This window comes from Evansella sp. AB-rgal1 (assembly GCF_041820985.1).
Lineage (GTDB): Bacteria > Bacillota > Bacilli > Bacillales > Salisediminibacteriaceae > Evansella.
On sequence record NZ_JBGUAU010000031.1, the window covers coordinates 1 to 57,671 of the forward strand.

Below are 57,671 nucleotides of genomic sequence, written 5' to 3' on the forward strand. Positions count from 1 at the left end.
TTCAAAGTGACCCAACCCCGTTTTTAATTGGAAGTTGGGTCACAATGAAGTGTTCAAAGTGCCCCAATGTGTACTCAAAGTGAAAATTGGGTAAGATTAAGGGCATCAAAGTGACCCAACCCCGTTTTTAATTGGAAGTTCGGTCACAATGAAGTGTTCAAAGTGCCCCAATGTGTACTCAAAGTGTAAATTGGGTAAGATTAAGGGCTTCAAAGTGACCCAACCCCGTTTTTAATTGGAAGTTGGGTCACAATGAAGTGTTCAAAGTGCCCCAATGTGTACTCAAAGTGAAAATTGGGTAAGATTAAGGGCTTCAAAGTGACCCAACCCCGTTTTTAATTGGAAGTTGGGTCACAATGAAGTGTTTAAAGTGCCCCAACGCGTACCAAAAGAGAAGATTGGGTAAGATTAAGGGCTTCAAAGTGACCCAACCCCGTTTTTAATTGGAAGTTCGGTCACAATGAAGTGTTTAAAGTGCCCCAACGTGTACTCAAAGTAAAAATTGGGTAACTAAAAAAACTTCAAGATGACCCAACCATATGTTTTTAAGTAAGTTCAGTAATAAAGAAGCGTTAACGGAGGTAGAAGTACAAATGAGGCGTTTAGTAACGGTATGGATGATAAAATTGCACATAGCTATTTTAATAATGATGAATGAAAAAAAATATTTTAACTAAATGTACTCTTGAGAAGATGGTATCTGAGAATAAATACTTACCGATTATTTTCATCAGTCTTCTTTTTAGCAATAACAAAAGCTAGAATTACTAAAGGAATAAAGATGAAGATAGGGATATTAATATGGCTTTGGGTTAATACGGCTAAAAAGAACAGTAGAACCATTCCTACAATAATATATAAACAACCTCTACCAAACGTTTCCATGGATTACACCCCTTTATTTGATACATAGTTTATCTTATTAACTCTATAACTAGTCTTATGAAAAAAAAATAAGGCTGTAACATAAACTAATACCTTCGCATATAGTAAAACATATATTTTCCTAGATTAAAAGGAATAGATTGGTTCGTTCTCGACCATACTATGAATGGGAGGTGGAGTAACGATGAAGAATATCTTGCCAGCAAAGAAACAAGATACATTGCAAGACTGCTTGATTTGTGAAGAAAAGAAAGATTTAGGGATTCATTTATTAAACTATTTTATTTGTGTAGAATGTGAGCATGACATTGTAAAGTCAGATACAAGTGATCAAAGTTACACATATTACTTGGGTAGGTTAAGAAAAGTAAAGCAAGCTCTCTTACCTATAAGTGAAAATAATAATATTTGATATGAAAGAACGTTTCTAAAAACAATACAACAATAAAATCAAATAGAGTAGCAAGGTAACTAGCTCGTTATGAAAACATTCATAACGAGCTTTATAATTATAGAATTATGTTAATAAAGTAATGGTGAATGAGATAAATCCTATCCGTAAATTTTTGAAAGACATCTTTCTTTTGAGGATTTACTTCATTATTATGAAGTAAACAAATACAAGTAATTCCTCATTAATATATTTTTCACCAATAAACGATAGTATAATATAAGAAGTTATCATAAAGTGAGGAGAGTTTATGGATCAAAGTAAAACACCGTTGTTTGATCAGTTAGTAAAACATCATAAGAAAGAGACGACTTCGTTTCACGTACCTGGTCATAAAAATGGAACAGTTTTTTTTCAAAGAGCAAAAAAGATATATCAAGAAATTTTACAGCTTGACGTAACGGAAATTAGTGGAATGGACGATTTACATCATCCTTCTGGAGTAATAAAGGAAGCAGAAGAGCTGACAGCAGATCTGTATGGAGTTGAATCCAGTCACTTCTTAATCGGGGGATCTACTGTTGGCAATCTAGCAATGATTATGAGTTCAGTTAGCAAGGGAGATAAAATCCTAGTTCAGCGAAATTGTCATCAGTCAGTCTTTCATGGTATAGAGCTTTCTGGTGCTACTCCAATTTTTATTGAACCTGAGATAGATAAAGAAACGGGTTTTTCTTTAGGGATTTCCAAGGGAAGCCTACAAGAGGCTATACAGAGTATTCCAGATATAAAAGTTCTCGTGTTAACAAGCCCTACGTATGAAGGATATGGACAACCATTACACGAGCAAATTAAAATCGCTCATGAAGCAAATATTGTTGTGTTTGTTGATGAAGCACATGGCGCTCATTTATTAACAGATGATCCGAGATGGCCTGTCTCAGCAACTAAGGCGGGGGCAGATATTGTTGTCCAATCAGCACATAAAATGCTACCTGCGATGACGATGACTTCTTATTTGCATGTGAACAGTAGAAGAGTAAATAAAGATAGATTACTTTATTATTTAAAAATGCTTCAATCAAGCAGTCCATCATATCCATTACTAGCATCCTTAGATGTAGCAAGAGCATATGCAGCACAAATGATAAAACAGGGGTATGGCCCCTTAACAGAAGCAATGGGTGTATTTAAACGTGAGTTAAGGGAACAAGGGTTACTACTTGCTCCATCTAAAATTGGAGACTATGTCCAAGATCCTTTAAAGTTGGTGTTTATAAGTAGTGACTATTCTGCGAAACGTTGGCAGTGCGAATTGGAGAAACGAGAGATATATCCTGAGCTTGTTTCCCCGTATCATGTACTGCTTACACTTCCTTTAAGTAATGACGTTCTTCCTTTTGCAGAATGGAAAAAAGAGTTGGTTTTATGTTTGTCTGATGATAAAAGTGGTAAAATGAAACAACGTGTTCAAGTAAAGAGAAATATATTATCAACCTTAGAATATCCAATGGGAGACTTGGATTCCTTCGTAAAAAGAAACGTGTCTTGGGAAAAAGCAGTTGGAGAAATAGCAGCAGAGACAATAACACCATATCCTCCTGGAGTTCCATTAATAGTAAAAGGCGAACGAATCAAGATACATCATATAGAAGAGTTAGAAAGATATTTACAAAATAATGCATATTTCCAAACTGGTGATGAGTGGAAGGAAAAAGGCATATTAGTAGTGAATTAATAGATAAGGAGAATGTTTTAGTGATAGGATTATTTATTACTTTTGAAGGCGGAGAAGGTGCCGGAAAAACAACTGTGTTACAGGAAATATATAACCGGTTACAACAAGAGGGGAAAAAAGTAGTGATGACAAGAGAGCCTGGAGGAAGTGTCATTGCAGAGAAAATAAGGGATATCATATTAGATCCTACACATACAGAAATGGATTCTAGAACAGAGGCATTGTTATACGCAGCAGCACGAAGACAGCATTTAGTTGAGAAAATCGTTCCTTCTTTACAGGAAGGATATATCATTTTATGTGACCGATTTATAGATAGTAGCCTAGTATATCAGGGGGTTGCACGAAAAATTGGAGTGGATGAAGTTCTAAAAATAAATCTATTTGCTACAGAAGGACTAATGCCGACAAAGACCTTATTTTTTGATATTGAACCAGAAGAAGGCTTGGCTCGGATTGCGGCACATAAGAACAGAGAATATAATCGACTAGACAGAGAAACATTAGAATTTCACCATATGGTTAGGAATGCGTATCATGAGTTAGAAAAACGGGATACAGACCGAATTCATATGATTGATGCATCGCAAACGCTTGAGGAAGTTATCGATAAAACTTGGAATTATGTGAGTACTGTTACTAACAAGGCACAATAAACTGTAACTAAAGAGTAAAACTAGTATTTTATTATGCAACGTTTGTAACTTGTTATAATACACTATATAATAAAGACACTTCCAATACTTGTATTGGGATAGGAGGAGGAATAAAGATGAAATTGATCATGGCAGTTGTTCAAGATAAAGATAGTAATCGATTGTCAGATGCTCTCGTTGAGAAAGACTATCGCGCTACGAAATTAGCGAGTACAGGGGGCTTTCTGAAAGCGGGAAACACAACATTTTTAATTGGTGTTGAAAATGAAAGTGTGGAAGAAGTTTTAACTATCATCAAAGATAATTGTAAGTCTCGCGAACAACTAGTAGCACCAATTTCTCCAATGGGTGGTAATGCCGATTCCTATGTACCATATCCAGTAGAGGTACAAGTGGGTGGTGCCACAGTGTTTATTTTACCTGTAGAACAGTTTGAAAAGTTTTAATTTGCTTTAGAACGGGGTTTATACATGACTTGGGATATTATGGTAAAAACACAACCAACAGCAGTAAGAATGCTGACAAATAGTTTGAAAAAAGATCGTCTTGCACATGCATATATATTTGAAGGTCCAAAGGGTACAGGGAAAAAAGAAGTAGCAAAAACTCTTGCAAAAACGTTTTTCTGTGAAAATAAATCGGGAATTGCGCCATGTTTATCATGTTCCAATTGCAAACGAATAGATTCGGGAAATCATCCGGATGTCCATGTTATTGAAACAGATGGCCAAACGATTAAGGTCGATCAAATTAGACATTTAAAAAAAGAATTTAGTTATCGAGGAATGGAATCAAAAAAGAAAGTATATATTGTTGAAAATGCTGAAAAAATGACAACTAGTGCTGCAAATAGTATTCTAAAATTTCTTGAAGAACCTGATGGTGATTCATTGGCAGTACTGACAACGACACAACTTCAACGAATGATAAAGACAATTATATCTCGATCTCAAGTTCTTACTTTTGCTCCATTGGTTCCAGAGGTATTAGTGAAAAAGCTTATAGAATATGGTATTTCTGCAACAGATGCGAAAATAGTATCTCAGATAACATTCGATTTGGAAGAAGGTATCCAACTTTGCCATGAGAATTGGATTGCGCAGGCTAGAGCCAAAGTGATACAATTAATAAATGAGATTTCTTTGCGTCCAAAGTATTCATTCATAACATTGCAAGAAGGTTGGATGACTTTTTTTAAGGAAAAACAGGACATGCAGATCGGTCTAGATTTACTCATGATCTGGTATCGAGATGTTCTTCGTTTTCAAGTAGGACAACAAGAGCAAATTGTTTATATTGATCAAGAAAGTTCAATTCAAGAACATGCTCTATCGTTATCACAAAAAAAGTTGGGTTCGAACCTCCAAGCGGTTATGAGTGCAAAACGTCGATTGGATGCAAATACCGCTCCCCAGCTATTAATGGAGCAATTGCTCCTTCGGTTACAGGAGGGATAGTGTGCATCGAGTAGTAGGTGTTCGATTTAAAAAAGCCGGGAAAATATATTACTTTTCCCCTGGTGATATAGATATAGAGAATGAAGAATATGTTATCGTGGAAACTGCACGTGGCGTAGAATTTGGTAAGGTCGTTATCGGAGTTAAAGAAGTTCATGAGAACGACGTTGTTATGCCATTAAAAAATGTTCTACGAATAGCTACAGAGAAAGATAAACTAATTGTAAAAGAGAATCGAGATGAAGCTCAAAGGGCATTTGATGTATGTGTAGGAAAAATCAATGAGCACGATCTTGATATGAAGCTTGTTGATGTAGAATATACATTTGATAGAAATAAAGTATTATTCTATTTTACAGCAGATGGAAGAATCGATTTTCGAGAATTAGTCAAGGATTTAGCAGCTATTTTCAGAACAAGAATTGAACTTCGTCAAATAGGTGTTCGAGATGAGGCAAAGATGTTGGGTGGCATCGGTCCATGTGGTCGTATGCTTTGCTGTTCTACGTTTTTAGGAGACTTTGAGCCTGTTTCTATTAAGATGGCAAAGGATCAAAATCTATCATTAAATCCAACAAAAATATCTGGATTATGCGGTCGTCTCATGTGCTGTTTAAAGTATGAAAATGATTTATATGAAACAGCCAAAAAAGAACTACCAGATTTAAATGCTGAAATGAGAACTAGTTATGGAAAAGGAAAAGTAGTAGGACTTAACATGCTAGAACGACTTGTACAAATAGAGATATTTGAATCTAGTCGTGTTGTAGAGTATACAATGGATGAGCTCATCGCAGAGGGAGCTATTAGCAACACGGAAACCACGAAATAATGAGGTGTGGGTATCGTGAACAAACGAGAAATCTTTGCCCGTGTAAGTCATATGGAAGAAGGTATCGGTGGCCTTCATCAGGAGTTGACCGAACTAAAAGAACAGTTAGCTCTTTTAATAGAGGAGAATCATCACCTTCAAGTGGAAAATGACCATTTGCGAGCACGATTAAATCGAACTATTGACGAAGAAGAAGAAAAAGAAAAGTTAAATGAGATCAAAAAGAAGGAAAAGTCAGAGACAACTCCTGCAATAGGAGAAGGCTATGATAACCTTGCAAGACTTTATCAAGAGGGATTCCATATATGTAACTTACATTACGGAAGCATTCGAAAAGATGGGGATTGCCTGTTTTGTTTGTCATTTTTAAATAAAAAATAAATGGTGGACAAGTCTTTCCGAAGGAGCGCGGAAAGGCTTTTTTATCATTCCTATACTAGCAGTAAAAAATTTCATCATTCACAATGAAAATACGTTTTAAGCATATTAGTACTCTTCACTTCTTCACTTACTGTGATAGGAGTGTAGGTGCAAGAACGCTAGTACCATATAGTATCTATCATTGATAGTAATAAAATAGTCATATTTTTTAATGAATGGAGTAGGAAGAATGTCAGGTAGTAATGAGAGAATTAATTATTTACCAGGGAAAAAACGTTATATCTATCAACGAGATGATATATTTTCTTTTTCTATGGATGCCATATTATTAGCCAAATTTGCAACTGTTCCTAAAGAAGTAGGGAAAATAATTGATTTATGTGCAGGAAATGGTGCTATACCTTTAATGGTATCGTTGAGAACGAACTCACCAATTCATGCAGTCGAAATTCAAGCAGAATTATGTAAACTGGGAGAAAAGAGCATTCAGTACAATTCACTAGAAAACCAAATTAGCTATATTCATAAAAACATATTAGAGTTATCAAATGAAGTAGATTGGGGAACATATGATTTAGTAACATGTAATCCACCATATTTCCCAATGAATGCTAGCGACAGGCATAACGTTAATGAGAAACTTTTATATGCACGTCATGAAATAGCCTGTACCTTGGAGGACGTGATACGAATATCGTCAAAATTAGTAAAACAAACTGGGAGAGTTGCGATTGTTCATCGCCCAGAACGTTTAGTTGAGATTATTACTCTTTTATATAAATGGAAATTAGAACCGAAACGAATTCAATTTACCCACCCAAGGAGAGATAGGGAAGCAAATATGGTATTTGTTGAGGCTGTGCGAAATGGGAAAGTAGGATTAAAAACACTTCCACCTATCACTGTTTTTGGAGAGGGGAACGAATTTACAAGGGAGTTTAAAAGCTATTATGAAAGTTGATAATCATTATGTGTATATCCTTCGCTGTGTCGATGAGACATATTATACGGGTTATACTGTGGATATAGAGAAGCGAATAGAAGCACACGAGTCAGGAAATGGTGCTAAATATACTCGTGGACGTGGACCGCTCTCTCTCGTTTATGAAGAAAGTTTTTCTTCCAAAAGCTTAGCTCTTCAACGGGAACACCAAATTAAACAATTAACTCGTAAACAGAAAGAAAACTTAATTAATGGTGGAAGGGGGAGAGTACATGAATATTCAAGAGAGTTTTCGTAATGAGAAGAAGGGTTGCTTATACTTAGTTCCTACTCCTATAGGTAATTTACAAGACATGACTTATCGCGCTGTGGAGATATTAAAGTCTGCAGATGTTATCGCGGCAGAGGATACAAGACATACGAAAAAATTATGCCATGTTTTTTCAATAGAAACGCCATTAATTAGTTATCACGAACATAATAAGCGGGTACGGGAAGACTATTTAGTAGAAAAAGTAAGAAATGGTGAGACAATTGCCCTAGTAAGTGATGCTGGTATGCCAGCCATATCCGATCCTGGAGCGGATTTAGTTGCAAGGTTTAAAAAAGAGCAGTTACCAGTGGTTGCACTACCAGGAGCGAATGCTGCCCTAACTGCCCTTGTTAGTTCGGGTATATCTACCGATGTATTTACATTTATAGGTTTTTTAGATCGAAAGAAGAAATCAAGAGATACAACGTTAGAAAAATGGAAAAACAGTGAAAGTACGTTGTTGTTCTATGAAGCACCACATAGAATAAAAGAAACATTAACTGCTATTAGTAATGTACTTGGTAATCGAGAGATTGCGTTATGTCGAGAAATTACAAAACAGTTTGAAACAGTTATGCGAGGAAAAGTTAATGACATATTAGAATACATAACTAATAATGGGATAAAAGGGGAATGTGTTTTAGTTATATCAGGTGCCACAGAGGAGGAAATAGAGGAGAATGCTCCTTCTAGTTGGTGGGAAGCCCTTTCTATTGTAGAACATGTAGATGCACTTCAAAAAGATGGTATGGAAGTAAAAGAAGCAATAAAAGTAACAGCTAAGGATAGAAATATGAAGAAGAGAGATGTATATCAAATGTATCATGTGGAATAAGATATAAAAAAAGAGGTGCAACATGTTGCACCTCTTTCTTTACCATTGAACGTTATTGTTTTGATAAGTAATCTTCTAACTCTTTAATAATATCTTTTGCGCCTTGTGGGCTTAAAATGATTTTTCCTTGAGCAATAGAAAGATTATCATCGGAGACTTCACCTGTAATTTGGCAAGTCATGTTTGGTTTGTATTTTTTTAATACAATTTTCTCGTCGTCCACGTAAATTTCTAGAGCATCCTTTTCAGCAATGTCCAACGTACGACGTAGTTCGATAGGAATAACAACTCTTCCTAACTCATCAACTTTACGAACGATACCAGTAGATTTCATAATGTTTCTCCTCCCATGAGAAATAAATATGTGTCATGTAATGTCAGAATTCGACAAATTTCTATCAAACTTAGAATACCAACTTTTCCAAAAGAAGTCAATTAAAATATGTTTAAAGCAAAACTATTCATTTCGACAAATAGCTTAAATAAACGATTGATAATTATGTGTAATTTATGTTCCATCAACAGAATCTCCTATTTATCATGCTCATCACTTCCTTATTAGACAGTGCGAATCGAATTAAGTAAAAGATATTAATGTAGAAACTATACCCATTTAATTTAAATAAGTAACTAGTATTTTATAAATATTTAACATTTTTTATAATTAATAGTATAGTTTAAAAATAGTTTCGTATTGTTCACTATATTCGGCAAAGACCTTCGAGTTTCAAATGAAAAAGTAGGTAGTGAATGCGATAAAAGTAGTCACAGCTTATTTGCTTTATATTGTTTTAGCTCTAATTAATATGTGTAGTATAAGTTTTTAGAAAAACATTAGCATCCCTTGACATACACATTTGCTTTGGGTATATTCTGAGTACAGAAGTACATTATAGAAATGAATATTTTTTCCGATGATAGGATGAGTAAAAAGGAAAATTCAGGACAGAGAGCCAGGGAAGCTGAAAACTGGTATGAATGGAACTTTTGAATATGGTCCAGGGAGGATTTTGCCTTCGAGCTTCATGTAAGGGGGCAACGCACATCCAAGCGATACAATGGGATGCTACAAAAGAATGTAGCTACAGAGGCTGTAGTAAACAGTGAATCTGGGTGGTACCACGTGAGTTCAACTCTCGTCCCAAATACGGGCGAGAGTTTTTTTATTTTTTTCCCCTATTACTTTTAAGAAAGGGAAGGAAAAGGAAGAATGGGTAATAAGAAAAAGATGAGTGAAATTTGATGGAGGTAAGTAAAAATGGCAAAACAGGAAAAAACGTTTTACATTACAACACCAATCTATTATCCAAGTGATAAGCTGCATATTGGTCACGCTTATACGACTGTTGCTGGTGATGCTATAGCTCGATATAAACGACTACGCGGCTATGATGTAATGTATTTAACAGGGACGGATGAGCATGGACAGAAGATTGAAAGAAAGGCCGAGGAAAAAGGAGTTTCACCTCAAAAATTTGTTGATGATATTGTTGTTGGAATCCGAAATTTATGGGATAAACTAGACATCTCCTATGATGATTTTATTCGTACAACAGAGGATCGCCACAAAGATGTTGTTCAGAAGATATTTGATCAATTAATTCAGCAAGGTGATATTTATCTTGGAAAATACGAGGGTCTATATTGTACGCCATGTGAATCTTTCTTTACAGAATACCAAGCAAAAGATGGGAATTGTCCAGACTGTAATAGACCTGTGGAGAAAGTACAAGAAGAATCGTATTTTTTCTCTATGAGTAAATATGCTGATCGCCTACTTCAGTTTTACGAAGAAAATCCAGAGTTTATTCAACCTGAGTCTAGAAAAAATGAAATGATTAATAACTTCATTAAGCCTGGATTAGAAGATTTAGCTGTATCCAGAACATCCTTTACATGGGGAGTTAATGTAAAAAGTGATCCAAAACATGTAGTGTATGTTTGGATTGATGCATTATCAAATTATATAACAGCGCTTGGATATGGAAGCGAGAATGAAGAAAAGTATAATCAATATTGGCCAGCAGACGTCCATTTAGTCGGAAAAGAAATAGTTCGTTTCCATACTATTTATTGGCCAATCATGTTAATGGCGTTAGACCTACCATTACCCAAAAAGGTATTTGGACATGGTTGGTTGTTGATGAAGGACGGAAAGATGTCTAAGTCTAAAGGAAACGTAGTAGATCCAATCCCACTTATTGAGAGGTATGGATTAGACGCTTTACGTTACTATTTACTGCGAGAAGTTCCATTTGGTTCTGACGGAGTATTTACTCCGGATAGCTTTGTAGAACGAGTAAATTATGACTTAGCCAATGATCTTGGGAATCTGTTGAATAGAACAATAGCAATGATCAATAAATATAACGCTGGGGAAGTTCCTGCTTATATTAAGGATGCAACTCCATTTGATGCATCATTAGTTGATCTTGCAACTGCAACAGTGACTAAAGTTGAAAATTCATTAGAGGATATGGAATTTTCTGTAGCTTTGACTGCTATTTGGCAATTAGTTAGTCGAACAAACAAATATATTGATGAGACTCAGCCTTGGATTCTTGCAAAAGATGAGGAAGCGAAAGATCAGTTAGGTTCGGTTTTATATCATCTTGCTGAATCGTTGAGATGTATATCTATTTTGATTCAACCATTTATGACAGAAACGCCAAAAAAGATTTGGAACCAGCTTGGTGTATCAGAAAGGGAAACAGCTTGGGATACATTAACGTTTGGAAAACTTCCAAATGGATCCAAAGTTGTTGAAAAAGGAGAACCTGTTTTCCCACGTCTAGATGTGAAAGAAGAAGTGCAATATATCATTGAAACAATGGGAGGAGCAGTTACTCCTCAAGAAGAACAAGAATTAAAAAAGGAAGAAACAATAGAACCTCCTGAAGTAGATGAGATTACCATTGAAGACTTTACGAAAGTAGAACTTCGAGTAGCGGAAGTATTGAAGGCAGAAAAAGTGAAGAAAGCAGATAAATTATTAAAAATCCAATTAGATTTAGGCTATGAACAACGCCAGGTTGTATCTGGCATTGCAAAGCATTATAGTCCAGAAGATTTAGTAGGTAAGAAAGTAATCTGTGTGACGAACTTAAAACCAGTAAAACTTCGTGGAGAACTATCACAAGGAATGATATTAGCTGGTTCTGAAGGCGACACATTAACATTAGCAACAGTAGAAGGCACACTCCCGAACGGAGCAAAAGTAAAATAGGACATTCAAAGTTGATGCAAGTGAAAATTTGCACCATGGCGAATGAAAAACTAGCTGTGAAAGTAATTAAAACTAAACATTTTATATGCAATGAGTGTAAGCCCATGAGACTCCTGTGGGATGCAGAGCAGAGGCGAGACTTCGGAGCTATGCAGGAGTGTAGAAGGCTCGGCAGCTCCCCACAGGAAAGGAGTGGACTGGAGCGAATGGAATATTAACCAACAAAGTAGTCATACTAGATAAGTTTAACTACCATGAACCCACGTATTTTCAGGGTAGGTATAAAATTTCGCCTTTCCAAATTAGGGAAGGCGATCATTTTAGAAAGAGGAGGATATCATCTTGTTATTTGATACTCATGTACATCTAAATGCAGATCAATATGAAGAAGACATAGAGGAAGTAATTGAGCGAGCAAGAGAAGCTGGAGTTACGAAAATGGTTGTTGTAGGATTTGATGAAAAGACAATTCCAAAAGCAATGAATTTAGTTGAAAAATATGATTTTCTTTATGCAGCCGTTGGATGGCACCCTGTTGATGCTATTGATATGGAAGATCGTCATATTGAATGGTTAAGAGAGTTAGCTTCTCATCCAAAGGTTGTGGCAATTGGCGAAACAGGGCTTGATTATCATTGGGATAAGTCACCGAAAGATGTTCAAAAAAAAGTCTTTCGTCGACAGATTCAGTTAGCAAAGGAAGTGAAGTTACCAATAATAATTCACGACCGTGATGCCCACCAGGATATTGTAGATATTCTCAAAGAGGAAAATGCTAGTGAAGTGGGCGGGATCATGCATTGTTTTGGAGGTAGCATAGAAATTGCACAACAATGCCTGAATATGAATTTTTATATTTCTTTTGGAGGACCTGTTACTTTTAAAAATGCAAAAAAACCAAAAGAAGTTGCGAAAGAAATCCCTTTAGAGAGATTATTAATTGAAACAGATGCACCATTTTTAGCCCCACACCCATATCGGGGTAAGAGAAATGAACCTGCTTATGTAAAACTTGTGGCAGAAAAGTTAGCTGAAATTAAAGAAATATCCTATGAGGAATTAGCTCATTACACTACAAGAAACGCTTTTAAACTTTTCGGAATTTCCTGACATATTTTGACAGCGAATCATGTGAGAACTTGTCCAATGAAAGAAAAAAATTCTATCGTTCTACAGATATGATTTACAGCATAAGATATTCTTGTCGATAAGTTTTTCTTTCCTTCTTATCGAACATGCTTCATAATGACGAAGAAAGATTTCACAAATTAGATGTTGACAAGGTGGTGGAGGTAACATATAATTTGGTATCTGAAGGAGGGGTTCAACCATGACTCAATGGATGAAGCAACTCTTCTCTGAGTTTTCATGGAGAAAGTTTGCCATATCCAGTGTTGGCCTTCTAACGTTGATGGGAATTCTTGTTTTTGCAACTTATGAAGTAACGAAAACTTCTGTAACTGTTAGCATTAACGACGAGGAAGTAACAGTATACACACATTCATCAACAGTTGGAGAGGTCCTGGAAGAACAAGGAATTGATGTGAACGAACACGATTACATCGAACCATCCGCAAACACGGCTATCAATGAAGCAATGAATATAGTTTTCATACCTGCACAACAAATCTATGTTACTATCGATGGAGAATCGAAAGAAGTGTGGTCAACTGCAGGTACAGTTCAGGAACTAATGGATGATTTGGATATTGTTGTAAATGAATTTGATGTGATCGAACCGTCATTAGAAATGGCATTAACTGAAAATATAACTGTAACTTATGATACAGCATATATGGTAACGCTACATAGTGACGGAAAAGAAAGAGAAATTTGGACTACTTCGACAACGGTCGCTGATCTTTTAGAGAGAGAAGACATTGAATTAGATGATTTAGACCGCGTTCAACCATCAGTTGAAGATTTGATCAATCAAGACATGGAAGTAAATGTGGTACGAGTGGAAAAGGTCACCGATGTTGTGGAAGAATCGATCGATTTTGCAACAGTGAGAAGAAACGATTCTAATCTTCAACAAGGAACAGAAAAAGTAGTAGAAAGTGGGCAACAAGGGCGTATTAAGAAGCATTATGAAGTTATTTACGAAGATGGAGAAGAAGTATCAAGAGAACTGGTAAAAGAAGAACAGGTGGAAGAAAGTAAGGACAGAATTGTTGCAGTTGGAACAAAGGTCCCTACTCCAACTCAAACTGTATCTAGAAGTTCATCTTCTTCAAATTCTGGTGGAGAATGGAGAACGTTTCGAGCTACAGCTTATACTGCTTATTGCAACGGTTGTTCAGGTACAACAGCTACAGGGGTAAACTTGCGAGCGAATCCTGATAGAAATGTCATAGCAGTTGACCCTAATGTCATACCTCTAGGTTCTCGCGTTGAGGTGAAAGGAATGGGAGTATTTCTAGCAGCTGATACGGGTGGAGCTATTGTTGGAAACAAAATAGATATATTTATGCCCGACCCTAATGGGGCATCAACAAACAATCGTGCTATGTCCTTTGGACGAAGAACAGTTGAAATTAGAATATTAGATTAATAGACTATGCACAGAGGTCATTCCTCTGTGTTTTTCTTTTACCAAAAATAAACATCTTAAAATGGTGGAATTAGCTTTGGACTTTGCATTCTTCTTATATGTTATATTAGACGCAGGGTTTTAAAAAATGTTACATTTTTTTTGAAAAAAATTTAAAAAATAAGTGAACGATAGGATAAGAGTTCAATACATAGAAGTGAGGAAATACCAAATATGAAACCATCTATTCAAGAAGTTATCGTAGTAGAAGGAAAGAGTGACACGAATGTTATAAAACAATATGTAGATTGCGACACCATAGAGACGAACGGATCGGCAGTTGAAGATCACGTAATAAAACGGATTAAATTAGCTAAAGAACGAAGAGGAGTAATAATATTTACAGACCCAGACTATCCTGGTGAAAAAATTAGGAAAATAATTGATAAAGCTGTACCGGGATGTAAGCACGCATTCATATTGAAAGAAGAAGCAATTGATTATCAAAAGCGAAAAGTTGGCGTGGAACATGCTACTAAAGATTCAATTATTGCAGCTATTGAGAAAGCAAAGCCAACGTCAATAGAATCGGAGCAAATAGAACATATTACGAAGGAAGAACTTATTGCGGCAGGACTAATTGCAGGAGAAGGATCTCGTGAGAAGAGAGAGATTCTTGGGAAAAAGTTGAATATTGGCTACACCAATGGAAAACAGTTACTTAAGCGTCTTGTTCAATTCCAAATAACAGAAGAAGAATTCACAACAGCTTTACAGCTTATGGAAGAGGAGAATCAACATGATTGAAAAAGATATTGCAACTCCAAATAAAACGAAGTCTATATTAGAAAAGTATGGCTTTTCATTTAAAAAAAGTTTAGGCCAAAATTTTTTAATTGATACCAATGTGTTGAAACGCATTGTTCAAGCAGCTGATCTTAATGAGTCTTCTGGTGTAATTGAAATAGGTCCTGGAATTGGGGCGTTAACGGAACAATTAGCAAAAGTATCTAATAAAGTCATTGCTTTTGAAATTGATCAAAGATTGATCCCTATATTAAAAGATACACTATCTAATTACCATCATGTTAAGGTAATTCATAGTGATGTATTAAAAGCTAATTTATCGGAAACTGTTAAGGAAGAGTTTGACTCAGAACAGGATATTTCTATCGTTGCTAATTTACCTTATTACGTCACAACTCCAATATTAATGAAATTATTAGAAGAGAAGCTACCAATACGAACGATAGTAGTAATGATACAAAAAGAGGTAGCGGAACGAATCGCTGCAAAACCTAATTCAAAGGACTATGGTTCCTTATCGATCGCCGCTCAATATTACGCACATGCAGAAACTGTTTTTACTGTACCTAAAACAGTCTTTGTTCCACAACCTAATGTTGACTCAGCTATTTTAAGGTTAACAATAAGAAATGAGCCGCCTGTACAAGTTTCCAATGAACAATTTTTCTTTGAGATTGTTAGAGCTTCCTTTGCACAAAGAAGAAAGACGATCCTGAATAATCTTACTCATCATTTTGAGGATAAAATGAGCAAGGGTGATATAGAACAAATCTTGAACGATGTAGAGATAGAACCAAGGCGACGAGGGGAATCGTTGTCTATGGATGAGTTCGCAATTCTTGCCGAAAAACTTTATCATTATTGACATTGTTTGTAGTAGCAACGAATATCCTCTTAGCATACCTTATCGTGTGAGGAGGCGTTCGTCATGGCTGATATTCAAGTAGGAAATATTGTTGGAAGAAATTCATATAAATGTGATATTTTATTTCGAGTTAAAAAAATAGATGGCAATAAAGTTGAACTGCAAGGGGAAGATTTACGCCTAGTTGCTGATGCCCCACTCGACGACCTAGTTATCATCGAAGAATCAGACCGAAAAAAACGGGAGAAAAAACAGAAAGATCATGAAGAAAGCTGTTATCAGTTATTTCGTCAAGATCGAAAGCTCATACGAGAGAAAAATGAATATGATGTGACTTCAGGTTATACAAAACGTAATTCTTATTTTGAAGTACCAGGGAAGGTACTGCATCTAGATGGTGATCCATTATATCTAAAGAAGTGTACTCAAGTATATGATCGTTTAGGGGTGCCTGTATATGGAGTTCATCTAAAAGAGAAGGAGATGCCATTACAAATAGCATCCTTAATTGAAATGGTAAGACCAGATATTTTAGTTATTACAGGGCATGATGCTTATAGCAAATCAAAAGGAACGGAAAGTGAACTAAAGGCGTATCGTAATTCAGGACACTTCGTTGATACAGTGAAAGAAGCGAGAAAGGTTGTTCCTTATATGGACCATTTAGTTATCTTTGCTGGTGCATGCCAATCGAACTTTCAATCCTTATTAAAAGCGGGTGCAAACTTTGCTAGTTCACCAAATAGGATTAATATTCATGCGCTAGATCCTGTTTATGTAGTTTCCAAGGTTAGCTTAACTCCATTCTTAGAACGTGTTGGGGTATGGGATGTATTGAAAACATCTCTAACTGGAGAAGAAGGCCTTGGTGGTGTAGAAACAAGTGGCTCTTTAAGAAGAGGGATGCCCCATTATATAGATGAGGAAGAAGACTCGTAAAAAAGATGGATTAAAAGGGGAGTGAGCCTTTTGATCCATCTTTTTTTAGGCTCTACCCTGAAAATACGTGTATCAGACTATCTGGTAATACTCACTTTGTTTGGTTATTATTCCATTCGCTTCAGTCCACTCCCTTTCCTGCGGGGAGTTGGTCATGGTGCAGATCTTCCCTTGTGTGGAGGCATCCACTCGAATATGCCTTTCCATACCGCAAATTTGATTGTAAGCCTTCTCAAAGTTAATATGAGCCTTGTGACGCTCTAGTGTCCTCAGAACGGTTTATAAGGCATTTCATAGCATACACTCAAGATGTTTTTATAGTTTACATCAATTTACCTATCTACTTCGGACAGACGGTTAATAAACAACTTACACACTTCATGGATTGAAAATAGAGTATTTAAGTAACAGATATATCGGAGAATGTTGTCTGAAAATTTTGGGGAATAAAAAGATTTTTTACATAATTTTTATGAAATAGCACATTATAAAAATATCATCAAAAATTTAGTAATTATTGATTGACACAAGAAGTATACATTGATATAATTTTAATTTTATTTGACGTGTATTCACTTGTGTGCTATAATTAGGACAAGTGAGGTGTGGTGGATGGGTAAAACACTAATTGAGATCAAGCAAGCGTTAGACGAGAATTTAGGTAAACGAATTACCATTCAAGCAAACGGAGGAAGACGTAAAACGATTGAGCGTTCTGGTTTGTTGGAAGGAACGTATCCATCTGTTTTTACGATCAAGCTTGATCAAGATGAATATTCGGTAGAGAGAGTGTCGTACAGTTATACAGATGTACTAACGGAAACGGTTAAGCTTACACTGAATGAACAAGAAATTACTGCACCGTTAGAAACTGCAGAAAACGTATAATATATAAACGCGATTACCTGATTAGGACTTTCCTATGAAGGTAGTCGTTTTTTATTTTATGCAGATAATAGCTAGCGCCTCTTATAGATATAGGATAATGATATACATATTTTGGAGAGGAAACCTTATTCAAGTCTACAAGTAACAGCATGACGGAAGAAAATACATATGAAGTATATTGGTACTATTCACTTTCTAGGAATATGCGGAACCCCTGAGACTCCTGTGGAAAGCAGAGCAAAGGCTAGAGGCTGTAGAGTGCTTGTACTCGAAGGTAGCTCGGAAACTTGGGTAGGAAAGCGAGGCTAAAACGAATGGAATATTATCCAACAAAGTTAGTAGTATTAGATAAGTTTGACTACCATGAACCCACGTATTTTCATGGTAGACCTAGAGTAAATCGGCTAGCTACATAATTTTTGGGCATAATACACATGTCGCAAAAACGAAAAGGAGATGGTACGAATGAGCAGAAGACGAGGTGTTATGTCGGAACAGTTTAAAGTGGAATTGGCAAAGGAGCTTGGCTTCTACGGTACGGTCCAGCGTGAAGGTTGGGGCGGCATTCGTGCACGAGATGCTGGAAATATGGTGAAACGAGCAATTGAAATAGCGGAACAACAGTTATCCAGTAGCCAGAACCAATAACATTTTTGCGACTTGAGCTGAAGCAATCCGCTTCAGCTCTTTTTAAATATTGCTTTTTTTGTCGATTATAGAAGGAAAGATAAAGAAAAAGTAGTATAGACTTCTAACAAATGGTAAAATAACCACGTTAGGAACGGCTATAGAAGTAGGTGATATTAATGCAAAAAATTATAAAAGCTCCAGCAAAGATTAATTTAACGTTAGATGTAGTTAGAAAAAGAGAAGACGGATACCATGATGTAGAAATGGTGATGACTACAGTAGACCTTGCAGACCGAATCCAATTGACTACCATTGATTCGGATCGTATTTCTATTGATGTTAGCCATGGATTTGTACCAAACAATGAAAATAATTTAGCTTATCAAGCAGCAAATGTATTGAAAAGCCGACTAGGCATCAATAAAGGGATTTCTATTGTTATTGATAAGCAAATCCCGGTATCTGCAGGTTTAGCAGGAGGGAGTACAGATGCCGCAGCTGTTCTCCGAGGTTTAAATGAGATGTGGGGATTAGGTCTTTCAATGTCCGAACTTGCAGAGATAGGGCTAGAAATTGGATCAGATGTTCCGTTTTGTGTTCATGGAGGGACAGCACTAGCTACAGGGCGAGGAGAGAAACTGGAATTTTTACCACCACCACCACCATGTTGGGTCATTTTAGTAAAACCACCAATTGGTGTTTCTACAAGGGATATTTATCAAAGATTAAAAGTGAACCAATTAATTCACCCTGATACAAATGGAATGATCAAGGCAATCGAAGAGCAAAATTTCGAGGATATATGCTCCAAATTAGAAAATGTAATGGAAAAAGCAACATTCGAATTACACCCAAGTGTAAAAAATATAAAAAAGAGAATTACTCAGTATGGGGCAGATGGTGTAGTAATGAGTGGGAGCGGGCCAACCATTTTTGCACTTACACAAAACGATTATAGAGCACACCGGTTATACAATAGTCTGAAAGGATTTATGGAACAAGTGTATGTTGTTCGCCTTCTAGGAACAAAACACGAATAATTAATAATAGGTTCTTGTGAAATCCGTATATAGATGGTATATTACAGTTAAAATATTCGGATTTCACACCATATCGTGGATTTTTCCATAAATCGGAGGTTATTATGAACTATCGAAGAAGTGGTCGTCTAGTAGACATGACCAATTATTTTCTAAATCACCCTCACAAGCAAATTCCGTTAAGCTATTTTGCTGAGTCATACGATTCAGCTAAGTCATCTATTAGTGAAGATATTTCAATAATTAAAGAAGTTTTTGAATATAAACAAATAGGAACTATTACTACTACAGCAGGAGCTACTGGTGGAGTTACCTTCGTTCCAACTGTAGATCGTAAAGACACGGAAAAGCTAATTGATGAATTATGTTATCGTTTAGAGGACCCTGATCGCATTTTGCCAGGGGGATATCTATATATGATGGATGTTATTGGAGATCCTATTTTAACTCAGCAATTAGGAAAAATATTTGCTTCAAAATTCCGTAAGTCAAAAGTGGATGCTGTTATGACTATGGCCACAAAAGGAATTCCTTTAGCTTATGCTGTTGGAAATCATTTAAATGTACCTGTTAGCATTGTGCGTCATGAACATCGTATTACAGAGGGATCTATTGTAAGTATTAACTATGTATCGGGTTCACAAAAAAGAATACAGACCATGTCACTTGCAAGAAGAAGCTTAAAACCTAATTCCAATGTTCTCATTATTGATGATTTTATGAAGGCTGGCGGAACACTTCGTGGAATGATGGACTTAGTGAAAGAATTTCACTCAACCATTGCGGGGATCGGAGTGTTAACGGAGGCTGTAAATGAGGAGGAAAAGTTAGTTAATGAATATGTTTCTTTAACTAAGCTTACTGAAATGGATAGTAAGCAAAGGAAGATTAAGGTAGAACGCGGCAGTATATTTGATAACCCTTTTTCCTTCGGTGAGTTATAAAAATAAATTTTGGCTTGATAATTAAATTCCTTATATAATCCATTCATCTTTTGTTGAAAATAGAAGCTTTATGTCAGATTTTGAATAATTCTTGACAGATAATAAATAGTTAAGATAATTTTTCCTTTTTTTTCAGCAAAAAGAAGGAGTTTTCGTACAAATGTAGAAAACGGTTAAAAGCTTTTATTTTTTTGAAAAGGTGGTGGCAGATATGGAAGTAACAGATGTGAGACTTCGCCGTGTCAATACGGAAGGTCGTATGCTTGCAATCGCATCTATTACCATCGATGATGAGTTTGTTGTTCACGACATTCGTGTAATCGACGGCAATAATGGTAAGTTCGTGGCAATGCCAAGCAAGCGTACTCCTGATGGAGAATTTAGGGATATTGCTCATCCGATATCTTCGAAGACTCGTGAGAAAATTCAATCCGCGGTTTTGGCTGAATATGATCGCGCAGGTGAAGAAATTGAATTTGAAGAAGCGGGGGCTTCATAAAAAGTAATACAAAGAATTTATACAATTATTATTTCAAGAATAAAAAGCCTAGCTAATTCTAGCTAGGTTTATTTTTGTAACCAGGAAATTGGAAATTATAAAATAAGCGACCTGTGGATAAAATTTTTGAGTCAAGGAAGGTTCTCGAGGGGAATAAATATTTACCACTATACTTCGTACCATTAATTACATAAAACTAACTAAGAAAGTTATTCGACATACCCTATATAAAAACGTTATGATAGAGAGTGGTAAATTGTTAAAAGAATTTATTATTGTTTCCTTGAAAAGATTTTAAATATAAGATATATTCGTAATGGAAAATCAGGGCGTTGGAGGTATTATATGAACAATCGGTTTGCAGTTATTTTAGCTGCGGGAAAAGGAACAAGAATGAAATCAGATTTATACAAAGTTCTTCATCCTGTTTGTGGAAAACCAATGGTTCAACATATTGTTGACCAGATAAAGGACTGTAATGTGAAAAAAACGATTGCTGTAGTTGGTCATGGTGCAGAAAAAGTAAAAGATCAATTAGGTAAAGATGTTGAATATGTACTTCAAGAAGAGCAACTTGGAACAGGTCATGCGGTAATGCAGGCGGAGGGTTTATTGAGAGAAGAAGAAGGAACAACGGTTGTTTTATGTGGAGATACGCCGTTATTAACGAAAAAAACAATCGATGCTTTACTTTTGGAACATGAAACAAAAGGTGCAAAGGCTACAATATTAACAGCAAAAGCGGAGGAACCTACAGGTTATGGGAGAGTTATTCGTGATAAAGATGGAGCTGTTAATAAAATTGTTGAGCAAAAAGATGCAAATGAAGAAGAATTATCAGTGAAAGAAATTAATACTGGAACATATTGCTTTGATAATAAAGCTTTATTTTTAGCATTAAAGAATGTGGGGAATTCAAACGCGCAGGGAGAGTATTACTTACCTGATGTAATAGAGATACTTCAACGTGATGGTGAAGCTATTGCTGCGTTTCAAACGCTTGATTTTAACGAAACGATTGGTGTAAATGATCGAGTTGCGTTAAGTACTGCTGAAGTACTTATGAAACGAAGAATCAATGAGCAATTGATGAGAGATGGAGTTACATTGATTGATCCTGAGAATACATATGTTTCTTCAGATGCAATCATTGGAAAAGATACTGTTATCTATCCTGGGTGTATAATTAAAGGGAAAACAATCATAGGTGAAAATTGTGAAATTGGACCTCACAGTGAAATCGATAATAGTAAAATAGGCAATAATACAACGGTTAAACAGTCTGTCGTTCACGATAGTGAAGTTGGAAATGAAGTATCGATCGGACCTTTTTCACACTTACGCCCACAAACAAAATTAAGCAATCATGTTCGAGTAGGTAATTTTGTAGAATTGAAAAAAATGTCCATGGGAGAAGGAAGTAAAGCTTCTCATTTAAGTTATTTAGGAGATGCAGAGGTTGGAGATAATGTTAATGTTGGTTGCGGTTCTATAACTGTAAACTATGATGGAAAAAACAAATACTTAACAAAAATTGAAGACGGTGCATTCATTGGTTGTAACTCAAATTTAATAGCCCCAGTGACAGTTGGGGAAGGTGCTTTTATAGCAGCGGGCTCAACCATTACTGATGATGTTCCAGGGCAATCGTTAGCAATTGCAAGACAAAGACAAACAAACAAACAAGATTATTTCAAAAAATAGGAAAGAAATTTATGGAGGTTTTGCACAACCATGGCTCATTATGAAGATAAGTCGTTAAAAGTCTTTACGTTAAATTCAAACCCTACACTAGCTCATGAAATCACGAAACATATAGGTATTGAAATGGGAAAAAGCTCAGTAACACGATTCAGTGATGGTGAAGTTCAAATTAACATAGAAGAAAGTATACGTGGCTGTGATATCTTTGTTATTCAGTCAACAAGCTCTCCTGCAAATGAGCATATTATGGAGGCTTTAATCATGATTGATGCTCTTAAAAGAGCATCTGCGAAAACAATTAATGTAGTTATGCCTTATTATGGATATGCACGTCAAGATCGAAAAGCTCGTGCCAGAGAGCCGATTACTGCTAAATTAGTTGCGAATCTATTTGAAACAGCGGGAGCTTCTCGTGTCATCGCTTTGGACTTGCATGCGACACAAATTCAAGGATTTTTTGATATACCGGTGGATCAATTAGTTGGTGTACCAATCCTTGCAGACTATTTTCAAGAGAAAGCTTTAGAGGATATAGTAATTGTATCTCCTGACCATGGTGGTGTTGTACGAGCTAGAAAGATGGCAGATAGATTGAAGGCACCAATTGCTATTGTTGATAAACGACGTCCAAAACCAAATGTGTCAGAGGTAATGAATATAGTTGGAAATATTGAAGGAAAAACATGTATCTTAATTGATGATATTATAGATACTGCAGGAACGATTACACTTGCAGCCAATGCAATGATTGAGAATGGCGCAAAAGAAGTGTATGCATGCTGCACACACCCTGTACTATCAGGACCTGCAATCGAACGTATCCAAAATTCAAAAATTAAAGAGTTGGTAGTAACAAATACTATTCCACTTTCTGAAGACAAAAAAATCAGTAAAATTACACAACTGTCCGTTGCAGAATTAATGGCGAAAGCAATTATCCACGTTCACGAAGAACGCTCAGTAAGTCGACTATTTGATTAATTACAAGCATGACATAGCGAATGGAATAAAAGCCAACAAAGTTAGTATTACTATATAGCTTAATACACGTATTTTCAGGGTAAACAAGAGAATCACGAACATCTAATTAAGATATTCTGAAAGTCTATGTTTCAAATCATTGATTTTGGGGAAAAACTTTATAATAACCGAAAAAAATGACGAGGTGGTAAACATGGCAGTTTTACAAGCAGCAACAAGAGAAGATCTTAGAGGTTCAAGATTATCAGCAATACGAAACAAAGGAGGAGTACCAGGGGTTATATATGGAAAAGCCTTTGGGAACAAACCTGTAACTGTAGAAAGTATTGCTTTATTAAAGTTAATACGTGAAAATGGAAAAAATGGTGTATTTAAATTAGATTATGAAGGAACACAAACAGACGTTATGGTATACGATCTACAAAAAGATACGCTGAAAAATGAAATTATTCACGTTGATTTTTATGCAGTAGATATGAAACGCGAATTAGACGCAGATGTACCTGTCCAAGTAGTGGGAGAATCTGTAGGTGTTAAAGATGGCGGTGTTCTTCAACAATCATTGTTCGAGGTTTCAGTAAAAGCATTACCAAATGATATTCCTGAAAAAATTGAAATTGATGTTTCTGAATTAGGAATTAATGATTCCCTACAAGTGAAAGATCTATTAAGTGGTGCCAAATATACCGTAAATAATGATCCAGAGGAATCCGTTTTATCTATCCTTCCTCCAACGGAAACGGAAGAAGCAGAAACAGACGTTGAAGCAGACGCTGATGCAGAAGTTGTTACTGGAAATGATAAAGAAGAAGGAAATAACGATACAGAACAAGAATAGTATTGTTAGGGACAAGAGGTATAACCGTCCAGGTTATACCTCTTTGATCAGTTTACTCATATCGGTGTAAATTAGAAAAAGTGCCCTATTAGGAGATGAATAATGATCTTTAAGAAATTATTTCAGAGGAAAATAGAAAGTGAGGATATTCCAATGAAGCTTATCGTTGGACTCGGAAATCCTGGGAAAAAATATGATGGCACTCGGCACAACATTGGCTTTGATGTTATTGACCGATGCGAAGACCAGTTAGCAATCACATTAGATCAATCGAAGTTTAAAGGCATATATGGTTTTCGTAAAATAGGTGAAAACAAGGTGTTTCTATTGAAACCTTTAACATATATGAATTTATCAGGGGAATCTATCATTCCTTTAATGAATTACTATAAAATCAACAAAGATGACCTCTTAGTTGTTTATGATGATCTTGATCTTGCACCTGGTACCATAAGATTACGTCAAAAAGGTAGTCATGGTGGTCATAATGGAATTAAATCAATCATTGCCCAACTAGGTACAGATCAGTTTAACAGAATAAGAATAGGAATAGGACGCCCCCCACAAGGGCAAGCTGTACCAGACTATGTGTTAGGAACATTTAGTAAAGAAGATCTTACTGTAGTGGATGAGGCAGTAATCAAAGCTACCAATGCTATTGAGACATGGACAACAAAACCTTTTTTGCAAGTAATGAATGAGTATAATTAAATGTGACATTTAAGCATAGTCAACTCCAAATCAGTACATACTTAGTTTATATACATGTACTGATAGGAGGAACAAGATGGCCATTCACTATTATTGTCGACATTGTTCAAAGAATATCGGAAGAATAAGCAACTGGCAAGCGGACGATGAGGAGTTGGGATTTACTGATCTTACAGAAGAAGAGAGAAAAGAAATGATAGAATGTGATTCCCAAGGACATATGCAAGTAAAAGTTATATGTGAGGATTGTGAAAAAACATTACAAGAACACCCTGACTATCATGCATATGAGTCCTTCCTACATTAAGACAATAATCGACAGGCTTTGGTGCTCCGTGCCAAAGCGTTTTTCTGCTGTATATATGCAATACTATTTTTTATCATGAGAAACCTACTAGAGGGGGGAACACTGTGAGAGGATTTATAGAGAAAGTATACCATGGGGATGACGTAGCCAGTATTATCGAAGGAATTGAGGCCAACCTATCTGAGCAGATGATTTCTGGTTTAGCTGGATCAGCTAGATCTCTTTTGCTAGCATCCATATTTGAGAAAACGAGACGATCTCAATTAGTTATTACACATAACTTATTTCAGGCACAGAAACTGTATGATGATCTCGTTGCCCTTGTAGGTGAGGAGTCAGTTTACTTATATCCCGTTAACGAATTAATAGCTTCCGAAATTGCTGTAGCAAGTCCAGAAATGAAAGGTCAGCGAATTGAAGCTCTTAATCGTTGGTCTTCAAAAAAGGATGCCATTATTATTTCACCAATGGCAGGTGTGAGACGATTGCTACCACCTGCATCGCTTTGGGAAAAATGTCAGTATGATTTTCGTGTGGGAAGTGATATAGAAGTAGATAAATCTCTTCATGATTTAGTATCTATGGGATTCCAAAGAGTAGATATGGTTTCTACTCCGGGAGACTTTAGCGTTCGTGGAGGAATTATCGATATTTATCCTTTAACGGAAGAAAACCCAATAAGGATTGAACTTTTTGATACAGAAGTGGATTCTATTCGTTTTTTCGATGTGGAAACGCAACGGTCTATCTCTCAAGTACAATCTATTAAAATAGGACCAGCTAGAGAGGTATTATTATTTGATGAACACTATAAGAAAGGGGCAATAAGATTAGAGCAAGCACTAGGAAAAAGTTTAACGAAAGTAAAAGATGCTTCAGTAAAAGAAAAGATGGCAGATCAAGTTGGTCAAGAGATAGCCTGGTTGAAAGAGAAGAATTCGTTCGATTCCATGTATAAATACATGTCCATTTTCTATGAAAAAAGAACAACAATACTAGATTATATGCCCGAAAACGGTTCCATTTTTATTGATGAAGTAAGCAGGGTTCAAGAAATGGCGAAAAACTTAGAAAAAGAGGAAGCCGAGTGGCATACAACGATGATTTCTCAAGGTGCATCGGTTGCTGATCTAGATTTGGCCAAAAATTGGGAAGAAATGCTTCAAGAGACAAATTTCCCTAAACTATACCTAAGTTTATTTTTAAGACATGTTCCATCAACCAATCCAAAAAATATTGTAAATATTCAAAGTAAAACAATGCAAAATTTTCATGGTCAGTTACATCTATTAAAAAGTGAAGTAGACCGTTGGAAAGATGCAAATTATTCTATAACGTTTGTATGTGCAGATCATAATAGATCCGAAAGAATGAAGAGCGTACTTGAAGATTACGAGATTGAAGCAAGCATTGTTGGAGATGATCAGCCACCAGTACATGGTCAAGCTCAAATTATTACAGGAATGTTAATGACAGGCTTTGAACTACCTATGCAGCGTATGATCGTTGTGACCGAGGAAGAGGTATTTACGAAAAGAACGAAGAAGCCAAAGCGTCGTCAGAAGTTATCCAATGCTGAGAGAATTAAAAGTTATTCCGAACTAAAGGTTGGAGATTGGGTTGTTCACGTAAACCACGGTATTGGGAAATATTTAGGAATTCAAACTCTAGAGGTTGGCGGTATTCACAAGGATTATATGCATATTACTTATGCTGGCAATGACAAGCTCTATGTACCTGTGGAGCAAATAGATCAAGTACAAAAATATGTTGGTTCCGATGAAAAAGAGCCGAAGCTATATGCCCTTGGTGGAACTGAGTGGAAGAAAGTAACAAAAAAAGTCCGTTCCTCTGTTCAAGACATTGCGGATGATCTTATTAAACTTTACGCAGAACGAGAGGCAAGTAAAGGTTTCGCTTTTTCAAAAGATGGACCTGAACTACGAGAGTTTGAATCATCCTTTCCTTATGAAGAAACCGAGGACCAACTACGAGCGATTGAAGAAATTAAAAAGGACATGGAACGAGAACGACCAATGGATCGATTACTATGTGGAGATGTAGGATACGGCAAAACAGAAGTAGCATTACGTGCGGCATTCAAAGCTGTTATGGACGGTAAACAAGTTGCGCTACTAGTACCAACAACAATTTTGGCTCAACAACATTATGAAACGATCAGAGAGCGTTTTCAGGATTTCCCAATTAATATTGGTTTGCTAAGTAGGTTTCGAACAAGAAAAGAACAGTTACAAACGATCAATGCTGTGAAAAAAGGAGCAGTAGATATTGTTGTTGGGACACATCGACTCCTATCCAAGGACGTAGAGTTCAGTGATCTTGGTTTGCTCATTGTCGACGAAGAACAGCGCTTTGGTGTAACTCATAAGGAAAAGATTAAAACATTTAAGGCAAATGTAGATGTTTTAACTTTGACAGCTACACCTATTCCAAGAACACTTCATATGTCGATGTTAGGAGTAAGAGATTTATCAGTCATTGAAACACCGCCAGAAAACCGTTTTCCAGTGCAAACATATGTTGTTGAGCAAAATGATGCCCTTGTTAGAGAAGCAATTGAAAGGGAAATGGCAAGAGGAGGGCAAGTGTTTTATCTATATAACAGAGTAGAAGATATAGAGACAGTTGCAGATCGAATCTCCATGCTTGTACCTGAAGCAAATGTAAGATACGCTCATGGGAAAATGAGCGAAACGGAGTTAGAATCTGTTATCCTCGAATTTCTTGAAGGAAACACAGATGTACTTGTTACAACAACCATTATTGAAACAGGGGTAGACATTCCTAATGTAAACACTCTTATCATTAATGATGCTGATAAAATGGGTCTGTCTCAGCTTTATCAATTACGAGGGCGTGTTGGGCGGTCCAATCGTGTTGCATATGCTTATTTTACTCATCAGAGAGATAAAATTTTGACAGAGGTTGCGGAAAAAAGATTGCAATCTATAAAAGAGTTTACGGAGTTAGGCTCAGGTTTTAAGATTGCAATGCGAGACCTTTCCATACGGGGAGCGGGCAATTTGCTTGGTGCCGAACAACATGGATTCATCGCATCTGTCGGGTTTGACTTTTATTCCCAAATGCTGAAAGAAGCAATTGATGATCGCAAAAACGGAAAGGTAGATACGGAAGCAAAAGTAGAATTGAAAGAAATTGAAATGGATATTCAAGTGGATGCCTATATTCCAGAATCCTATATTCCAGACTCTAAACAGAAAATCGATATGTACAAACGATTTAAATCCATTGAATCACAACAAGAAATCCTTGAATTAGAGGGTGAGATGATCGACCGATTTGGTGATTTTCCAAAAGAGGTTGGCTTCCTATTTCAAGTTGCAAAGATTAAACAATATGGGATACAAGAAGGTATTGATTCCATCATTGAAAAGAATCAAGAATGTAAACTTATTTTGAGTCAGGAAACAACAGATAAAACAGATGGTTCAAAATTATTCTCACTTGTTAATCGTTTATCCAATAAACTAAACTTGTCAATGACAGGAAATAAGATAACTATTCATTTAAAAAGAAAAACATTTTCTGATGGTGAATATTTATCATTATTGGAAGATGTATTATCTAGGTTAGATGAAGTACAAAAAGTTTTGGAAAAAGAGGATAAAAAAGCCTCTTTATAGCCATAATATGTAGAGTAAGAGGAAGATCTTTGAAAAAGGGTCTTTCTTTTTTTTAGAAATAAAAACAAATTTATTCATCTTTTGGTGAATAGTTCTTTTCTTTTGTTTAATAATAAGATCAAGATTCAGCTATTAAAAAAAGAATACTTGCACGCAAGCATCGACGTGAATACAACAAGGAAAGTGAGGCAACGTAAGTATGAAAGCAACTGGAATTGTTCGACGCATTGATGATTTAGGACGTGTGGTAATTCCGAAAGAAATTCGCCGCACACTAAGGATTAGAGAAGGAGATCCATTAGAAATATTTGTGGATCGAGATGGTGAAGTTATCCTAAAGAAATACTCTCCAATTTCGGAACTTGGAGACTTTGCTAAGGAGTACGCAGAGGCACTATACGATAGTTTAAACCATATTGTGTTAATCGCGGACCGCGATACATATATTGCGGTAGCTGGCGGTTCCAAAAAAGAATACCATAACAAAGGTATTGGTGAACTAGTGGAAACTGCTATGAGTGAAAGAAAAACTATGCTTGAAGGACAAGCTGGTGAATACCATATAGCTGGAGAAGGGAAAGAGCAAATTAATGGTTATTGTATTGCTCCAATTATAGCTAATGGAGATCCAATTGGAGCAGTCACCCTTGTCGCCAAAGACACGAAAGATGTAGGAGATATTGAGAAAAAATTAGCAGAAACTGCAGCTGGATTTTTAGCTAGACAAATGGAACAATAAAATATTTTTACTAAACAAAGGTTAAGAACAAGAAATGAATATCTATGTAAGAAATAGCTGAAAAGCACATGTCATACTATTTAAAGGTATGCATGTGTTTTTTTGTATTCTGCTTATACTTAAAATCCAACTTGTTAGAGAAACATAAAAAATACCATATGCTATAATTAGTTTACTTTATTGTACAGGGGAGAAAGAAAATTGGCTGGATTGAAAGGAAATAGTGCTTCTTCATGGGTTCGGGGTGCATTATATTTATCCCTGGCTGCGTTTTTAGTAAAAGGTTTAAGTGCATTATACAAAGTTCCTTATCAGAATATAACTGGTGACATCGGTTATTATGTATATCAACAAGTCTACCCTATATATGGCGTTGCCTTTGTTCTTGGGTCATATGGTTTTCCATTAGTAATATCAAGGATGTTATCCGAAGCAAATTCAACATCAAAAGAAGATCAATTAAATCGTATTATTACCATTTTTCTGTCTTTATTGTTATGGAATAGTGCTATTGGGATAATGCTTATATTGTTCGCTAATGAGATTGCTCTTGTAATGGGGGATCAAAGTTTAGCCCTTGCTATTCGCTGGCTTGGTTTACCTTTCTTCTTAATACCGTTTCTCTCTGTTGCTAGAGGTTTTTATCAGAGCAAAGAAAATATGGTGCCAACAGCTGTTTCACAAGTTGTGGAGCAAACGATACGTATTATTGTCATTTTAGTCATCGCTAGTTGGGCAATGAATCTAGGTGATCCTTATTTAGCAGGAATCTCAGCTGGTATTGGTGCCTTTTCGGGCAGTCTTTTTGGAATATTTATGATGAGTATCTATGCTAAGCCAAGTAGGTGGAAGTGGAAAAGAGTAAAAATTCAAATTCCAACATATTGGAAAGAGGATATAAAGACGTTACTCACTTCGAGTTTCCTTGTTTCCATTAGTGCCATGGGTTTAATTATCTTTCAATTATTAGATTCCTTTTCTGTGTATCGTCTCTTACAGGTTGGGGGTTGGAGTGAAGAAAGTGCTGCAACGTTAAAAGGAATTTATGATAGAGGTTGGCCAATGGTACAACTAGGAGCCGTAGTAACAACCGTATTCTCATATGCAGCTATCCCATATATAACAAAAGCGTTTTTAAGTGGCAAAATGGAAAATGTCCAAACATATATTAGTCAATCATTAAAAATATGCATTGTATTTGGCGGTGCAGCAACAGTTGGTTTAATTTCTATTATGCCCAATCTAAATCCTATGCTATTTACAGATATATCAGGAAAAGGAGCTTTGCAGATCCTTTCAACCACTGTTTTATTCAGTGCTATTTTTATGACGGTAGCTGCATTGTTACATGCAGTTGGACAAGCAGTTTATGCCTCGATAATATTGGTAATAGGTATTATACTTAAACTGGTTGGTAATATGCTCATCGTACCTTCATTAGGGATTGAAGGAGCTGCGATTGCTTCAGGGGTTAGTTTTTTTATTATGGCAATTATGTCACTAATAATTATTAATAAACGGAACCTCGTTAAAAAAATTAGCCTATTCTTTTTCGTTAAATTACTATTATCCCTAAGTATAATGAGCGTTAGTGTTTGGTCAATTAGATATGGATTTGGATTCTTTCTTCAAGAACCGTTACATAGAGGAATACATGGGTTCATAGCTATTTGCAGCGCTATTGTTGGTGCAACTATTTTTATTCTAATCATATGGTTTGTAAAACTATTCGAAAAAAAAGAGTGGGAAAACCTACCGAAAGTGTCGAAATTATTACCCTATAAATAAAATGTTGATAAAACGAAAGAGAAATTGGATAAAGTGCCTCAATTTGGAATGTGTCAATTTAACATGAAAATTCGCTGGATTAGGTGATATTAGTTTATTGAACTATATATGCAATGAGCGTAAGTCTGCGAACTCCAGTGGGAAGCAGAGTAGAGGCGAGACACCATAGAGACGAAGTCGCGGAAGTGGCTCGGCAACTCCCCACAGGAAAGGAGCAGACTGAAGCGAATGGAATAACTACCAACAAAGTTAGTATCACTAGATAGTCTGATACACTTAATTTCAGGGCTGCAAAATAAATCAAATGAAAAAATGAAAAGGTAGTGATCTATTTGGAAAAAGTAATTACCATTGTTGGTCTTGGAGCAGGTGATCTTTCACAGCTACCACTTGGCATATATCGACAACTACAAAAAGAAACAAAGATATTTGTAAGGACAATGGACCATCCAGTTTTAAAAGAACTAGAAAATGAAGGGCAAACGTTCATTAGCTTCGATGAAATATATGAAGCATATGATTCATTTGAAGAAGTATATAATCAAATCTGCACTAGACTCGTCCAAGAAGTTCAAACAGGGCCAATTATATATGCTGTTCCAGGGCACCCACTTGTGGCAGAATATACGGTACAATTACTTCTTGAACGAGAAAGGCAGGGAGAGATCTCTACCAATATCATTGGTGGCCAAAGCTTTCTAGACCCAATGTTCACTTCGTTAAAAATAGACCCCATCGATGGTTTTCAATTACTAGATGGATCAAACTTGAAGCGGGATACAATTCAGATTCGAAATCATCTTATTATTGGTCAAGTGTATGATCAGTTTAGTGCATCAGAAGTGAAACTGACTTTAATGGAGTTATATCCAGATAATTATGAAATAACCATTGTTACGGCAGCTGGAAGTAGTGAAGAGCGCCTTCAACCTGTTCCCTTGTATGAATTAGACCGAGTCACTACACTAAGTAATTTAACCGCTATCTATGTTCCACCAGTGAAGGATGAATCTTTCATGTATGGAGATTTCGAGATGCTTCGACATGTCTTTGCTGAATTACGTGGTCCTAACGGTTGTCCTTGGGATAAGGAACAGACACATGAATCGCTGAAAAAATATTTACTTGAGGAAGCTTACGAAGTGTTAGACGCAATAGACGAAAAGGATGATACACATCTAGTAGAAGAGCTAGGTGACGTTCTTTTGCAAGTAATGCTTCACGCACAAATTGGAGAAGACGATGGATTATTTACAATAAAAGACATTATCTACGGATTGAATGAAAAGATGATTCGACGTCATCCTCATGTTTTTGGAAATGCAGAAGTGCATGACTCGGACAAGGTTGTTGCTCAATGGGAAGATATCAAAAAACTAGAGAAGAGCGGATCCAGCGAGGCATTTCAATCTATATTATCTGGAGTACCAATATCTTTACCGAGTTTGTTAAAGGCATATAAAATTCAAAAGAAAGCAGCTAAGGTTGGATTTGATTGGGGTGAAGAAGCTCCAATGTGGATGAAGCTTCAAGAAGAGATTTCTGAATGGATTCAGGAAATGAAAGCAGGAAAACATGAAGCTGCATCGAAAGAATTAGGAGATGTATTATTTTCTTTTGTTAACCTTGCCCGTTTTCATGGAATCGACCCAGAAGAAGCATTGAGGCAAACAAATCAGAAGTTTACTCGTCGTTTTCAATACATTGAAAAAACGCTGTTTGAGCGAGGCGAAAAATTAGAAGATCAAACGTTAGAAATACTTGACTCTTTATGGGAACAAGCAAAAAAAGAAGAATAAAGTGAGGGAATGAATATGAGAATAGATAAGTTTTTAAAAGTTTCTCGATTAATTAAAAGAAGAACGTTAGCGAAAGAAGTTGCTGAACAAGGACGGGTTGAAATAAATGGACAAACAGCAAAGGCAGGAGCAAACGTAAAGCCAGGAGATGAAATCTCTATTCGTTTCGGGCAAAAACTAGTGGTAGTTCGTGTCGAACGCCTAGAAGAAAGCATACGAAAAGAAGAAGCAACAACAATGTACTCCCTACTAAGAGAAGAAAAACTAGGAGAGACAAATAGCTTTAGTTAAAGGAGCGGTTTCCGCTTTTGAAGCGTGTTTTTCTCAATGGGAACATCATAAAGACAAAATCAAGTAGATTTCAAGCTAAATTGTCCTTATGCTACCGTATCCATAAGACTTGAGCTTATTCTTAAGCCGATTAGAGATAGCTCGCTAGCTGAAGTGAACGGAAATACAACCCACAAAAATAGTAACACTATATAGTTTAGAAAATATCATCCGGCTTGTTCTATTCCCATTTTCCATCACATACATATGTAGCAAAGTGTTTGAGGAGGGAAAATGGATGGAACATTCCTATGGCTATACAAACGGTGGACAAGGTAGAAAACTAGAAGATCATCAAATCATTATGAAGGGTCGTAAAACACTAGAAATTTCAGGTGTTAAACAAGTAGAAAGTTTTGATAACGAAGAGTTTTTACTTGAAACAATCATGGGGTACTTATCCATTCGTGGACAACACCTTCAAATGAAAAACTTAGACGTGGATTCAGGGAATGTATCTATACAAGGGAGAGTCGACGATTTAGTATACTTGGATGAACAACATGGTGGAAAATCTAAAGGACTATTTGGGAAGTTATTCAAGTGACGCTAGATATCCAATTTTTATCTATGCTTGCAAGCGCAGCGACTGGTATTTGGTTTGGGGCTTCTTTCGATACATATAAACACTTTATCGGAAGTCCCCAGCGTTTTCGCTGGACTTTGCTATTAAATGATATTCTTTTTTGGCTAGTACAGGCTCTTATTTTCTTTTATGTTCTCCTCCAAGTAAATCAAGGTGAAGTACGTTTTTATTTGTTTTTAGCATTATTACTAGGCTATTCTATCTATCGTTCGATATTAGAAGACATATATCAACGAATATTACATTGGTTTATTCGTGTTTGTGTGAGATTATATGACATTATTACAAGAATAATTTTAGTATTGATAGTTAATCCGATAAAATGGTTATTGCAAGTCATCCTAACCTTGAGTATGATGATATTATCCACATTATGGACGGTAATCCTATTTATCGTAAAAATTATCTTATCTCCATTTCGTTGGATTTGGCTTAAATATGTACATGCATTTGGTAATCCTTTTAAAGCCATCACTCTGTACCTGAGAAAATGGAAGATAAAATTAAAGAACAAATGGGATAAATGGTTTCACGATGATGAATAGAGGTGAGGTTCCTATGCAAAACAACTCTAAAGGTAATGTACGGAAATTAACATCAGAGTATATGGAAAAGCAGAGCAAATTACAAGAATACAACCAAAGACGAAGAAAAGGACTTGCTAGACGTTTGACCGTATTTGGAACTTTCATAGCGTTGTTTTTTATTTTTATTGGATACACCTTATATAATCAACAGAATACATTACAAGAGATTAAATCGGAAAAGCAAGAGGTGGAAGAGAGGCTTCTATTTTTAAAAAATGAAGAAGTAAAGCTAGAAGAAGAGATAGTACTTCTTCAGGATCCAGAATATATCGCTGAGATTGCTAGAAGAGACTTTTATTTAACGAAACCAGGGGAAACATTATTCCAACTTCCAAGATCGTCCTCTTCTTCGGATTGACACGACTGTTTTAAACTTTGTATAATGGAAGAAAATGAAGTTTTTTAAGACATTTAAGGAGGAGCATTTTTTTCATGTCAATAGAAGTAGGCAGCAAGTTGCAAGGTAAAGTTACCGGTATAACAAATTTCGGAGCTTTTGTTGAATTGCCTGGCGGTTCGACTGGCTTAGTGCATATCAGTGAAGTAGCTGATAATTATGTAAAAGACATTAATGAGTTTTTAACTGTAGGTGCCGAAGTAGAAGTTAAAGTATTGAATGTTGAAAGTGATGGGAAGATAGGTCTTTCCATTCGTAAAGCAAAAGAAGCACCGCCAACAGAACAGCGCCGCCCACAAAAAAGAGGTCCACGTAAAGAAAGCAATAACAATCGTCCTCAACGACCTGTTTCTTTTGAGGATAAAATGAACAGATTTTTAAAGGATAGTGAAGAACGTTTAGCCTCTCTTAAACGTAATACGGAATCGAAGCGTGGAGGTAAGAGTTCGAAACGGGGATAATCTTGCTGCTAGATAATATATACAATCAACACTTGTCTTTATGACAAGTGTTTTTTTATGGAATGCTGTATCATGTGAAGGTTGTTAAGTTGAGTGGCTTTTTTTAATTGTAAAGGGAACGATCAGAAGAAAAGCGAGTCGTTCAGAAGAGTTTTGTCGCGCTAAAAGTATGATCATAACATCGGTAATTATGAATATATTTCGTCCAAATTTGAAAAATTCCCCGTCTCCCACCTTTCTCTAATACTCATACAATGAATACGAAAAAAGTTACGTTTTATAATAATATGCTAAAAATCATCCGAGGTTGTTCGTCATATTCACCCATTCCTAGTAGTTTTGTCATATTCATTTTATTTCAGAAAAAAATCTTCATAAATACCTTCAGTAAGGGGTTCAGCACTAAGTATAAGGATAGATTTAGAACAAAGTGGTGTTCACCAATATCGGAGGGTTGTGTAACATCTACTATTACTAGGACGTTTATTCTAGATTATCGTCGAACACTTTTTTCATTTCACATTGTTGTTTTGACAAATTCTTTAGGAAAAACATGTTTATAATATTAGCACGAAACGTTTAAAACAGGGTGGTGCTTAGCAATGTTACATCGTTTATCATTAAAAGCCGTTGGTGGACATGCAGATACATTTATTAATGGAGGTGTAGCAACAAAGAAAACGAGAAAAACGAAGAAAATGAAACTAGAAACGGAGAGAGTTTCTGAACAAACGGTTAGGGAAACATTGATCATCATTGCTATAGGTTTTCTTTTAGGACGAGCCGTCATTTTATTTGAACTACTTCCATTTGTAATACCATTTTTAGCCGTTATTTTACATTGGAAACGAACCTATACATTGATAACTGCATTGGCGTTAATAGTTGGTTCTACCAGTGTTTCCTTCTTATTTGCAGGTCATACTGTAGTTGCTATTTTATTATATTTGGTAGCTCAAGGATTTGCTTCATCGATTACTAATGATAAAAAGTTTATACCTGTGACTGTTTTTTTCTCCGTAACAGTTGCTAGATTTATAGGGTTGGCTATCATGGAAGGAGTAACGTTGTATCATGCACTAACTGCTTTCATTGAAGGTGGATTAGCAATGGTAGTCACGTTAATATTTATTCAAAGCATTCCCTTAATCTTAGAAAAAAGGAAAAAAATAGCTTTAAAACATGAAGAAATTGTTTGTTTAGTAATATTACTAGCAAGTTTAATGACAGGTACAGTTGGTTGGCTCATTTTTCAATTATCTGTAGAACAAGTCGTTGCAAGATATATCGTGCTTGTATTCGCATTTGTGGGAGGAGCAGCAATTGGCTCTACAGTCGGTGTTGTTACCGGATTAATATTAAGTCTCGCAAATGTAGCTAATCTTTTCTATATGAGTCTTCTAGCATTTTCGGGATTATTAGGTGGATTATTAAAAGAAGGGAAAAAAATATCTGTAGCAGTAGGAATGATCATAGCTACTTTTTTAATGGGGATGTATGGGGATAATCAAGTTTCGATGCAACTCTCAGTTTTTGAAAGTTTAATTGCAATTTCACTGTTTCTTCTAACACCGAAGACGTGGACAACCCATTTATCTAAATATATACCTGGAACAGTAGAGCATTCACAGGAACAGCAACAATATTTGCGGAAAATTAGGGATGTAACTGCTGGGAAAGTTGAACAGTTCTCCAATTTATTTCTAAGTCTTTCAAAAAGTTTCAGTTTATTAGAAGCAAGTGGAGAGAAGTCCAACCAAGAGCGAGAGGTCGATTTATTTTTAAGTCGAGTAACAGAGCAAACATGTCAAACTTGTATGAAGAAACATAATTGTTGGACGAGAAAATTCTCTGAAACTTACGGACTCATGGAACAACTCATGAGGGAAGTGGAAAAAGATGGAGAGGTGACGAGTCGACAGTTATTAACAGATTGGCATCATCATTGTATCATTGACGAAAGAGTTGTAGATGCAATGAAAAAAGAGTTAAATCAGCATAATGCTAGTAAGCATTTAAAGCAACAATTAATAGAAAGCCGTCGACTAGTTGCAGATCAGTTAAAAGGCGTATCAAAAGTTATGGAGGACTTTGCAAAGGATATTCAGAGAGAGAAGAAAGAACACGAGAAACAAGAATCTGAAATCATGGATGCTCTTCAACAGGCTGGTATTGAGGTGGAGGGTGTGGATGTATACAGTTTAGAAACAGGGAGTGTGGATATTGAAATAACATTGGTAAGTAATTTCTATAATGAAGGAGAGAAAATTGTTGCACCACTTTTGTCAGACATTCTTGACGAAACAATTATTGTAAAACATGTTGAATCAGAAACATTAACTGGAAATGAAGCTAGAATTACATTTGGTTCCACAAAAGCATTTATTGTGAGAGAAGGAATAGCTCATGCTGCAAAAGGAGGAAGGTTAGTTTCAGGAGATAGTTACTCAACGATGGAGTTAGGTGCTGGTAAATACGCAGTGGCAATAAGTGATGGCATGGGGAATGGAACAAGGGCTCATATCGAAAGTCAAGAAACGATTGGTTTATTGAAAAATATCTTACGATCTGGAATTGAAGAAACGGTAGCCATAAAGTCTATTAACTCCATTCTATCACTTCGTTCTGAAGAAGAAATGTTCTCTACCCTCGATTTAGCAATGATTGATTTGCAAGAAGGGTTTGTAAAGTTTTTAAAAGTTGGGTCTATACCTAGCTATATTAAAAGAGGTTCGGATGTAAAAGCAGTTGAAGCAGGAAATCTTCCAATAGGAATCATACGAGAGATGGATGTAGATGTGGTAACAGAACAATTGAAAGCAGGGGATTTATTAATCATGATGAGTGATGGAATATACGAAGCTCCTGTGGTAGCAGAAAACAAAGACATGTGGATGAAACGAATTATTAGAGAAGTACAAACAGAGGATCCGCAAGAAATAGCGGATATATTAATGGAACGTGTTATTCGAGATAGTAATAATGAAATACATGATGATATGACGGTTATCGTAGCAAGATTAGATCATCATTTACCAAAATGGTCTAGTATTCCAGCCTATGAGAAAAAAGCATAACTAGTAGTATAATTTCTCTCAATCTTGTAAATGCTTATAGTAATTACAAGATTGGAGGGGAAAGTATGGGAAGAGGAACGATTAGACAAATTTTATTATTAACAGATGGGTGTTCAAATAGTGGGGAAGATCCTGTTGCTATCGCAGCTTTAGCGAAGGAAGATGGAATTTCTGTCAATGTAATTGGAATTGTAGATAATGGTGATATGAATGAACAAGGAATATCTGAAGTAGAATCTATTGCAGAATCAGGAGGCGGTATTAGCCAGATTGTCTATGCCAAACAACTGTCACAAACAGTACAAATGGTTACTAGAAAGGCAATGACTCAAACGATTCACGGTGTTGTAAATAAAGAAATATCACAGATTCTTGGAGAAGAGAAGGAACTAGAGGATATTGAACCAGAAAAACGTGGGAAGTTGATGGAAGTAGTAGATGAGCTTGGGGAAACGATGGATTTGGATGTATTTATCTTAGTAGATACTAGTGCTAGTATGAGAAACAAACTACCAATGGTACAAGAGGCACTGCTAGATTTATCAATAAGCTTACGTTCTCGAACAGGAAAAAATCATTATGCTCTTTATTCATTTCCCGGGAAACGAAAAGATATTGATAAGTTAATTCAATGGACACCGCACTTTGATACCATTTCTAGTGCTTTTAAGAAATTGTCTATGGGCGGCATTACACCTACAGGACCAGCTTTACAGGAAGCTATAAGGTTATTTCAAAAAAGAATGAAAAAGAGAGGAACGGACGAAGATGAGAGATTCGATCTCGAAGAAGCAGGAATGTAAACTCATTCCAAATCAGCGAGTAGTCGGAAAGTGGCATCGAAACTCATATCGGATTATTCGTCAGTTAGGGTACGGAGCAACAGGAACGGTATATTTAGCAGAAGGAAAAGAAGGTCTTGTAGCTTTGAAAATAGCAAGTGATTCTATGTCGATCACATCAGAGGTAAATGTACTTCGACAGTTTTCCAAGGTCCAAGGTCCAAATCTTGGACCTTCTTTTATTGATACAGATGACTATGTATCAGTGAATGGTGTTTACCCTTTTTATATTATGGAATATATCCAGGGAGAAGAATTTCTTCCATTCATACGCCAAAAAGGTGTAGAATGGGTAGGGATTTTAATTATTCAATTATTAAAAGATTTACAAGAGCTTCACCAATCTGGTTGGGTCTTTGGTGATTTAAAGCCGGAAAATTTATTAGTTTCCCAAAAACCATTTCAAGTTAGATGGCTTGATGCTGGTGGTATGACACGAGTGGGGAGAAGTATTAAAGAATACACAGAGTTTTTTGACCGTGGTTATTGGGGGCTCGGTAGTAGGAAAGCGGAACCTAGTTACGATTTGTTTTCTGTTTCTATGCTTTTTATTAATCGCGCTTTTCCCTCTCGATTTGAAAAAGACAGTTCTATGAATCCTACTCAATTACTTACCAAGTTTAAAGAGAAGGAAGAGTTAAAGGCGTATGAACCAATTTTTAAAAAAGGAATTGAAGGAAAATACTCTAGTGCAAACGAGATGAGAAATGAGTTAATTGCATTAATTAAAAATACATCCTTTTCTCCAAAACCATTGTATAATAACAGCGGAAGCACCAAAACTAGAAAGAGAAACAAGGTGAAAAAGCAGAAAGAGAGTAATAAAAAAAGGTTTCGATTAATAGGATTAATGGAATCTATGTTAGTAGGCTCTTTTCTTCTGTTTCTATATATTTTATACTTATTTGGACAAACCGTGTAGTGAGGGAACATACCTTATCTATGGATAGAGAGTAGGTGAAAGAATGGGAAAAGCAGATGATGTGATGGACATCTGCTTATTAGCTGGAGAAATAATGCTTAAATATGGTGCAGAAACGTATCGAGTCGAAGAGACGCTTGAACGAATGGCAAGAGCAGCATCATTTACAAATGTGCATTGTTTCGTCACCACAACAGGTATCTTTTTGTCCTTTGAGGAGAAAAAAGAAAAGCAAGACTTAATGCAAATGGTGAGAATAGATGATAGGCTACAAGATTTAAGCAAGGTGGCGGATGTAAATCAAGTATCAAGAGAGTTTGTAGCTGAAGAGTTGACTGTAGAACAAGCACACGAAAAGTTGAAGGACATTGCAAAGGCTCCGATGCAATATCCGTTATGGCTCATACATATCGCTGCAGGTTTTGCAGGTGGCGGGTTTTCCTACTTATTTGGCGGAGGATGGTTTGACTTATTCCCAGCGTTTATTGCTGCGGTAGTATCAAGTATCGTCGTTGTAGAATTTGAGAGGTACTTGAAAGTAAGATTTGCTGCAGAATTTACAGCTGCCTTTTTCGGGGGTACAACAGCAATACTTCTTGTGTTTATTGGTTTTGGAAATAATGTTGATCAAATAATTATAGGCTCATTGATGCCCCTAGTACCAGGTGTACCATTAACAAATGCGGTTCGTGATCTAATGTCAGGTGATTTAGTAGCGGGAGTAAGCCGAGGAGCAGAGGCATTGTTAACATCTTTATCCATTGCAAGTGGAATAGCACTGACTATCTCGATATTTCTATAAGAAAGGAGCGCAAGTTACGTGGAAATTGGTGCCGAACTTATTATTACCTTTATAGCAATAGTAGCTTTTGGCGTTATCTTCGGTGTGCCAAAAAGAGCGCTTCTTCTTGGTGGAGCAATTGGGATGACCACTTGGGCAATTTTGCAAGGTGGATTAACATTAGGTGGTTCTCCTGTTTTCTCAACTGCCATTGCATCCTTTAACGCAGCTATGTTTTCTCATTACTTTGCAAGAAAAATTAGAATACCTGTAACAACACTATCTATACCGGGAATATTACCTCTTGTACCTGGAAGTCGAGCATATTTTACCATGCTTTCTTTTGTTGAAGGAGACTATTTACGAGGACTAGAATTTGGGGTGGAGACGATGCTTCAAGCAGGATCTATTGCAGCTGGTCTAGTTTTTGCTCTAGCGATTTTCTCTTTTGGGAAAGGAATAGGTCATCGATATGAACCAAATCGTTAATGACTTTATTCACAAGCATAAATTAATAGAAGGAAATGAGCATATCCTAATAGCAGTATCAGGTGGACCTGATAGTATGGCTCTTCTTCATTTTCTAAAAAGTGAATATAAAAACAAACTATCTGTGGCACATGTGGAACATGGCCTAAGAGGGAACACATCATTGAGAGATTTTCATTTTGTACAAAATTATTGTAAATTAAATGATATTCCCTTTTATTTTTCCCAGCCAGATGTCATGAAGGTTCAAAGGCAGAAGAGAGTTTCTATTCAAGAGGCAGCTAGATATTGTAGATATTCTTGGTTCAAAGAATTAATGAAGGATATAAATGCATCAAAATTAGCGTTAGCTCATCATGGAGACGATCAAATAGAAACAATTCTTATGCGACAGGTGCGAGGGAGCTTGACGGGCATGAAAGGGATTCCAGTGAAACGTCCATTTGGAAATGGAACAATTATTCGTCCTTTCTTAAGTGTAGAAAAAGAGATATTACTTGAATACTGTTCTCAAAATAAAATACTGTATCAAGAGGATGAGACAAATAAGAAGGAAGATTATCAGAGAAATCGATTCAGAAAACATATGTTACCTTTTCTTAAAAAAGAAAATCCGACATTACATAAGACTTTCCAACGGCAAAGTGAATGGTTTACAGAAGAAGACTCTTTCTTATCTTCTTTAACGGAAGAAAAAATGAAAGAACTAATTACATTTAATCAAGAAAATAACATTATATTTTCTATACAAAGATTTCTTCATTTGCCAATCCCTTTACAAAGAAGGGGAGTTCATCTAATATTAAACTATCTTTCCTCTGATGTAAGTCGTTTCATAACGTCAAAGCATATCGATGATATTTTAACAATTATTAGGAAGGGTACTCCATCTGGTATGATTACGTTGCCAAATAAGATAATCGTGGAGAAGTCGTATGATAATTGCATATTTACCTTTCAAACAACTAAAGAAGTAGCAGTGGATTGGTTTGTTGAATTACCAACCGAAGGCATGATTCATACAAAGATGGGTAATATACATACTGCTGTTTTAAAAAATAACGACGAATGGAAAGCAGATGAATCCTTATTTTTCGGGGATTTAGATAAACTCTCATCACCATTATATGCAAGGTGTAGGAGACCAGGTGATAAGATATCGCCCCTTGGTTTACAAGGTTCAAAAAAGATCAAGGAGATTTTTATTGAAGGTAAAATCCCCAAACAGGAACGAGATAAATGGCCCATCGTGACAGATAATAAAGGACATATTGTATGGGTACCGATGTTAAAAAGATCGAATGCTGCTTTAGTGGACGACTCCACAGAAAGAATTGTGGTTCTTAAGTTTGAACGTGAGGAAAATCATACATAATAAAAAAAGAGTCTAATTTTTTTAGGAGGTTCAGGAACACGCTATGAGAGATGACATTCAAGAGGTTTTGATTTCTTCCGAAGAAATTCAAAAAAAAATTGATGAATTAGGAAAACAATTAACGGAAGAATATGAAGGGAAATTCCCGCTCGTAATTGGAGTATTAAAAGGTTCTCTTCCATTTATGGGAGATCTTATTCAACGAATTGATACACATATGGAAATGGATTTAATGGATGTTTCTAGTTACGGTAACGATACCGTATCCTCTGGTGAAGTAAAGATTATTAAAGATTTAAATACTTCTGTTGAAGGACGAGATGTATTAATTTTAGAAGATATTATTGATAGTGGATTAACGCTCAGCTATTTAGTAAAACTATTTCATTACAGAAAAGCGAAATCTGTTAAGGTCGTCACTCTTTTAGACAAACCTGACGGAAGACAGGTTGATTTAGTTCCTGACTTGGCAGGCTTTATCGTTCCTGATGAATTTGTGGTAGGGTATGGACTTGATTTTGCTGAGCGCTATCGAAATCTTCCTTATATCGGTATTTTAAAGCCCGAAATTTATAAAAGTTAATTTAATTGTGATATACCTTTACATTATGGTACTATTATTTCAATGTATTCGTACGTGGGAGGAGGTAAAGAATGAATCGAATTTTTCGTAATACGATATTTTATCTTTTGATTTTCTTGGTTATTGTTGGTATTGTGAGTGTTTTCCAAAGCCCACAGGAAGAGACTAAGGAAATCAGTTTTAATACATTCCAACAGTACTTAGAGGATGGTACAATCGAGTCCATCTCCATCCAACCGAAATTGGGCGTTTATAACGTTATAGGTCAATTGCAAGGTGCTGATGAGAATGAATATTTTATTGTTAACGTTCCTGATGTTGCATCTGTTCTAGAGGAGATAATAGCATCGGATCGTGGAGACCTAATAGTGGAACCAGCTGATCAACCGAGCGGGTGGGTGAATTTCTTTACCGCAATTATACCGTTTGTGATCATCTTTATATTATTCTTCTTCTTATTGAGTCAAGCGCAGGGCGGCGGAAGTCGTGTCATGAACTTTGGGAAAAGTAAAGCGAAGCTGGTAAGTGAAGATAAGAAGAAAGCTCGATTTAAAGACGTTGCTGGTGCGGATGAGGAGAAACAGGAACTTGTAGAGGTTGTTGACTTCTTAAAAGATCCACGTAAGTTTTCTCAAATTGGTGCAAGAATCCCAAAAGGGGTTCTATTAGTTGGCCCTCCAGGAACGGGTAAAACATTACTTGCACGTGCTGTAGCAGGTGAAGCGGGAGTTCCCTTTTTCTCTATTAGTGGTTCTGATTTCGTAGAAATGTTTGTGGGTGTAGGTGCATCTCGTGTACGTGATTTATTTGAGAATGCAAAGAAAAATGCCCCTTGTATTATTTTTATCGATGAGATTGATGCAGTTGGTCGTCGTCGTGGTGCTGGTTTAGGTGGCGGTCACGATGAGCGAGAGCAAACGTTAAACCAATTACTTGTTGAAATGGATGGTTTCGGTGTAAACGAAGGAATCATTCTTATTGCAGCAACAAACCGTGCGGATATTTTAGATCCTGCATTGTTACGTCCTGGGCGTTTCGATCGCCAAATTATGGTAGGTCGTCCGGATGTTAAAGGTCGTGAAGAGGTACTTAAAGTACACGCGGTAAATAAACCATTAGCAGACGATGTTGATTTAAAAACAATTGCTCAACGTACACCTGGATTCTCAGGTGCAGAATTAGAGAATTTGTTAAACGAAGCTGCATTAGTGTCTGCTCGTACGAATAAACAAAAGATTGATATGGAAGCTGTAGAAGAAGCGATTGATCGTGTTATTGCTGGTCCTTCTAAGAAAAGCCGTGTCATTTCTGAAAAAGAGAAGAAAATTGTTGCTTATCACGAAGCGGGACATACCGTTGTTGGTGTGAAATTAGAGAGTGCTGACTTGGTTCATAAGGTTACGATTGTACCAAGAGGGCAAGCTGGTGGATATGCAATGATGCTTCCTAAGGAAGATCGTTACTTTATGACGAAACCTGAGTTACTCGACAAGATTGTAGGCCTTCTTGGTGGGCGTGTAGCCGAAGAAGTTATCTTCGGTGAAGTAAGTACCGGAGCCCATAATGATTTCCAACGTGCTACAGGAATTGCTCGTAAAATGGTAATGGAATTTGGAATGAGTGAAAAATTAGGTCCTGTACAATTTGGTAATACTCAAGGTGAAGTTTTCCTTGGTCGTGACATTAATAACGAGCAAAATTATAGTGATGCAATCGCACATGAAATTGACCTTGAAGTACAACGTATACTAAAAGAAAGCTATGAACGTTGTCGTCAAATCTTACAGGAAAATATTGAGAGCTTAAAATTAGTAGCAGTAACTCTAATGGAACATGAGACATTAGATGCTCAACAAATTAATTCTCTTATTGAAAAAGGGCAATTACCAGATGACCATCATATGACGAGAAAAATAAATGGTGATACATCTAGTGAAGTGTTCAAGTCAGAAGAGTCTTCTAAAAGCTCAGAGGAAGATGTAAAAGTTAATATCAAGGGTAAGCATGACAAATTCGGCCCTACCCTTCCAACGGAAAATAAAGAAGACATCAATAATGAAAAGAAAGACAATGACGATACGAAAAAAGAGTAATAGCCATCAAAAGGGGTGTGTCAAAAGGAGGAATATCCTTAGACACACTCTTTTTTAAGTCATTAACTATTTCTAATAATACGGAAAGAGGGATATCCTAATGATTTTTGTTTTAGATGTTGGTAACACAAATATTGCATTAGGTGTTTATAAAAAAGAAGAGTTAGTTTATCATTGGCGAATTGGAACCGATACTTCCAAAACGGAGGATCAATATGCCATGATTATTAAAGATTTATTTCATGATAAAGGCTTGCGACTAACTGATATCGAAGGCATTATTATTTCATCTGTAGTACCTCCTATTATGTTTTCGCTAGAACAGATGTGTATAAAGTACTTTCATATAAAACCGATGGTCATTGGACCTGGAATTAAAACGGGTTTAAATATTAAATATGATAATCCAAAGGAAGTGGGAGCTGACAGAATAGTAAATGCCGTTGCAGGAATTCACTTCTATGGGAGCCCCTTAATTATCGTTGATTTTGGTACTGCCACAACCTATTGCTACATAAATGAACAAAATCATTATATGGGTGGGGCGATAGCGCCAGGAATTAATATATCTACTGAAGCTCTTTACAATAAAGCTTCTAAATTACCACGAATTGAGATAGCTAAACCGAATAGTATCATCGGTAAAAATACTGTACATGCAATGCAAGCAGGAATACTATATGGTTATGTTGGACAAGTAGAGGGAATTGTAAAACGTATGAAGGCAGCATCTAAATCAGAACCTACTGTAATAGCAACAGGGGGCTTAGCGTCACTTATTGCAAAAGATTCAGATGTTATTGATATTGTCGATCCATTATTAACATTAAAAGGGCTACAAATTATATACGAAAAGAATAAAATGTAAAAAAGAATAAAAGGAGTGTTATCTTTGTCTGATTACTTAGTAAAGGCTTTAGCATATGATGGAACAGTGAGGGCTTATGCTATTCGTTCCACAGAAATGGTTCGAGAAGCAGCACGTCGACATGGTACATGGAGAACAGTTACGGCTGCTCTTGGTAGAACAATGTCTGCTGCAACAATGATGGGTGCTATGTTAAAAGGAGAGGAAAAGCTTACTATCAAAATTGAAGGTGATGGACCTGCGACACCGATTATTGTGGATGCAAATGCCAAAGGGGAAGCAAGGGGTTACGTCTCTAATCCTCACGTGGATCCAGAAAGAAAAGATTCAGGGAAACTAAATGTTTCAAAGGCTGTAGGAGAGACTGGATCACTATCTGTTGTTAAAAATCTTGGGATGAAAGAAAACTTTACTGGTAGTGTTCCTCTTGTTTCAGGTGAAATTGCAGAAGATTTTACGTATTATTTCGCATCCTCTGAACAAACACCTTCCTCTGTTGCATTAGGTGTCATCGTAGGGAAGGATGATAATGTAGCAGCAGCAGGTGGATTCATCATTCAGATGATGCCAGGTGTTACAGACGAAACGATTGATGATATTGAGGAAAAACTTACAGTTCTTCCCCCTATATCAACATTAATTGAAGACGGGTTAACACCAGAAGAAGTATTACAACGTGTTTTAGGAGAAGAAAATGTTCGCGTGCTTGATACATTAGACGTTTCCTTCCAATGTCACTGCTCAAAGGAAAGAATCGCACAAGCGATTATTGGACTAGGAAAAGCAGAAATCCAAGCAATGATAGAAGAAGACGAAGGTGCAGAAACAAAATGTAACTTCTGTAACGTGACCTATCATTTCACCAAGGAAGAATTAGAGGGTTTATTGGTGGATTAAGTGAATTACCACTATGACGGATGAAAATACTTTGTGAAGCGGATTAGAACTAAGCACTTTCTATGTAATGAGTGTAAGTCGACGAACTCCAGTGGGAAGTAGAGTAGAGGCGAGACACCGTAGCAGACGGGAGCCAGGATGGCGACATGACGCCGTTGCCCACAGGACGTGGGCACGTACTTAGGCGGAATTGACGAAGGTGGCTCGGCAACTCCCCACAGGAAAGGAGTGGACTGAAGCGAATGGAATACAACCAACAAAGTTAGTATTCCATATTAGCTGATACACGTATTTTCAGAGGGTAGACCATCATAATAGAGTGGAGTCTAGGTAACCTAGGCTCTTTTTCATCTCAATAAATTGCACCCACTCCCCTCCCAAAGTATAATGGTTGGAGACAAACAAGCCAGTGAACTTTAAGGTGGTATGAACATGAATAATAACAAACGAATTGCCATTGGGTATAAAAGAGCTCTCGAAGAGGTTACCCCTGATTGGTTTCAAACATATACAACATTAGCAAAAAACCAGCAAAATCACGTATTACTTGAGAGTGGAAGAGGAGGGCGCTATTCCTTTATAGGACTTGCCCCATGGGCGATTGTGAAAGGAAAAAATAAAGTGCTTTCTATTGCTACAGAAAAAGGGGAGGAAGAGGTAACAGGACCCTTATTGCCATCACTAAGAAATTGGTTAGAAAAATACGATGTAGAGAAAAATAATGACCTTCCTGATTTTCAAGGAGGAATTGTGGGTCAAATAAGCTATGATATGATTCGAGAAATAGAAAAACTTCCTAAAAAGGCATCAGATGACTTAGAAACAGATGATCTTTTCTTTTTAGCATTTGACGAGATAGTAGCCATTGACCATCAATTAAATCTAATTTGGTTTATTTGTGTTGTAGATAAAGGAAATGAATCAATAGGACAAGCAAGAGCGGAAATGATGGAGTCAGGTTGGAAAAATGCGCAGAATCAATTGGAAGATAAGTTGTGGTATCATCAAGAAGCAGAGTCTGATGCAGTTAGTAGTAGATCGTTTACAGAAGAAAAGTTTATGGATGCAGTTCAGAAGGTCCAAGATTATATTGCAGCGGGTGATGTTTTTCAAGTGAATTTATCTGTAAGAGAAACGCAACCACTAACAACACATCCTCTTCACATATATGAGTGTTTGCGAAGAATTAATCCATCTCCTTATATGAGTTATTTTCATACTCCCGATATACAGTTTGTTGGAGGTTCACCAGAACTGCTAGTCAAAATAAAGGATACTGAGGTTAGTACAAGGCCAATAGCTGGAACACGATCAAGGGGAAAAGATGAAGCAGAGGATAGGGAATTAGCTGATACATTAATAAATAATGAAAAAGAGCGCGCAGAACATGTAATGCTTGTTGATTTAGAACGAAATGACCTAGGAAGAGTATGTCAATACGGAACAGTTGAAGTAAATGAGTTAATGGTAATCGAAAAATATTCCCATGTCATGCATATTGTTTCCAATGTACGAGGGATAAAACATGAAAAATATGATACGATAGACGTAATTGCTGCTACGTTCCCAGGAGGAACCATTACTGGTGCGCCAAAAATACGTACGATGGAAATTATCGAAGAATTAGAGCCAGTACGAAGAGGCATTTATACAGGATCATTAGGATGGATTGGCTTTAATGGGGACATGGAATTAAATATTACAATTCGAACGATGATTGCTAAAGATGGAAAAGCACATGTACAAGCAGGTGCAGGAATTGTGATTGATTCTAATCCGAAAGCAGAATTTAAAGAATCATTAAAGAAAGCAAAAGCATTGTGGAAAGCAAAAGAGATGAGTGAAGATGAGCTGAAAACAAAATGGAGCATAGCTGAGGAGGAACTACAATGATTTTAATGATTGATAACTACGATTCTTTTACGTATAACCTAGTTCAATACTTAGGGGAGATGGGTCAAGAGTTAGTAGTGAAAAGAAACGATCAAATTACAATAAAAGAGATAGAGGACTTAAATCCTACTTATATTATGATTTCACCTGGTCCTTGTACACCAAATGAAGCAGGGATTAGTCTAAAAACGATAGAGCATTTCGCCGGGAAAATTCCGATTTTTGGAGTTTGCCTAGGTCATCAATCGTTAGCACAAGTTTTTGGTGGGGATGTTATTCGTGCAGAACGATTAATGCATGGAAAAACGTCAGAAATGCTTCATGATGGAAAATCTATTTTTGAAAATATACCAAATCCTTTTACGGCAACGAGATATCATTCGTTAATAGTAAAACGTGAGACACTTCCCGAGTGTTTAGAAATTTCCGCTGAAACAAAAGAAGGAGAAATAATGGGGTTAAGACATAAAACGTTACCTGTTGAAGGGGTGCAGTTTCACCCAGAATCCATTATGACAGGTGAAGGGAAAGTCTTGCTACGTAATTTCTTAGACCGATATAAGGAGTACAACAAACAATGTACATCTATGTAAATGGGTCTATATTAGATAGCACTGAAGCTACTATTTCTCCATTTGACCATGGTTATTTATACGGCTTAGGTCTATTTGAAACATTTCGAACTTATCATGGTCATCCTTTTTTATTGGATGACCATTTTCATCGTTTATACGAAAGTGCGAACGAACTGGGGATTGTTTTGCCTCCCTATGAGAGGGGGAAAATAGTAGGAATCATCCAAAACCTTCTTCGGAAAAACAATTTGGAGGACGGATATTTTCGATGGAATGTATCAGCAGGAGAAAGGGAAATAGGTCTATCTACAGATCTATATGAATCTCCAACTACCATAGCTTTTGTGAAGGGTCTGCCGCAGAGTTTTTCTTCGGAAAAGGAAGCTATTATTCTAGCTCAACGCCGGAATACTCCAGAAGGCTCAAGTCGTTTGAAATCCCATCATTACTTAAATAATATTATTGGCAAGCGTGAAGTAGGTATGAATCCTTCTTTGGAGGGAATTTTCTTATCAGAACATGGACATGTATCAGAAGGTGTCGTTTCCAATATTTTTTGGTATAAAAAGAGTACGCTATATACACCATCCATGGAAAGTGGAGCTTTAAACGGAATTACTAGGCAGTTCATTATATCTTTAGCAAAAAAACTAGACCTAAAAGTAGAAGTTGGATTATATGAACAAACTGAATTAGAGGATGCAGAAGAGGTTTTTGTTTCAAATTCTATCCAGGAGCTTGTTTCCATTCAAAAATTAGCAGGTTATAGCTACCCAGGTTCAAAGGGAATGCTATTTACAAAGTTAAAAAAAGAGTACCAACAATATACAGAAAATTGCTGGAGTAGACTAGAATTGTTAAAGGGGTAAAGACCATGAATCATAACAATAACCGAACGATAAAATGGTATACACATGAGCTTGATTTTTCAAAAAAAACCTATATTATGGGGATACTAAATGTCACTACTGATTCTTTTTCTGATGGGGGATTGTTTAAGGAAGAACAAAAGGCAGTCCAACATGCGAAAGAAATGATTTCTCAAGGTGCTCATATTATCGATATTGGAGGAGAATCAACAAGACCAGGGGCGGTCAAAGTGGGAGAAGAAGAGGAAATACAACGAATCGTAGGCCCAGTGTCAGCTGTAAGGGAAGCTGTGAATGTGCCAATCTCGATAGATACATATAAAGCAAAAGTTGCGGAAATTGCCATTGAAAAAGGTGCTAGTATTATTAATGATGTCTGGGGTGCAAAGGCAGATAAAAATATGGCATCCGTAGCAGCTCATTTTGATGTACCTATTATTCTTATGCACAATCGTGAAACGCCCGATTATACCAACTTAATGGATGATATAGTAAAGGACTTAGAAGAGAGTATTAAGATTTGCCATAACGCAGGAGTAAAAGATAATCGCATCATATTAGATCCAGGAATTGGTTTTGGAAAAACATATGAACAGAATGTATTGGTGATGAGGTACTTAGAGAGAATTACAGAACTAGGATATCCTCTATTACTAGGTACTTCTAGAAAATCGTTAATTGCAAAAACACTGCAGCTTCCGGTAGACGAAAGAGTAGAGGGAACAGGAGCAACTGTTTGCTTGGGAATTCAAAAAGGTGCTGATATCGTGAGAGTACACGATGTTTTGCAAATGAGTAGAATGGCAAAAATGATGGATGTCATGTTAGGGAAAGAAGAACTACCTCAATTTAGTTAAAGCAAGGAGACGATTATGGATAAAATTTACGTAAATGGCATGGAATTTTACGCCTACCATGGTGTTTTTCCAGAAGAAAATAAATTAGGTCAACGTTTTTTTGTAGATGTTGTTTTAGAAATGAATACTGTAGAAGCAGGTCAGACCGATGATTTAACGAAGACTGTTAATTATGCGGAAGTATATAATCTCACGAAAAAGGTCATGGAAGGCAAAGCGGTAAAGCTTGTTGAGACGTTAACAGAAACAATTGCGAAAGATGTATTGCAGTCTTTTCCTATAGTAATGGCCGTATCTGTTAAAGTAACGAAACCGAACCCACCGATAGCTGGCCACTATGATTCTGTTGCTGTGGAAATTAGAAGGGAACGAAAAGCTTAATGCAAGACCAGACAGGTATGACTAATATTGCGTATATTTCTCTCGGATCAAATATCGAGAACCGTTATACACATCTGAGTGAAGCGATCGATAGAATAGAAGCGAATGAAAGGATTTCTGTATTAAAACAATCATCTATATATGAGACAGCACCTGTAGGGATCGTAGATCAGTCCCCTTTTTTAAATATTGTTCTGAAAATAACTACTTCATTAACTGCAGATGATTTACTAACGTTTCTTCAGTTGGTAGAAACTACCGGTGGCAGAACACGGGAGGTAAGATGGGGACCTCGTACAATAGACCTTGACATTTTACTATTTAACAAAGAAAATATTAACTTAGAACATTTAGTAGTTCCACATCCAAGAATGTTGGAACGATCATTCGTCTTAATTCCTTTTCTGGAAATAGAGCCATCTTACACATTTTCCAATGGGAAGTCCATTGATGAATATATTACTGAACTAACAGATAAAGAAGGGGTACAAAAATGGAAGAGATCATCTGGGGTAGACGCATCCGAGCATTCCGAAAGTTAAAAGGCTTTACTCAAGAAGAGTTTGCACGGCAGATAGGAATATCTGTATCTATCCTTGGGGAAATAGAACGGGGAAACCGTAATCCGTCAGACGATCTCTTGCAAACGGTTGTAGAAGTGTTGAACATATCGTTCGATGAATTAAAATCAATTAGATAGTGAGAGGTGAGTAATGTGTTAAAAATTGGTGATATTACAATGAAAAACCAAGTTGTCCTTGCTCCGATGGCAGGAGTATGTAATCCTGCTTTTCGTCTCATTGCTAAAGAATTTGGAACAGGTCTTGTTTGTGCAGAAATGGTTAGTGATAAAGCAATTCTTCATAAAAATGAAAAATCACTAAAAATGCTTTTCGTTGATGAGCGTGAAAAACCATTGAGTCTTCAAATCTTTGGTGGAGATAAAGATACACTTGTAGAAGCAGCAAAGGTAGTAGATAAACAAACAAATGCTGATATTATTGATATAAATATGGGTTGTCCAGTACCGAAAATCACTAGTTGTGATGCCGGTGCTAGATGGTTATTAGATCCTAATAAAATTTATGAAATGGTATCTTATGTAGTAGATGCTGTTGATAAACCTGTTACGGTAAAAATGCGTATGGGTTGGGATGAAGATCATATTTTTGCAGTAGAAAATGCAAGAGCTGTGGAACGTGCTGGAGGAAAAGCGGTAGCAGTTCATGGACGTACGAGAGTCCAAATGTATGAGGGAACAGCGAACTGGGATATTATTAAAGAGGTTAAAGATGCTATTAGTATCCCTGTTATCGGTAATGGAGATGTGAAAACTCCAGAGGATGCGAAACGAATGATGGAAATGACTGGTGTAGATGGTGTAATGATCGGACGTGCAGCATTAGGAAACCCTTGGATGCTTTACAGAACCATTCATTATTTACAAACTGGTGAAAACAAGCCTGAGCCAGGAGCGCGAGAAAAAATGGATGTTTGTGTATTGCACATGGATCGATTAGTTGATCTAAAAGGAGAAGTTGTAGCGGTGCGTGAAATGCGTAAACATGCTGCGTGGTACATTAAAGGACTGAAAGGCGCAGCAAAATATCGAGACGCTATCAACAGTGTAACAAAGAGAGATGACATGGCAAAAGTATTATATGAATTGGTTGATCAACAAGAAGCAAAAGAAAAAGTAGTTGTGCAGTAATTTGACAACAACTCGGAACTTTCCTATAATACCATCTGAGATATAATATAAAACTGCCAGTACTAGACTGGCAGTTTTCTTCTTGAATGAGTTTATCTCCTACTTTTTAAGTTTTGTTCCTTTAAGTAAGTTTGGTTAATCAAATAAATGTTAATGTTAGTATAGTGACTACATATTGTAATGTACTAGAGGAAACAGAAATTTATTTTTAATAGATTATTGATAAGTGAAAAATAAAATATAGGAGTTGGTAAGGGTGAGTCAAGAATTAGAGTTAAATGATCAGTTGAAAGTGAGACGAGAAAAGTTAAAGGACTTATTTGACTTAGGTATTGATCCATTCGGTCAGCGTTTTGAACGTACACATACAGCAAAGGATTTAAAGACTACTTTTGAAGAAAAATCAAAAGAAGATCTTGAGAAGGATGAAATTTCTGTAACAATAGCAGGGCGTGTTATGACAAAACGGGGAAAAGGAAAAGCTGGTTTTGCGCATATACAAGATCTGACTGGTCAAATACAGATTTATGTTCGTAAAGATCAAGTGGGGGAAGAACAGTATGATATATTCAATCGTATTGATATCGGAGACCTTGTTGGTATTACTGGTGTAGTATTTAAGACACAGGTTGGGGAATTGTCTGTTAAAGCAAAAGAATTTGGGATACTCACGAAATCCTTACGACCATTACCGGACAAGTATCATGGGTTAAAGGATGTAGAACAACGTTATAGACAAAGATATCTTGATTTAATTGTAAATCCTGAGGTGCGTGATACTTTTGTGATGCGTAGTAGAATTTTGCAATCTATGAGAAGGTACTTAGACGACCATGGATATCTAGAGGTCGAAACACCAATGATGCACTCTATTGCAGGAGGAGCATCGGCGAGACCGTTTGTTACACATCATAATGCATTAGATATGACGCTCTATATGCGTATAGCGATTGAATTACATTTAAAACGTTTGATTGTTGGGGGATTAGAAAAGGTTTATGAAATAGGCCGTGTTTTCCGAAATGAAGGTGTTTCAACTCGACATAACCCAGAATTCACAATGATTGAATTATATGAAGCGTATGCAGATTATAACGATATTATGGAACTTACGGAAAATTTGGTTGCCCATATTGCGCAAGATGTTCTAGGAAATACAACAGTAATGTACAACGAGCAAGAGGTTAATCTAGAGCCAAAGTGGAAGAGACTACACATGGTAGATGCGATTAAAGAGCATACGGGTGTAGATTTTTGGAAAGAAATGTCCGACGAAGAAGCTCTTGCTTTAGCAAAGGAGCATAATGTTCCTGTAAAAAATACAATGAAATATGGTCATGTAGTGAATGAATTCTTCGAAACGTTTGTAGAAGAGAGGTTAATTCAGCCTACTTTTATTTATGGACACCCTGTAGATATTTCTCCTCTAGCGAAAAAGAATGCAGAGGATCCTCGCTTTACAGATAGATTTGAATTATTTATTGTCGGCAGAGAGCATGCAAATGCATTTACGGAGTTAAATGATCCTATTGATCAACGAGAGCGTTTTGAAGCACAACTTGTGGAACGTGAGCAAGGTGATGATGAAGCTCATATGATGGACGAGGATTTCGTAGAAGCTCTTGAATATGGTATGCCGCCAACTGGTGGGTTAGGAATAGGGATAGATAGACTAGTTATGTTGCTAACGAACTCTCAATCTATTCGTGATGTATTATTGTTTCCTCAAATGCGTCACAGAGATGTGGAAGAGTCTTAATCTTAACTATAAAAAAAGCTGATTTATGGGATTTATACCTAAGTCAGCTTTTTTTTTGTTAAGGAAATTATAAAATGTTCGACCTGTCGATAACTCATGAATTAATTATAGTAAGAATGGGAGGTGGTTATGATGAAGCAGAGTAGTGTGTCATTGTAAGGATGCTTAAAGATTATTTTGATGGATTTTGGAAGCTTCATCATAATCGGTTTCCTAAACAATATAAGAATGATATACAAGACGCAGTAGAGAAAGCTATTAAGTGTGGAACACGTGATATAGGTTATATTTAAGTACGAATGTCTAGGAAGAGTTGGAGAACCCCGGCCAGTTGTTTTTGGATTACTTTTAAAAGCGGTTTTTGTCATAAATGTGCTAAGAAGTATACGGATGATTGGTCTGATAAGCAGAAGTTAATGATTTTTGATGTACCACATCACCATATGGTATTTACAATACCCAAGGAATTTTGCCCAGTATTTTTTCGAGACCGTAAAAAGTTAAATGAGCTTAGTGAACAAGTTGTGGAAGTATCTCTATTTTATTTTTTTTGATCGTCTTAGTAAAAAACGTGAGCTAAAGGTTACTGCTATCACTGTTATTCATACATTTGGACGAGATTTGAAATGGATTCCTCAAATACATGCACTTGTAACGGAAGAAGCTCTTGATAAAACAAAGAATGGAGATCGAGTGAATTCGTTCCTTACGAGTACTTAAGAAAGTCTTGACAAAAAGTATTTTTGGATGTGCTGAATATATGGTTTCCAGTTTCCAGATAATCCTAAAGTACTTGAGTTGATAAATGACTTATACAAACAAGTGATTTTTGCATAAATTCATGGCCTCGAAGATATGAATAATTCAGGAACTAATATAAAAAAAATAATCTAGCAAAAAAGTAGTAAGATATCTGCAATTTTTTAAAAAGGTAGATAATATAATTCATTTACCAAATAACAGTTATTTTACAGAAAGTATTGTAAAATTCAAAAATATTGGTAATATTATGAAAAGAGTAGGAATGAACATGAAATTGTTAAGAATTAAAAGTTTGATTGTAGTTTTATCTAAAACGAAATTTATAGAAACCATCGAACAAAACAGTTTATCTATCTTAGATAACTCTAGTGGAAATGAACGTAATCAGAAAATAGCAGATGAAATTAATTTAATGCTTTTAGATGAATTGCCTCAAGAAGATATTGATCTCGTTTTATATGAGAAATTTGGTATTATACCTCTTGAACAAAAGGCGATTGAGAAGAAGGAAAAAGATGATATTGGACTTATGAGTGTTCGATCAGATGTGAGTATTAGTACTCCACGTGTACACTATGATCCCACTGTCAGAAATTATTTTGCTGTTAGTTCTTTCAGATCGTTAAATAATTACTTTTATGAAAATGGACCTTGTTGCTCTTATGGTAATGTAGGCGGGGAAAATGGGTTTGGTCTCAATTTTAATAAACAAATAGCGCGCATTAGTTCTAGTTTAAGTTTATATAATCAAAATGGTACTTCAGCTGGTACATTAACTAGTCCAGACGGAGCTAGTAACTTCTATGGTGTTGTATTTAAAGGTCAAGATAGAATTAATTGGTCGAATGGGCAGTATAATTGGCACACAGGAATTATTACTCTTCAATTAATAAAATCCAAAGTGGCACTTATCATGTTGATGCTAAATTAGCCCACACTTGGAGTTCTGCAGAAATAGACTCCATTAATATACACGCCACCGATATTTCCTTTACTATTAGTAATTCATCGAAATCATAGACAACAACACCAACTTCAGTAGGATCGTTTTAATAAGTGATTAATTGGTAGTTTACCACAATTATATTATAGGGGGATTATTGTGAATTTTATGGATATCGTTTTTTTATTGGTACATATGATTGGTATATATTTAATTGCTTTATCTATATGGGAATTAAGAGAGGGGAAAAACAAAAAAAAGTATATTGTATTAGTTGTAACTGGCTTGTTTCTCTATTT

The 57,671-nt window shown here is 36.3% G+C and carries 60 protein-coding genes (1 of these 60 running past the window's edge); 58 read left to right on the plus strand and 2 right to left on the minus strand.

Annotated elements, in window-relative coordinates; translation table 11 throughout:
* Nucleotides 1-714: 714 nt before the first annotated feature.
* Nucleotides 715-885, minus strand: coding sequence for a hypothetical protein (locus ACERII_RS20840; RefSeq protein WP_373644880.1), 171 nt, complete (start codon nucleotides 883-885; stop codon nucleotides 715-717).
* Between the two features lie 184 nt (nucleotides 886-1,069).
* On the opposite strand from ACERII_RS20840, the gene ACERII_RS20845 reads away from it, so the two are divergent.
* The 10 genes from ACERII_RS20845 (at nucleotide 1,070) to rsmI (ending at nucleotide 8,431) form a co-directional block, all read left to right on the plus strand.
* On the plus strand, nucleotides 1,070-1,297 hold the full coding sequence (locus ACERII_RS20845) for a sigma factor G inhibitor Gin (protein ID WP_373644881.1): 228 nt from the start codon (nucleotides 1,070-1,072) through the stop codon (nucleotides 1,295-1,297).
* A gap of 289 nt (nucleotides 1,298-1,586) precedes the next feature.
* Nucleotides 1,587-3,014, plus strand: coding sequence for an aminotransferase class I/II-fold pyridoxal phosphate-dependent enzyme (locus ACERII_RS20850; protein WP_373644882.1), 1,428 nt, complete (start codon nucleotides 1,587-1,589; stop codon nucleotides 3,012-3,014).
* Nucleotides 3,015-3,034: 20 nt separating this feature from the next.
* Nucleotides 3,035-3,670 carry a dTMP kinase gene (gene tmk / locus ACERII_RS20855; protein ID WP_373644883.1) on the plus strand — a complete coding sequence of 212 codons (636 nt, stop codon included), beginning with the start codon at nucleotides 3,035-3,037 and terminating at the stop codon, nucleotides 3,668-3,670.
* Between the two features lie 116 nt (nucleotides 3,671-3,786).
* Nucleotides 3,787-4,116 (plus strand): cyclic-di-AMP receptor, encoded by a 330-nt coding sequence (locus ACERII_RS20860; protein ID WP_373644884.1) that lies wholly within the window; start codon nucleotides 3,787-3,789, stop codon nucleotides 4,114-4,116.
* A 24-nt stretch (nucleotides 4,117-4,140) separates the two neighbouring features.
* Nucleotides 4,141-5,127 carry a DNA polymerase III subunit delta' gene (holB, locus tag ACERII_RS20865; RefSeq protein WP_373644885.1) on the plus strand — a complete coding sequence of 329 codons (987 nt, stop codon included), beginning with the start codon at nucleotides 4,141-4,143 and terminating at the stop codon, nucleotides 5,125-5,127.
* A 1-nt stretch (nucleotide 5,128) separates the two neighbouring features.
* Entirely contained in the window at nucleotides 5,129-5,959 is an 831-nt protein-coding gene (locus ACERII_RS20870; protein WP_373644886.1) for a PSP1 domain-containing protein, read from the plus strand.
* Between the two features lie 15 nt (nucleotides 5,960-5,974).
* On the plus strand, nucleotides 5,975-6,340 hold the full coding sequence (yabA, locus tag ACERII_RS20875; protein WP_373644887.1) for a DNA replication initiation control protein YabA: 366 nt from the start codon (nucleotides 5,975-5,977) through the stop codon (nucleotides 6,338-6,340).
* Between the two features lie 229 nt (nucleotides 6,341-6,569).
* On the plus strand, nucleotides 6,570-7,301 hold the full coding sequence (locus ACERII_RS20880; RefSeq protein ID WP_373644888.1) for a tRNA1(Val) (adenine(37)-N6)-methyltransferase: 732 nt from the start codon (nucleotides 6,570-6,572) through the stop codon (nucleotides 7,299-7,301).
* Nucleotides 7,291-7,581 (plus strand): GIY-YIG nuclease family protein, encoded by a 291-nt coding sequence (locus ACERII_RS20885; RefSeq protein WP_373644890.1) that lies wholly within the window; start codon nucleotides 7,291-7,293, stop codon nucleotides 7,579-7,581. Before ACERII_RS20880 ends, ACERII_RS20885 begins: the two co-directional genes overlap by 11 nt.
* The gene (gene rsmI / locus ACERII_RS20890) at nucleotides 7,556-8,431 is read left to right on the plus strand and encodes a 16S rRNA (cytidine(1402)-2'-O)-methyltransferase (RefSeq protein ID WP_373644891.1); all 876 of its coding nucleotides are present in this window, start codon (nucleotides 7,556-7,558) and stop codon (nucleotides 8,429-8,431) included. Before ACERII_RS20885 ends, rsmI begins: the two co-directional genes overlap by 26 nt.
* A gap of 52 nt (nucleotides 8,432-8,483) precedes the next feature.
* Here rsmI and ACERII_RS20895 read toward each other — a convergent pair whose 3' ends face one another.
* Nucleotides 8,484-8,765: a transition state genes transcriptional regulator AbrB gene (locus ACERII_RS20895; protein WP_373644892.1), complete on the minus strand. Its 282-nt coding sequence runs from the start codon at nucleotides 8,763-8,765 to the stop codon at nucleotides 8,484-8,486.
* Nucleotides 8,766-9,689: 924 nt separating this feature from the next.
* On the opposite strand from ACERII_RS20895, the gene metG reads away from it, so the two are divergent.
* The 48 genes from metG to ACERII_RS21135 form a co-directional block, all read left to right on the plus strand.
* On the plus strand, nucleotides 9,690-11,657 hold the full coding sequence (gene metG / locus ACERII_RS20900) for a methionine--tRNA ligase (RefSeq protein ID WP_373644894.1): 1,968 nt from the start codon (nucleotides 9,690-9,692) through the stop codon (nucleotides 11,655-11,657).
* 342 nt (nucleotides 11,658-11,999) lie between these two features.
* Nucleotides 12,000-12,767 (plus strand): TatD family hydrolase, encoded by a 768-nt coding sequence (locus ACERII_RS20905; protein WP_373644895.1) that lies wholly within the window; start codon nucleotides 12,000-12,002, stop codon nucleotides 12,765-12,767.
* Nucleotides 12,768-12,987: 220 nt separating this feature from the next.
* Nucleotides 12,988-14,211 carry a resuscitation-promoting factor gene (locus ACERII_RS20910; RefSeq protein WP_373644896.1) on the plus strand — a complete coding sequence of 408 codons (1,224 nt, stop codon included), beginning with the start codon at nucleotides 12,988-12,990 and terminating at the stop codon, nucleotides 14,209-14,211.
* Between the two features lie 213 nt (nucleotides 14,212-14,424).
* Nucleotides 14,425-14,997: a ribonuclease M5 gene (gene rnmV, locus ACERII_RS20915; protein WP_373644899.1), complete on the plus strand. Its 573-nt coding sequence runs from the start codon at nucleotides 14,425-14,427 to the stop codon at nucleotides 14,995-14,997.
* Nucleotides 14,993-15,862, plus strand: coding sequence for a 16S rRNA (adenine(1518)-N(6)/adenine(1519)-N(6))-dimethyltransferase RsmA (gene rsmA, locus ACERII_RS20920; protein WP_373644950.1), 870 nt, complete (start codon nucleotides 14,993-14,995; stop codon nucleotides 15,860-15,862). Before rnmV ends, rsmA begins: the two co-directional genes overlap by 5 nt.
* A 63-nt stretch (nucleotides 15,863-15,925) precedes the next feature.
* Nucleotides 15,926-16,801, plus strand: a complete 876-nt coding sequence (yabG, locus tag ACERII_RS20925; protein WP_373644900.1) for a sporulation peptidase YabG — start codon at nucleotides 15,926-15,928, stop codon at nucleotides 16,799-16,801.
* Between the two features lie 612 nt (nucleotides 16,802-17,413).
* The gene (locus tag ACERII_RS20930) at nucleotides 17,414-17,689 is read left to right on the plus strand and encodes a Veg family protein (protein WP_373644902.1); all 276 of its coding nucleotides are present in this window, start codon (nucleotides 17,414-17,416) and stop codon (nucleotides 17,687-17,689) included.
* 465 nt (nucleotides 17,690-18,154) lie between these two features.
* Entirely contained in the window at nucleotides 18,155-18,337 is a 183-nt protein-coding gene (locus tag ACERII_RS20935; protein WP_373644903.1) for a small, acid-soluble spore protein, alpha/beta type, read from the plus strand.
* Nucleotides 18,338-18,495: 158 nt separating this feature from the next.
* Nucleotides 18,496-19,359 (plus strand): 4-(cytidine 5'-diphospho)-2-C-methyl-D-erythritol kinase, encoded by an 864-nt coding sequence (gene ispE, locus ACERII_RS20940; protein WP_373644905.1) that lies wholly within the window; start codon nucleotides 18,496-18,498, stop codon nucleotides 19,357-19,359.
* Between the two features lie 104 nt (nucleotides 19,360-19,463).
* On the plus strand, nucleotides 19,464-20,303 hold the full coding sequence (gene purR, locus ACERII_RS20945) for a pur operon repressor (protein WP_373644906.1): 840 nt from the start codon (nucleotides 19,464-19,466) through the stop codon (nucleotides 20,301-20,303).
* Between the two features lie 211 nt (nucleotides 20,304-20,514).
* Nucleotides 20,515-20,802, plus strand: a complete 288-nt coding sequence (gene spoVG, locus ACERII_RS20950) for a septation regulator SpoVG (RefSeq protein WP_278285838.1) — start codon at nucleotides 20,515-20,517, stop codon at nucleotides 20,800-20,802.
* Between the two features lie 345 nt (nucleotides 20,803-21,147).
* Nucleotides 21,148-22,506, plus strand: coding sequence for a bifunctional UDP-N-acetylglucosamine diphosphorylase/glucosamine-1-phosphate N-acetyltransferase GlmU (gene glmU, locus ACERII_RS20955; protein ID WP_373644908.1), 1,359 nt, complete (start codon nucleotides 21,148-21,150; stop codon nucleotides 22,504-22,506).
* A gap of 30 nt (nucleotides 22,507-22,536) precedes the next feature.
* The gene (locus ACERII_RS20960; RefSeq protein WP_373644909.1) at nucleotides 22,537-23,487 is read left to right on the plus strand and encodes a ribose-phosphate diphosphokinase; all 951 of its coding nucleotides are present in this window, start codon (nucleotides 22,537-22,539) and stop codon (nucleotides 23,485-23,487) included.
* Between the two features lie 193 nt (nucleotides 23,488-23,680).
* Complete coding sequence (locus ACERII_RS20965) at nucleotides 23,681-24,325, plus strand: 50S ribosomal protein L25/general stress protein Ctc (protein WP_373644910.1); 645 nt, start codon at nucleotides 23,681-23,683, stop codon at nucleotides 24,323-24,325.
* A gap of 153 nt (nucleotides 24,326-24,478) precedes the next feature.
* Nucleotides 24,479-25,036 (plus strand): aminoacyl-tRNA hydrolase, encoded by a 558-nt coding sequence (gene pth, locus ACERII_RS20970; protein WP_373644952.1) that lies wholly within the window; start codon nucleotides 24,479-24,481, stop codon nucleotides 25,034-25,036.
* 76 nt (nucleotides 25,037-25,112) lie between these two features.
* Nucleotides 25,113-25,343 carry an anti-sigma-F factor Fin gene (gene fin, locus ACERII_RS20975; protein ID WP_373644911.1) on the plus strand — a complete coding sequence of 77 codons (231 nt, stop codon included), beginning with the start codon at nucleotides 25,113-25,115 and terminating at the stop codon, nucleotides 25,341-25,343.
* A gap of 104 nt (nucleotides 25,344-25,447) precedes the next feature.
* Nucleotides 25,448-29,008 (plus strand): transcription-repair coupling factor, encoded by a 3,561-nt coding sequence (gene mfd, locus ACERII_RS20980; RefSeq protein ID WP_373644912.1) that lies wholly within the window; start codon nucleotides 25,448-25,450, stop codon nucleotides 29,006-29,008.
* A 199-nt stretch (nucleotides 29,009-29,207) separates the two neighbouring features.
* The gene (gene spoVT, locus ACERII_RS20985; RefSeq protein ID WP_373644913.1) at nucleotides 29,208-29,747 is read left to right on the plus strand and encodes a stage V sporulation protein T; all 540 of its coding nucleotides are present in this window, start codon (nucleotides 29,208-29,210) and stop codon (nucleotides 29,745-29,747) included.
* Nucleotides 29,748-29,948: 201 nt separating this feature from the next.
* On the plus strand, nucleotides 29,949-31,535 hold the full coding sequence (locus ACERII_RS20990; RefSeq protein WP_373644914.1) for a putative polysaccharide biosynthesis protein: 1,587 nt from the start codon (nucleotides 29,949-29,951) through the stop codon (nucleotides 31,533-31,535).
* A 332-nt stretch (nucleotides 31,536-31,867) separates the two neighbouring features.
* Nucleotides 31,868-33,334: a bifunctional methyltransferase/pyrophosphohydrolase YabN gene (gene yabN / locus ACERII_RS20995; RefSeq protein ID WP_373644916.1), complete on the plus strand. Its 1,467-nt coding sequence runs from the start codon at nucleotides 31,868-31,870 to the stop codon at nucleotides 33,332-33,334.
* 15 nt (nucleotides 33,335-33,349) lie between these two features.
* On the plus strand, nucleotides 33,350-33,625 hold the full coding sequence (locus tag ACERII_RS21000; protein ID WP_373644917.1) for an RNA-binding S4 domain-containing protein: 276 nt from the start codon (nucleotides 33,350-33,352) through the stop codon (nucleotides 33,623-33,625).
* A 277-nt stretch (nucleotides 33,626-33,902) separates the two neighbouring features.
* Nucleotides 33,903-34,211 carry a sporulation protein YabP gene (gene yabP / locus ACERII_RS21005; RefSeq protein ID WP_373644918.1) on the plus strand — a complete coding sequence of 103 codons (309 nt, stop codon included), beginning with the start codon at nucleotides 33,903-33,905 and terminating at the stop codon, nucleotides 34,209-34,211.
* The gene (gene yabQ / locus ACERII_RS21010) at nucleotides 34,208-34,795 is read left to right on the plus strand and encodes a spore cortex biosynthesis protein YabQ (protein WP_373644919.1); all 588 of its coding nucleotides are present in this window, start codon (nucleotides 34,208-34,210) and stop codon (nucleotides 34,793-34,795) included. Before yabP ends, yabQ begins: the two co-directional genes overlap by 4 nt.
* A gap of 13 nt (nucleotides 34,796-34,808) precedes the next feature.
* A complete protein-coding gene (locus ACERII_RS21015; RefSeq protein ID WP_373644921.1) occupies nucleotides 34,809-35,195 on the plus strand; it encodes an FtsB family cell division protein in 387 nt (128 codons plus the stop codon).
* Between the two features lie 74 nt (nucleotides 35,196-35,269).
* Nucleotides 35,270-35,695 (plus strand): S1 domain-containing RNA-binding protein, encoded by a 426-nt coding sequence (locus tag ACERII_RS21020; protein ID WP_373644922.1) that lies wholly within the window; start codon nucleotides 35,270-35,272, stop codon nucleotides 35,693-35,695.
* A gap of 602 nt (nucleotides 35,696-36,297) precedes the next feature.
* Complete coding sequence (gene spoIIE / locus ACERII_RS21025) at nucleotides 36,298-38,772, plus strand: stage II sporulation protein E (RefSeq protein WP_373644923.1); 2,475 nt, start codon at nucleotides 36,298-36,300, stop codon at nucleotides 38,770-38,772.
* A gap of 65 nt (nucleotides 38,773-38,837) precedes the next feature.
* A complete protein-coding gene (locus tag ACERII_RS21030) occupies nucleotides 38,838-39,575 on the plus strand; it encodes a vWA domain-containing protein (protein ID WP_373644924.1) in 738 nt (245 codons plus the stop codon).
* Nucleotides 39,541-40,536, plus strand: coding sequence for a protein kinase domain-containing protein (locus ACERII_RS21035; protein ID WP_373644925.1), 996 nt, complete (start codon nucleotides 39,541-39,543; stop codon nucleotides 40,534-40,536). The genes ACERII_RS21030 and ACERII_RS21035 overlap by 35 nt, the downstream gene beginning before the upstream one ends.
* Before the next feature lie 43 nt (nucleotides 40,537-40,579).
* Nucleotides 40,580-41,338, plus strand: a complete 759-nt coding sequence (locus ACERII_RS21040) for a threonine/serine exporter family protein (RefSeq protein ID WP_373644926.1) — start codon at nucleotides 40,580-40,582, stop codon at nucleotides 41,336-41,338.
* A gap of 18 nt (nucleotides 41,339-41,356) precedes the next feature.
* Nucleotides 41,357-41,806 carry a threonine/serine exporter family protein gene (locus tag ACERII_RS21045; protein ID WP_373644927.1) on the plus strand — a complete coding sequence of 150 codons (450 nt, stop codon included), beginning with the start codon at nucleotides 41,357-41,359 and terminating at the stop codon, nucleotides 41,804-41,806.
* Nucleotides 41,790-43,181 (plus strand): tRNA lysidine(34) synthetase TilS, encoded by a 1,392-nt coding sequence (gene tilS, locus ACERII_RS21050; protein ID WP_373644928.1) that lies wholly within the window; start codon nucleotides 41,790-41,792, stop codon nucleotides 43,179-43,181. Before ACERII_RS21045 ends, tilS begins: the two co-directional genes overlap by 17 nt.
* A gap of 43 nt (nucleotides 43,182-43,224) precedes the next feature.
* Nucleotides 43,225-43,764: a hypoxanthine phosphoribosyltransferase gene (gene hpt / locus ACERII_RS21055; protein ID WP_373644929.1), complete on the plus strand. Its 540-nt coding sequence runs from the start codon at nucleotides 43,225-43,227 to the stop codon at nucleotides 43,762-43,764.
* A gap of 71 nt (nucleotides 43,765-43,835) precedes the next feature.
* Nucleotides 43,836-45,857 (plus strand): ATP-dependent zinc metalloprotease FtsH, encoded by a 2,022-nt coding sequence (gene ftsH, locus ACERII_RS21060; protein WP_373644930.1) that lies wholly within the window; start codon nucleotides 43,836-43,838, stop codon nucleotides 45,855-45,857.
* A gap of 100 nt (nucleotides 45,858-45,957) precedes the next feature.
* Nucleotides 45,958-46,725 carry a type III pantothenate kinase gene (locus tag ACERII_RS21065; RefSeq protein ID WP_373644931.1) on the plus strand — a complete coding sequence of 256 codons (768 nt, stop codon included), beginning with the start codon at nucleotides 45,958-45,960 and terminating at the stop codon, nucleotides 46,723-46,725.
* Nucleotides 46,726-46,749: 24 nt separating this feature from the next.
* Entirely contained in the window at nucleotides 46,750-47,622 is an 873-nt protein-coding gene (gene hslO / locus ACERII_RS21070; RefSeq protein ID WP_373644932.1) for an Hsp33 family molecular chaperone HslO, read from the plus strand.
* Nucleotides 47,623-48,054: 432 nt separating this feature from the next.
* The gene (locus ACERII_RS21075) at nucleotides 48,055-49,515 is read left to right on the plus strand and encodes an anthranilate synthase component I family protein (protein WP_373644933.1); all 1,461 of its coding nucleotides are present in this window, start codon (nucleotides 48,055-48,057) and stop codon (nucleotides 49,513-49,515) included.
* Entirely contained in the window at nucleotides 49,512-50,108 is a 597-nt protein-coding gene (gene pabA, locus ACERII_RS21080) for an aminodeoxychorismate/anthranilate synthase component II (RefSeq protein ID WP_373644934.1), read from the plus strand. Before ACERII_RS21075 ends, pabA begins: the two co-directional genes overlap by 4 nt.
* The gene (gene pabC, locus ACERII_RS21085) at nucleotides 50,093-50,959 is read left to right on the plus strand and encodes an aminodeoxychorismate lyase (protein ID WP_373644935.1); all 867 of its coding nucleotides are present in this window, start codon (nucleotides 50,093-50,095) and stop codon (nucleotides 50,957-50,959) included. Before pabA ends, pabC begins: the two co-directional genes overlap by 16 nt.
* Nucleotides 50,960-50,964: 5 nt before the next feature.
* Entirely contained in the window at nucleotides 50,965-51,816 is an 852-nt protein-coding gene (gene folP, locus ACERII_RS21090) for a dihydropteroate synthase (protein ID WP_373644936.1), read from the plus strand.
* 15 nt (nucleotides 51,817-51,831) lie between these two features.
* The gene (gene folB / locus ACERII_RS21095) at nucleotides 51,832-52,197 is read left to right on the plus strand and encodes a dihydroneopterin aldolase (RefSeq protein WP_373644937.1); all 366 of its coding nucleotides are present in this window, start codon (nucleotides 51,832-51,834) and stop codon (nucleotides 52,195-52,197) included.
* A 17-nt stretch (nucleotides 52,198-52,214) separates the two neighbouring features.
* A complete protein-coding gene (gene folK, locus ACERII_RS21100; protein ID WP_373644954.1) occupies nucleotides 52,215-52,739 on the plus strand; it encodes a 2-amino-4-hydroxy-6-hydroxymethyldihydropteridine diphosphokinase in 525 nt (174 codons plus the stop codon).
* The gene (locus ACERII_RS21105; RefSeq protein WP_373644938.1) at nucleotides 52,691-52,897 is read left to right on the plus strand and encodes a helix-turn-helix domain-containing protein; all 207 of its coding nucleotides are present in this window, start codon (nucleotides 52,691-52,693) and stop codon (nucleotides 52,895-52,897) included. The genes folK and ACERII_RS21105 overlap by 49 nt, the downstream gene beginning before the upstream one ends.
* Nucleotides 52,898-52,912: 15 nt before the next feature.
* Nucleotides 52,913-53,908, plus strand: coding sequence for a tRNA dihydrouridine synthase DusB (gene dusB / locus ACERII_RS21110; RefSeq protein ID WP_373644939.1), 996 nt, complete (start codon nucleotides 52,913-52,915; stop codon nucleotides 53,906-53,908).
* A gap of 256 nt (nucleotides 53,909-54,164) precedes the next feature.
* Nucleotides 54,165-55,667 (plus strand): lysine--tRNA ligase, encoded by a 1,503-nt coding sequence (lysS, locus tag ACERII_RS21115; RefSeq protein ID WP_373644941.1) that lies wholly within the window; start codon nucleotides 54,165-54,167, stop codon nucleotides 55,665-55,667.
* A gap of 299 nt (nucleotides 55,668-55,966) precedes the next feature.
* Complete coding sequence (locus ACERII_RS21120) at nucleotides 55,967-56,221, plus strand: transposase zinc-binding domain-containing protein (RefSeq protein ID WP_373644942.1); 255 nt, start codon at nucleotides 55,967-55,969, stop codon at nucleotides 56,219-56,221.
* Nucleotides 56,172-56,387 (plus strand): transposase, encoded by a 216-nt coding sequence (locus tag ACERII_RS21125; RefSeq protein ID WP_373644943.1) that lies wholly within the window; start codon nucleotides 56,172-56,174, stop codon nucleotides 56,385-56,387. Before ACERII_RS21120 ends, ACERII_RS21125 begins: the two co-directional genes overlap by 50 nt.
* A 310-nt stretch (nucleotides 56,388-56,697) precedes the next feature.
* Nucleotides 56,698-57,360, plus strand: a complete 663-nt coding sequence (locus ACERII_RS21130; RefSeq protein WP_373644944.1) for a hypothetical protein — start codon at nucleotides 56,698-56,700, stop codon at nucleotides 57,358-57,360.
* Nucleotides 57,361-57,531: 171 nt separating this feature from the next.
* Nucleotides 57,532-57,671, plus strand: the 5' portion of a protein-coding gene (locus ACERII_RS21135) for a hypothetical protein (RefSeq protein WP_373644945.1). The gene runs 34 nt beyond the window's last position; the window shows 140 of its 174 coding nt (coding positions 1-140); the start codon lies at nucleotides 57,532-57,534; its stop codon lies off the right edge, out of view.

Excerpts from the sequence above, each read along its gene's own strand:
- ACERII_RS20840 (WP_373644880.1), bottom strand. The coding sequence starts at position 885 with ATGGAAACGTTTGGTAGAGGTTGTTTATATATTATTGTAGGAATGGTT.
- ACERII_RS20845 (WP_373644881.1), top strand. The coding sequence starts at position 1,070 with ATGAAGAATATCTTGCCAGCAAAGAAACAAGATACATTGCAAGACTGC.
- ACERII_RS20850 (WP_373644882.1), top strand. The coding sequence starts at position 1,587 with ATGGATCAAAGTAAAACACCGTTGTTTGATCAGTTAGTAAAACATCAT.
- ACERII_RS20860 (WP_373644884.1), top strand. The coding sequence starts at position 3,787 with ATGAAATTGATCATGGCAGTTGTTCAAGATAAAGATAGTAATCGATTG.
- holB (WP_373644885.1), top strand. The coding sequence starts at position 4,141 with ATGACTTGGGATATTATGGTAAAAACACAACCAACAGCAGTAAGAATG.
- ACERII_RS20880 (WP_373644888.1), top strand. The coding sequence starts at position 6,570 with ATGTCAGGTAGTAATGAGAGAATTAATTATTTACCAGGGAAAAAACGT.
- ACERII_RS20885 (WP_373644890.1), top strand. The coding sequence starts at position 7,291 with ATGAAAGTTGATAATCATTATGTGTATATCCTTCGCTGTGTCGATGAG.
- rsmI (WP_373644891.1), top strand. The coding sequence starts at position 7,556 with ATGAATATTCAAGAGAGTTTTCGTAATGAGAAGAAGGGTTGCTTATAC.
- ACERII_RS20895 (WP_373644892.1), bottom strand. The coding sequence starts at position 8,765 with ATGAAATCTACTGGTATCGTTCGTAAAGTTGATGAGTTAGGAAGAGTT.
- metG (WP_373644894.1), top strand. The coding sequence starts at position 9,690 with ATGGCAAAACAGGAAAAAACGTTTTACATTACAACACCAATCTATTAT.
- ACERII_RS20910 (WP_373644896.1), top strand. The coding sequence starts at position 12,988 with ATGACTCAATGGATGAAGCAACTCTTCTCTGAGTTTTCATGGAGAAAG.
- rnmV (WP_373644899.1), top strand. The coding sequence starts at position 14,425 with ATGAAACCATCTATTCAAGAAGTTATCGTAGTAGAAGGAAAGAGTGAC.
- yabG (WP_373644900.1), top strand. The coding sequence starts at position 15,926 with ATGGCTGATATTCAAGTAGGAAATATTGTTGGAAGAAATTCATATAAA.
- ACERII_RS20930 (WP_373644902.1), top strand. The coding sequence starts at position 17,414 with ATGGGTAAAACACTAATTGAGATCAAGCAAGCGTTAGACGAGAATTTA.
- ACERII_RS20935 (WP_373644903.1), top strand. The coding sequence starts at position 18,155 with ATGAGCAGAAGACGAGGTGTTATGTCGGAACAGTTTAAAGTGGAATTG.
- ispE (WP_373644905.1), top strand. The coding sequence starts at position 18,496 with ATGCAAAAAATTATAAAAGCTCCAGCAAAGATTAATTTAACGTTAGAT.
- purR (WP_373644906.1), top strand. The coding sequence starts at position 19,464 with ATGAACTATCGAAGAAGTGGTCGTCTAGTAGACATGACCAATTATTTT.
- spoVG (WP_278285838.1), top strand. The coding sequence starts at position 20,515 with ATGGAAGTAACAGATGTGAGACTTCGCCGTGTCAATACGGAAGGTCGT.
- glmU (WP_373644908.1), top strand. The coding sequence starts at position 21,148 with ATGAACAATCGGTTTGCAGTTATTTTAGCTGCGGGAAAAGGAACAAGA.
- ACERII_RS20960 (WP_373644909.1), top strand. The coding sequence starts at position 22,537 with ATGGCTCATTATGAAGATAAGTCGTTAAAAGTCTTTACGTTAAATTCA.
- ACERII_RS20965 (WP_373644910.1), top strand. The coding sequence starts at position 23,681 with ATGGCAGTTTTACAAGCAGCAACAAGAGAAGATCTTAGAGGTTCAAGA.
- pth (WP_373644952.1), top strand. The coding sequence starts at position 24,479 with ATGAAGCTTATCGTTGGACTCGGAAATCCTGGGAAAAAATATGATGGC.
- fin (WP_373644911.1), top strand. The coding sequence starts at position 25,113 with ATGGCCATTCACTATTATTGTCGACATTGTTCAAAGAATATCGGAAGA.
- spoVT (WP_373644913.1), top strand. The coding sequence starts at position 29,208 with ATGAAAGCAACTGGAATTGTTCGACGCATTGATGATTTAGGACGTGTG.
- ACERII_RS21000 (WP_373644917.1), top strand. The coding sequence starts at position 33,350 with ATGAGAATAGATAAGTTTTTAAAAGTTTCTCGATTAATTAAAAGAAGA.
- yabP (WP_373644918.1), top strand. The coding sequence starts at position 33,903 with ATGGAACATTCCTATGGCTATACAAACGGTGGACAAGGTAGAAAACTA.
- ACERII_RS21015 (WP_373644921.1), top strand. The coding sequence starts at position 34,809 with ATGCAAAACAACTCTAAAGGTAATGTACGGAAATTAACATCAGAGTAT.
- ACERII_RS21020 (WP_373644922.1), top strand. The coding sequence starts at position 35,270 with ATGTCAATAGAAGTAGGCAGCAAGTTGCAAGGTAAAGTTACCGGTATA.
- spoIIE (WP_373644923.1), top strand. The coding sequence starts at position 36,298 with ATGTTACATCGTTTATCATTAAAAGCCGTTGGTGGACATGCAGATACA.
- ACERII_RS21030 (WP_373644924.1), top strand. The coding sequence starts at position 38,838 with ATGGGAAGAGGAACGATTAGACAAATTTTATTATTAACAGATGGGTGT.
- ACERII_RS21035 (WP_373644925.1), top strand. The coding sequence starts at position 39,541 with ATGAGAGATTCGATCTCGAAGAAGCAGGAATGTAAACTCATTCCAAAT.
- ACERII_RS21040 (WP_373644926.1), top strand. The coding sequence starts at position 40,580 with ATGGGAAAAGCAGATGATGTGATGGACATCTGCTTATTAGCTGGAGAA.
- tilS (WP_373644928.1), top strand. The coding sequence starts at position 41,790 with ATGAACCAAATCGTTAATGACTTTATTCACAAGCATAAATTAATAGAA.
- hpt (WP_373644929.1), top strand. The coding sequence starts at position 43,225 with ATGAGAGATGACATTCAAGAGGTTTTGATTTCTTCCGAAGAAATTCAA.
- ftsH (WP_373644930.1), top strand. The coding sequence starts at position 43,836 with ATGAATCGAATTTTTCGTAATACGATATTTTATCTTTTGATTTTCTTG.
- ACERII_RS21065 (WP_373644931.1), top strand. The coding sequence starts at position 45,958 with ATGATTTTTGTTTTAGATGTTGGTAACACAAATATTGCATTAGGTGTT.
- ACERII_RS21075 (WP_373644933.1), top strand. The coding sequence starts at position 48,055 with ATGAATAATAACAAACGAATTGCCATTGGGTATAAAAGAGCTCTCGAA.
- pabA (WP_373644934.1), top strand. The coding sequence starts at position 49,512 with ATGATTTTAATGATTGATAACTACGATTCTTTTACGTATAACCTAGTT.
- pabC (WP_373644935.1), top strand. The coding sequence starts at position 50,093 with ATGTACATCTATGTAAATGGGTCTATATTAGATAGCACTGAAGCTACT.
- folP (WP_373644936.1), top strand. The coding sequence starts at position 50,965 with ATGAATCATAACAATAACCGAACGATAAAATGGTATACACATGAGCTT.
- folB (WP_373644937.1), top strand. The coding sequence starts at position 51,832 with ATGGATAAAATTTACGTAAATGGCATGGAATTTTACGCCTACCATGGT.
- folK (WP_373644954.1), top strand. The coding sequence starts at position 52,215 with ATGACTAATATTGCGTATATTTCTCTCGGATCAAATATCGAGAACCGT.
- ACERII_RS21105 (WP_373644938.1), top strand. The coding sequence starts at position 52,691 with ATGGAAGAGATCATCTGGGGTAGACGCATCCGAGCATTCCGAAAGTTA.
- ACERII_RS21120 (WP_373644942.1), top strand. The coding sequence starts at position 55,967 with ATGTCTAGGAAGAGTTGGAGAACCCCGGCCAGTTGTTTTTGGATTACT.
- ACERII_RS21125 (WP_373644943.1), top strand. The coding sequence starts at position 56,172 with ATGAGCTTAGTGAACAAGTTGTGGAAGTATCTCTATTTTATTTTTTTT.
- ACERII_RS21130 (WP_373644944.1), top strand. The coding sequence starts at position 56,698 with ATGAAATTGTTAAGAATTAAAAGTTTGATTGTAGTTTTATCTAAAACG.